General features: G+C 72.6%; 50 protein-coding genes (2 of these 50 cut by a window edge). 12 read left to right on the top strand and 38 right to left on the bottom strand.

Features of this window, described 5'->3' with window-relative positions; all coding sequences use genetic code 11:
• From ACFPYL_RS03980 to ACFPYL_RS03955, 6 genes are all read right to left on the bottom strand, one after another.
• Nucleotides 1-340, bottom strand: the 5' portion of a protein-coding gene (locus ACFPYL_RS03980) for a hypothetical protein (protein WP_379150566.1). Its footprint begins 920 nt before the window's first position; only the first 340 of its 1,260 coding nucleotides appear in the window; it begins with the start codon at nt 338-340; the stop codon falls past the left edge of the window.
• Nucleotides 337-843, bottom strand: coding sequence for a SigE family RNA polymerase sigma factor (locus ACFPYL_RS03975; protein WP_379150564.1), 507 nt, complete (start codon nt 841-843; stop codon nt 337-339). Before ACFPYL_RS03975 ends, ACFPYL_RS03980 begins: the two co-directional genes overlap by 4 nt.
• A gap of 169 nt (nt 844-1,012) precedes the next feature.
• Complete coding sequence (gene proC / locus ACFPYL_RS03970; RefSeq protein ID WP_379150562.1) at nt 1,013-1,816, bottom strand: pyrroline-5-carboxylate reductase; 804 nt, start codon at nt 1,814-1,816, stop codon at nt 1,013-1,015.
• Nucleotides 1,817-1,826: 10 nt separating this feature from the next.
• Nucleotides 1,827-2,762 carry a proline dehydrogenase family protein gene (locus ACFPYL_RS03965; RefSeq protein ID WP_379150560.1) on the bottom strand — a complete coding sequence of 312 codons (936 nt, stop codon included), beginning with the start codon at nt 2,760-2,762 and terminating at the stop codon, nt 1,827-1,829.
• 63 nt (nt 2,763-2,825) lie between these two features.
• A complete protein-coding gene (locus ACFPYL_RS03960) occupies nt 2,826-3,620 on the bottom strand; it encodes a sugar phosphate isomerase/epimerase family protein (RefSeq protein ID WP_379150558.1) in 795 nt (264 codons plus the stop codon).
• Nucleotides 3,617-4,552 carry a Ppx/GppA phosphatase family protein gene (locus ACFPYL_RS03955; protein ID WP_379150556.1) on the bottom strand — a complete coding sequence of 312 codons (936 nt, stop codon included), beginning with the start codon at nt 4,550-4,552 and terminating at the stop codon, nt 3,617-3,619. The genes ACFPYL_RS03960 and ACFPYL_RS03955 overlap by 4 nt, the downstream gene beginning before the upstream one ends.
• A 45-nt stretch (nt 4,553-4,597) precedes the next feature.
• Between ACFPYL_RS03955 and ACFPYL_RS03950 the strand changes: the two genes are divergently transcribed.
• The 3 genes from ACFPYL_RS03950 (at nt 4,598) to ACFPYL_RS03940 (ending at nt 6,767) form a co-directional block, all read left to right on the top strand.
• A complete protein-coding gene (locus tag ACFPYL_RS03950) occupies nt 4,598-5,362 on the top strand; it encodes a hypothetical protein (protein ID WP_379150554.1) in 765 nt (254 codons plus the stop codon).
• Between the two features lie 66 nt (nt 5,363-5,428).
• Nucleotides 5,429-6,067, top strand: coding sequence for a VOC family protein (locus tag ACFPYL_RS03945; RefSeq protein ID WP_379150552.1), 639 nt, complete (start codon nt 5,429-5,431; stop codon nt 6,065-6,067).
• A gap of 112 nt (nt 6,068-6,179) precedes the next feature.
• Nucleotides 6,180-6,767, top strand: a complete 588-nt coding sequence (locus ACFPYL_RS03940; protein WP_379150550.1) for a class I SAM-dependent methyltransferase — start codon at nt 6,180-6,182, stop codon at nt 6,765-6,767.
• Here ACFPYL_RS03940 and ACFPYL_RS03935 read toward each other — a convergent pair.
• On the bottom strand, nt 6,742-7,629 hold the full coding sequence (locus ACFPYL_RS03935; RefSeq protein WP_379150548.1) for a LysR family transcriptional regulator: 888 nt from the start codon (nt 7,627-7,629) through the stop codon (nt 6,742-6,744). The two genes, ACFPYL_RS03940 and ACFPYL_RS03935, sit on opposite strands and share 26 nt — an antisense overlap.
• 92 nt (nt 7,630-7,721) lie before the next feature.
• On the opposite strand from ACFPYL_RS03935, the gene ACFPYL_RS03930 reads away from it, so the two are divergent.
• The gene (locus ACFPYL_RS03930; RefSeq protein WP_379150546.1) at nt 7,722-9,134 is read left to right on the top strand and encodes a 5'/3'-nucleotidase SurE; all 1,413 of its coding nucleotides are present in this window, start codon (nt 7,722-7,724) and stop codon (nt 9,132-9,134) included.
• Here the strand turns inward: ACFPYL_RS03930 and ACFPYL_RS03925 are convergent.
• Entirely contained in the window at nt 9,131-10,198 is a 1,068-nt protein-coding gene (locus ACFPYL_RS03925; protein WP_379150544.1) for a LacI family DNA-binding transcriptional regulator, read from the bottom strand. The genes ACFPYL_RS03930 and ACFPYL_RS03925 overlap by 4 nt on opposite strands.
• A gap of 102 nt (nt 10,199-10,300) precedes the next feature.
• Between ACFPYL_RS03925 and radA the strand changes: the two genes are divergently transcribed.
• Both radA and disA read left to right on the top strand, forming a co-directional pair.
• Entirely contained in the window at nt 10,301-11,713 is a 1,413-nt protein-coding gene (gene radA / locus ACFPYL_RS03920) for a DNA repair protein RadA (protein WP_379150542.1), read from the top strand.
• Between the two features lie 111 nt (nt 11,714-11,824).
• Entirely contained in the window at nt 11,825-12,907 is a 1,083-nt protein-coding gene (gene disA, locus ACFPYL_RS03915; protein WP_200945061.1) for a DNA integrity scanning diadenylate cyclase DisA, read from the top strand.
• 2 nt (nt 12,908-12,909) lie between these two features.
• On the opposite strand, the gene ACFPYL_RS03910 is transcribed toward disA, so the two are convergent.
• A complete protein-coding gene (locus tag ACFPYL_RS03910; protein ID WP_379150540.1) occupies nt 12,910-13,734 on the bottom strand; it encodes a hypothetical protein in 825 nt (274 codons plus the stop codon).
• A gap of 63 nt (nt 13,735-13,797) precedes the next feature.
• Here ACFPYL_RS03910 and ACFPYL_RS03905 point away from each other — a divergent pair, with 63 nt between their 5' ends.
• Nucleotides 13,798-14,664, top strand: a complete 867-nt coding sequence (locus ACFPYL_RS03905; protein WP_379150538.1) for an A/G-specific adenine glycosylase — start codon at nt 13,798-13,800, stop codon at nt 14,662-14,664.
• 76 nt (nt 14,665-14,740) lie between these two features.
• Here the strand turns inward: ACFPYL_RS03905 and ACFPYL_RS03900 are convergent, their stop codons facing one another.
• From ACFPYL_RS03900 to ACFPYL_RS03860, 9 genes are all read right to left on the bottom strand, one after another.
• Nucleotides 14,741-17,320: an ATP-dependent Clp protease ATP-binding subunit gene (locus tag ACFPYL_RS03900; RefSeq protein ID WP_379150536.1), complete on the bottom strand. Its 2,580-nt coding sequence runs from the start codon at nt 17,318-17,320 to the stop codon at nt 14,741-14,743.
• Nucleotides 17,321-17,706: 386 nt separating this feature from the next.
• Complete coding sequence (locus ACFPYL_RS03895; protein WP_379150534.1) at nt 17,707-18,036, bottom strand: histone-like nucleoid-structuring protein Lsr2; 330 nt, start codon at nt 18,034-18,036, stop codon at nt 17,707-17,709.
• A gap of 121 nt (nt 18,037-18,157) precedes the next feature.
• Entirely contained in the window at nt 18,158-18,931 is a 774-nt protein-coding gene (locus ACFPYL_RS03890) for a type III pantothenate kinase (RefSeq protein ID WP_379150532.1), read from the bottom strand.
• Nucleotides 18,931-19,803, bottom strand: a complete 873-nt coding sequence (nadC, locus tag ACFPYL_RS03885) for a carboxylating nicotinate-nucleotide diphosphorylase (RefSeq protein WP_379150530.1) — start codon at nt 19,801-19,803, stop codon at nt 18,931-18,933. The genes ACFPYL_RS03890 and nadC overlap by 1 nt, the downstream gene beginning before the upstream one ends.
• Nucleotides 19,800-21,461, bottom strand: a complete 1,662-nt coding sequence (locus ACFPYL_RS03880; RefSeq protein WP_379150528.1) for an L-aspartate oxidase — start codon at nt 21,459-21,461, stop codon at nt 19,800-19,802. The genes nadC and ACFPYL_RS03880 overlap by 4 nt, the downstream gene beginning before the upstream one ends.
• Nucleotides 21,462-21,470: 9 nt before the next feature.
• On the bottom strand, nt 21,471-21,890 hold the full coding sequence (panD, locus tag ACFPYL_RS03875; RefSeq protein WP_379150526.1) for an aspartate 1-decarboxylase: 420 nt from the start codon (nt 21,888-21,890) through the stop codon (nt 21,471-21,473).
• Nucleotides 21,890-22,750 carry a pantoate--beta-alanine ligase gene (gene panC / locus ACFPYL_RS03870; protein WP_379150524.1) on the bottom strand — a complete coding sequence of 287 codons (861 nt, stop codon included), beginning with the start codon at nt 22,748-22,750 and terminating at the stop codon, nt 21,890-21,892. The genes panD and panC overlap by 1 nt, the downstream gene beginning before the upstream one ends.
• The gene (locus ACFPYL_RS03865) at nt 22,747-23,664 is read right to left on the bottom strand and encodes a Rossmann-like and DUF2520 domain-containing protein (protein ID WP_379150522.1); all 918 of its coding nucleotides are present in this window, start codon (nt 23,662-23,664) and stop codon (nt 22,747-22,749) included. Before ACFPYL_RS03865 ends, panC begins: the two co-directional genes overlap by 4 nt.
• A 227-nt stretch (nt 23,665-23,891) precedes the next feature.
• Complete coding sequence (locus ACFPYL_RS03860) at nt 23,892-25,547, bottom strand: class I SAM-dependent methyltransferase (RefSeq protein ID WP_379150520.1); 1,656 nt, start codon at nt 25,545-25,547, stop codon at nt 23,892-23,894.
• Between the two features lie 202 nt (nt 25,548-25,749).
• Between ACFPYL_RS03860 and ACFPYL_RS03855 the strand changes: the two genes are divergently transcribed.
• A complete protein-coding gene (locus ACFPYL_RS03855; RefSeq protein WP_379150518.1) occupies nt 25,750-26,394 on the top strand; it encodes a sulfotransferase family 2 domain-containing protein in 645 nt (214 codons plus the stop codon).
• Here ACFPYL_RS03855 and ACFPYL_RS03850 read toward each other — a convergent pair.
• On the bottom strand, nt 26,379-27,617 hold the full coding sequence (locus tag ACFPYL_RS03850; protein WP_379150516.1) for a hypothetical protein: 1,239 nt from the start codon (nt 27,615-27,617) through the stop codon (nt 26,379-26,381). The genes ACFPYL_RS03855 and ACFPYL_RS03850 overlap by 16 nt on opposite strands.
• The gene (locus tag ACFPYL_RS03845) at nt 27,614-27,895 is read right to left on the bottom strand and encodes a hypothetical protein (RefSeq protein WP_379150514.1); all 282 of its coding nucleotides are present in this window, start codon (nt 27,893-27,895) and stop codon (nt 27,614-27,616) included. Before ACFPYL_RS03845 ends, ACFPYL_RS03850 begins: the two co-directional genes overlap by 4 nt.
• An 87-nt stretch (nt 27,896-27,982) precedes the next feature.
• Between ACFPYL_RS03845 and ACFPYL_RS03840 the strand changes: the two genes are divergently transcribed.
• Nucleotides 27,983-29,404: an SDR family NAD(P)-dependent oxidoreductase gene (locus ACFPYL_RS03840; protein ID WP_379150512.1), complete on the top strand. Its 1,422-nt coding sequence runs from the start codon at nt 27,983-27,985 to the stop codon at nt 29,402-29,404.
• 7 nt (nt 29,405-29,411) lie between these two features.
• On the opposite strand, the gene ACFPYL_RS03835 is transcribed toward ACFPYL_RS03840, so the two are convergent.
• The 3 genes from ACFPYL_RS03835 to ACFPYL_RS03825 form a co-directional block, all read right to left on the bottom strand.
• Nucleotides 29,412-29,855: a DUF6281 family protein gene (locus ACFPYL_RS03835; protein WP_379150510.1), complete on the bottom strand. Its 444-nt coding sequence runs from the start codon at nt 29,853-29,855 to the stop codon at nt 29,412-29,414.
• Nucleotides 29,856-29,880: 25 nt separating this feature from the next.
• Nucleotides 29,881-33,456, bottom strand: coding sequence for a bifunctional glycosyltransferase/CDP-glycerol:glycerophosphate glycerophosphotransferase (locus tag ACFPYL_RS03830; RefSeq protein ID WP_379150508.1), 3,576 nt, complete (start codon nt 33,454-33,456; stop codon nt 29,881-29,883).
• Nucleotides 33,457-33,556: 100 nt separating this feature from the next.
• Nucleotides 33,557-35,293: a glycosyltransferase family 61 protein gene (locus ACFPYL_RS03825; RefSeq protein WP_379150506.1), complete on the bottom strand. Its 1,737-nt coding sequence runs from the start codon at nt 35,291-35,293 to the stop codon at nt 33,557-33,559.
• 120 nt (nt 35,294-35,413) lie between these two features.
• On the opposite strand from ACFPYL_RS03825, the gene ACFPYL_RS03820 reads away from it, so the two are divergent.
• Complete coding sequence (locus ACFPYL_RS03820) at nt 35,414-38,605, top strand: bifunctional glycosyltransferase/CDP-glycerol:glycerophosphate glycerophosphotransferase (RefSeq protein ID WP_379150504.1); 3,192 nt, start codon at nt 35,414-35,416, stop codon at nt 38,603-38,605.
• Nucleotides 38,606-38,613: 8 nt separating this feature from the next.
• Here the strand turns inward: ACFPYL_RS03820 and wecB are convergent, their stop codons facing one another.
• Nucleotides 38,614-39,693: a non-hydrolyzing UDP-N-acetylglucosamine 2-epimerase gene (gene wecB / locus ACFPYL_RS03815; RefSeq protein WP_379150502.1), complete on the bottom strand. Its 1,080-nt coding sequence runs from the start codon at nt 39,691-39,693 to the stop codon at nt 38,614-38,616.
• An 85-nt stretch (nt 39,694-39,778) separates the two neighbouring features.
• On the opposite strand from wecB, the gene ACFPYL_RS03810 reads away from it, so the two are divergent.
• Entirely contained in the window at nt 39,779-41,032 is a 1,254-nt protein-coding gene (locus ACFPYL_RS03810; RefSeq protein ID WP_379150500.1) for a nucleotide sugar dehydrogenase, read from the top strand.
• Nucleotides 41,033-41,041: 9 nt separating this feature from the next.
• On the opposite strand, the gene ACFPYL_RS03805 is transcribed toward ACFPYL_RS03810, so the two are convergent.
• The 8 genes from ACFPYL_RS03805 to ACFPYL_RS03770 all read right to left on the bottom strand — a co-directional run bounded on the left by ACFPYL_RS03805 (nt 41,042) and on the right by ACFPYL_RS03770 (nt 53,021).
• Nucleotides 41,042-43,639, bottom strand: coding sequence for a CDP-glycerol:glycerophosphate glycerophosphotransferase (locus tag ACFPYL_RS03805; RefSeq protein ID WP_379150498.1), 2,598 nt, complete (start codon nt 43,637-43,639; stop codon nt 41,042-41,044).
• Nucleotides 43,640-43,736: 97 nt separating this feature from the next.
• Nucleotides 43,737-45,890, bottom strand: a complete 2,154-nt coding sequence (locus ACFPYL_RS03800; protein ID WP_379150496.1) for an acyltransferase family protein — start codon at nt 45,888-45,890, stop codon at nt 43,737-43,739.
• A gap of 67 nt (nt 45,891-45,957) precedes the next feature.
• Nucleotides 45,958-46,932: a hypothetical protein gene (locus ACFPYL_RS03795; protein WP_379150494.1), complete on the bottom strand. Its 975-nt coding sequence runs from the start codon at nt 46,930-46,932 to the stop codon at nt 45,958-45,960.
• A gap of 161 nt (nt 46,933-47,093) precedes the next feature.
• A complete protein-coding gene (locus ACFPYL_RS03790; RefSeq protein ID WP_379150492.1) occupies nt 47,094-48,278 on the bottom strand; it encodes a glycoside hydrolase family 16 protein in 1,185 nt (394 codons plus the stop codon).
• Nucleotides 48,279-48,289: 11 nt separating this feature from the next.
• Complete coding sequence (locus tag ACFPYL_RS03785) at nt 48,290-50,389, bottom strand: glycosyltransferase (protein ID WP_379150490.1); 2,100 nt, start codon at nt 50,387-50,389, stop codon at nt 48,290-48,292.
• Nucleotides 50,390-50,540: 151 nt separating this feature from the next.
• On the bottom strand, nt 50,541-51,494 hold the full coding sequence (locus ACFPYL_RS03780; RefSeq protein WP_379150488.1) for an ABC transporter substrate-binding protein: 954 nt from the start codon (nt 51,492-51,494) through the stop codon (nt 50,541-50,543).
• A 49-nt stretch (nt 51,495-51,543) separates the two neighbouring features.
• Complete coding sequence (locus ACFPYL_RS03775; RefSeq protein WP_379150486.1) at nt 51,544-52,308, bottom strand: ABC transporter permease; 765 nt, start codon at nt 52,306-52,308, stop codon at nt 51,544-51,546.
• Complete coding sequence (locus tag ACFPYL_RS03770) at nt 52,305-53,021, bottom strand: ABC transporter permease (RefSeq protein WP_379150484.1); 717 nt, start codon at nt 53,019-53,021, stop codon at nt 52,305-52,307. Before ACFPYL_RS03770 ends, ACFPYL_RS03775 begins: the two co-directional genes overlap by 4 nt.
• Nucleotides 53,022-53,024: 3 nt before the next feature.
• On the opposite strand from ACFPYL_RS03770, the gene ACFPYL_RS03765 reads away from it, so the two are divergent.
• The gene (locus ACFPYL_RS03765) at nt 53,025-54,047 is read left to right on the top strand and encodes an ABC transporter ATP-binding protein (RefSeq protein ID WP_379150482.1); all 1,023 of its coding nucleotides are present in this window, start codon (nt 53,025-53,027) and stop codon (nt 54,045-54,047) included.
• Here ACFPYL_RS03765 and ACFPYL_RS03760 read toward each other — a convergent pair whose 3' ends face one another.
• The 6 genes from ACFPYL_RS03760 to folP form a co-directional block, all read right to left on the bottom strand.
• The gene (locus tag ACFPYL_RS03760; protein ID WP_379150480.1) at nt 54,048-55,130 is read right to left on the bottom strand and encodes a GNAT family N-acetyltransferase; all 1,083 of its coding nucleotides are present in this window, start codon (nt 55,128-55,130) and stop codon (nt 54,048-54,050) included. It lies immediately after the preceding gene.
• A 70-nt stretch (nt 55,131-55,200) separates the two neighbouring features.
• A complete protein-coding gene (locus ACFPYL_RS03755) occupies nt 55,201-55,812 on the bottom strand; it encodes a hypothetical protein (RefSeq protein WP_379150478.1) in 612 nt (203 codons plus the stop codon).
• A 9-nt stretch (nt 55,813-55,821) separates the two neighbouring features.
• Nucleotides 55,822-56,328 (bottom strand): DUF3180 domain-containing protein, encoded by a 507-nt coding sequence (locus ACFPYL_RS03750; RefSeq protein ID WP_379150476.1) that lies wholly within the window; start codon nt 56,326-56,328, stop codon nt 55,822-55,824.
• Nucleotides 56,329-56,376: 48 nt separating this feature from the next.
• Nucleotides 56,377-56,946, bottom strand: a complete 570-nt coding sequence (gene folK / locus ACFPYL_RS03745; protein WP_379150474.1) for a 2-amino-4-hydroxy-6-hydroxymethyldihydropteridine diphosphokinase — start codon at nt 56,944-56,946, stop codon at nt 56,377-56,379.
• A complete protein-coding gene (gene folB / locus ACFPYL_RS03740; RefSeq protein WP_379150472.1) occupies nt 56,939-57,307 on the bottom strand; it encodes a dihydroneopterin aldolase in 369 nt (122 codons plus the stop codon). Before folB ends, folK begins: the two co-directional genes overlap by 8 nt.
• A protein-coding gene (gene folP, locus ACFPYL_RS03735) for a dihydropteroate synthase (protein WP_379150470.1) crosses the window boundary here: on the bottom strand, nt 57,300-57,351 show its end. It continues 797 nt past the right edge of the window; only the last 52 of its 849 coding nucleotides appear in the window; the start codon falls outside the window, past its right edge; the stop codon is at nt 57,300-57,302. Before folP ends, folB begins: the two co-directional genes overlap by 8 nt.

Below are 57,351 nucleotides of genomic sequence, written 5' to 3'. Positions count from 1 at the left end.
GCGACCCGTCGCCCCCACCGACCGCGATCACCTCCTCGCCCGTCCAGGCCAGGACCGGCGACCAGCGCGGCCCCGTCGGGAGGGGTGCGCCGGAGTGCCAGCTGCCGCCGACAGGAGGCGCAGGGGCCGGGCTCGGGTCCCGGTCGCCCCTGAGCCCCGGCACGGCGACCGCGACGGCGACCAGGGCGACGACCGACACCGCGGCCGCTGCCTCGACGATCCTCCGCCGGCGTCGGACACGACGGCCGAGCTGCTCGGCGGCGAACCGGTCGCCCGGTCCCGGGTCGACCTCGGCGAGCCCGTCGGTCAGGCTGCTGCGGAGGCGTTCCTCGATGCTCATCTGCGGTCTCCTTCCGCCGGGTCCAGCTCGCCGAGCCGGGCGCGCAGGGTCGTCAGCGCGGCGGCGGCCTGCGACTTCACGGTCCCGGGGCGGCACCCGAGGGCGTCCGCGATCTGGCGTTCGCTCAGGTCCTCGTAGTAGCGCAGCACCACGACCGCGCGCTGCCGTGGCGGCAGCGCCCGCACCGCCCGCCAGACCTCGTCGCGCTCGAGCAGGTCCGGCCCGGGGTCCGCCGTACGCTCCGGCAGCCGGTCCACGGAGGTCTCGCGGCGGAAGGAGGCGCGGCGGTGGTGGCCGATCGCGGCGTTGATCGCGATCCGGCGCACGTAGGCGGTCGGGTCGGCCGCCCGGTGGACGCGTGCCCAGGAGGCGTACGCCTTGGCGAAGGCCACCTGCACGGCGTCCTCGGCGAGCTGGCGGTCACCGGTCACGGCGTACGTCGTGCGCAGCAGCGTCGGGCGCGCCGCGACGTAGAAGCTCGCGAAGTCCGGCACCGTGCTCACACCCTGAGGATGCCGGTAGGCGCCCGTTCGGTTCGGCCGAGTCGGGACTTCTGGTCACCCCATTCGGGAGTTCTGACCAGTTGAGCCCGACGCCTGACTGACCAGGGGTCCCGACTCGGCTGGTCAGAAGTCCGGACTCGAGTGACCAGAAGTCACGATTCGACCGGGGTCAGGAGCCTTCGGCCAGGGCGCGCGAGCGGTCGCGGGCCGCCTCCATGGCAGCGAGGAACGCGGCACGGACCTTGTGGATCTCGAGCTCGCGCAGCGCGGCCGCGGTGGTGCCGGCGGGCGAGGTGACCTGCTCGCGGAGCACCGTCGGGTGGGTGCCGGTCTCGCGGAGCATCTTGGCGGAGCCCACGACCGTCTGGACGACGAGGTCGGTGGCGGTCGAGCGCGGCAGCCCGAGGTGCACCCCGGCCTCGATCATCGACTCGACCACGAAGAAGATGTACGCCGGCCCGCTGCCGGAGATCGCCGTGACGGCGTCCTGCTGGCGCTCCGGGATGCGCAGCACCTTGCCGACCGAGGCCATCAGCGCCTCGGCCTCGGCGAGGTGCTCGTCGGAGCAGTGGCTGCCGGGCGAGATGGCCGCCATGCCCTCGTCGACCAGGGCCGGGGTGTTGGGCATGACCCGGACGACGGCGACGCCCTCGGGCACCCGCGACTCGATGAACGCCGTGGTGATGCCGGCCGCCAGGGAGACCAGCAGCTGACCGGGCCGCAGCACGGGCGCGATCTCGTCGAGCACGTCGCCCATGTCCTGCGGCTTCACGACGAGCGCGACGGTCTCGGACTTCTCGGCCGCCTCGCGGTTGCCGACCACGGCGACGCCGTACCGCTCCTCGAGCTCGCGGGCGCGCTCCGGGCGCTTCTCGCCGACCAGCAGGTTGTCGACGCGCCGGCCGGCGCGGACCAGGCCGGAGAGCAGGGTCTCGCCCATGACTCCGGCGCCGAGGATGGCGGTCTGGGGCACGGGCTCGTCCTTACTTCTTGGAGATCAGCGAGCGGACGAAGAATGACAGGTTCTGCGGACGCTCGGCGAGCCTTCTCATCAGGTAGCCGTACCACTCGGTGCCGTAGGGGACGTAGACGCGCATCCGCTCGCCCTTGCCCGCCAGCCGGCGCTGCTCCTCCGGGCGGATGCCGTAGAGCATCTGGAACTCGTAGGTCCCCGGCGCGCGGCCGAAGCGGCTCGCGAGGGAGCCGGCGATCTCGACCATGCGCGGGTCGTGGGTCGCGATCATCGGGTAGCCCTCGCCGGCGAGCAGCACCTTGAGGCAGCGCACGTAGGACTTGTCGATCTCGAGCCGGTCCTGGAAGGCGACGTCCTCGGGCTCGAGGTAGGCGCCCTTGCAGAGCCGGACGCGCGAGCCCTCGTGGGCCAGCGCCTTGCAGTCGGCCTCGGTGCGGTGCAGCATCGCCTGCAGCACGGCGCCGGTCTCGGGGAAGTCCTTGCGCAGCTCGCGCAGGATGCCGAGCGTCGAGTCGGTGGTGGTGTGGTCCTCCATGTCGAGGGTGACCGTGGTGCCGGCGTTGCGGGCGGCGCGGCAGATGGTGCGCGCGTTCTCCAGGGCGACCTTGTGGCCGACCTCGGGCAGGAACTGCCCGATCGCGCTCAGCTTCACCGACACCTCGGCGCCGCGGGTCAGGCCGCGCGCCGAGAGCTGCTGGAGCAGGTCGAGGTACGCCGTCACCGTCGCGTCGGCCTGCTCCGCGTCCAGCGTGTCCTCACCGAGGAAGTCGAGCGTCACCAGGAGCCCGTCCTCGGAGAGCCCGGCCGTGGCGTCGGCGGCGGCCGCGGTGGTCTCACCGGGCACGTAGCTGCGGACGATCCCGGCCGAGACGGGCATGGTGCTGACGAGCTTCTTGACCTGCTGGCTGCGGGCGAGCAGCAGCAGGGGCTGACGGAGGAGCGACATGCCACTCAGGCTACGACGGGGACGCTCGGATGCCGATTTCAGGCGGTACGGCGGCCGGCGCACTCACGGCGTACCGACCGCCAGGTGCTCGCGGGCGAACTCCAGCGACTCGCGCAGGTCGCGCTCGCGCTCGGCGCGGTCGACGCACTTGCGGGTGTTGATCTCGAGCACCACCTCGCCCGAGAAGCCGGTCGTCGCGAGGTGGCGGAGGAAGACGTCGGCCCCCATCGAGCCGCGCCCCGGCACCAGGTGCTCGTCCTTGGCCGAGCCGGTGCCGTCGGTGAGGTGGATGTGCCGCAGCCGGTCGCCGAGCCGGGTGGCCATCGCGACCACGTCGTCGTGCGCGATGGCGGCGTGCGACAGGTCGATCGTGGTGTTGGCGTAGGACTCCGTGGACGGGTCCCAGCCGGGCAGGTACATCTCGGCCTTCCGACCGGAGGCCCGCCACGGGTACATGTTCTCGACGGCGAAGGCCAGACCGGTCGAGGCCTCCAGTGCGGCGATCCCGTCGACGAACTCACGGGCGTAGGACTTCTGCCAGCGGAACGGCGGGTGCACGACGACCACCTCGGCGCCGACGGCGTGCGCCATCTCGGCCGAGCGCTCGAGCTTGCCCCACGGCTCGGTGCCCCAGACCCGCTGGGTGAAGAGCAGGCACGGCGCATGCACGGCGGAGACCGGGATGTCGTGGTGGTCGGAGAGCTGCTTGATCGCCGAGGTCTGCTGGCTCAGGGCGTCGATCCCGACCATCACCTCGATCGTGTCGTAGCCCAGCGACGCCGCGTAGGAGAAGGCGTGGGCCGACGACTCCGGGTAGACGGAGACCGTCGAGAGCCCGATCCTCGGCAGGCTGCTCATGCCAGGCCGCCGATCTGGTCGAGGCGTTCGAGGATCACACCCTCGCGCAGCGCCCACGGGCAGATCTCGAGGGCGGGCAGCTCGAAGATGTCCATCACGGCCTCCGCGACGAGGGCGCCCGGGACGATCTGGTGCGCCCGGCTGGCCGAGACGCCCGGCAGGTGGGCCAGCTCGTCGCGGTTCATCGCCACCAGCTTGGGGATCCACTCGGACAGCTCGCTCACCGGCAGCGAGCGCGGCACCAGCGGCCCCTCGGCGGACGGGGCCGCGCCGCAGATCCGGGCCAGCGAGCGGAAGGTCTTGGACGTCGCCGCCGCGTGGTCGGGCGCACCGTGGCGCAGCATCCGGCCGGCGTCGCGGGCGATGTCGGCGCGGATCTGCTTGCGCAGCGCGCGGACGGCGTCCTCGTCGGGTCGGTCCACGTCGAAGTGCTGGCGCGCCAGCCGGGCCGCACCCAGCGGCAGCGACCAGGCGACCTCGGGCTCCTCGTCGGCACCACCGGCCATCTCGAGCGAGCCGCCGCCGATGTCGAAGACCCACAGGTGCCCGGCCGACCAGCCGAGCCAGCGGCGTACGGCGAGGAACGTCAGCCGCGCCTCGTCGTCGCCGGAGAGCACCTCGATCGGCAGGCCGGTGCGCTCGTCGATCTCGGCGAGGACGGCATCGCTGTTGACGGCGTCGCGGACCGCGGACGTCGCGAACGCCAGCATGTCCTCGCAGCCCTTCTCCTCCGCGACCTGCTGGGCCTGGGAGGTGAAGGCGGCCAGGGCGTCGATCCCCTTCTGGGACACGGCTCCGGTCTCGTCGAGGTGCTCCGCGAGCCGCAGCGGCTCCTTGTAGGAGAAGGCCGGCAGCGGCGCCGCACCCCGGTGGGCGTCGACCACCAGCAGGTGTCCGGTGTTGGACCCGATGTCGAGGACGCCCAGACGCATGGCTCCCACGCTACTAGGGAGGTCCCGCCCCGTAGGGTTGCGTCCGTGCCCGAAGTCGACCTGGTCTTTCCCCGCGCGTACGTCGAGTTCGTGAACCCCGGCGACGCGTCGGAGGTGATGCGCTGCGACCTGACCTGGCTCACGTCGAGCTACAAGTGCATCTTCGGCGAGGGCTGCTGCGGCATCTATGCCGACGCCCCCGACGTCGGCTGCTGCACCCTCGGCGCGCACTTCGCCGACAAGGCCGACGAGAAGCGGGTCGCGGCGTACGTCGACATGCTCGACGAGAAGCTCTGGCAGCAGAAGCCGCAGGGCCGCGCGGTCAAGAAGAAGGACTGGGTCGAGGTCGACGAGGACGGCGAGCGCAAGACGCTCACCACGGTCGTCGACGGGCAGCAGGCGTGCGTCTTCCACAACCGCAAGGACTTCGAGCTCGGAGCGGGCTGCGCCCTGCACGCACTGGCGTTCGTGCTCGAGAAGAACCCCGTCGAGACCAAGCCCGACGTCTGCTGGCAGCTGCCGATCCGGCGCACCTTCCGCACCGTCGACCGCCAGGACGGCACGTCGTACACCGAGGTCTCGATCGGCGAGTACGACCGACGCGGCTGGGGTCCCGGCGGCCACGACCTCGACTGGTACTGCTCCGGCAACACCGAGGCGCACGTCGCCCCCGAGCCCGTGTACCTCACCCACGAGGCCGAGCTGACCGCGCTGATGGGCAGGCCGGCGTACGACGAGCTGGTGCGGCACTGCGACGCGCACGTCCGCTCGCGATCGGCTCTGGCACTGCATCCCGCCGATCCGCGGTAACTCTCGACGTCAAGAAACCCCGACCCCGGTGTCCACCGTCGTCGGACGGGCGCTCAGAATCTCTGCATGCGCTTGGACCATCTCTCTTTCGCCGCAGGACCTGATGGCCTCGCCAGCACCGCCCAGCGACTCGGGGGACTGCTCGGCAAGGACTTCGTCGACGGCGGTGTGCACCCCCGCTTCGGCACCCGCAACATGATCCTGCCGCTCGCCGGTGACACCTACCTCGAGATCGTCGAGGTGCTCGACCACCCGGCGTCCGACAAGGCGCCGTTCGGCCAGGCCGTCCGCGCCCGCTCCGCCCTCGGCGGCGGCTGGCTCGGCTGGGTCGTCGCGGTCAAGGACATCACCACGGTCGAGGCCCGGCTGGGCCGCGAGGCCGTCACCGGCAGCCGGCACCGTCCCGACGGCGCCGAGCTGCGCTGGGAGCAGATCGGCGTCAGCGGCCTGATGGCCGACCCGCAGCTGCCCTTCTTCATCCAGTGGGAGAGCCCCGCCGAGATGCACCCGAGCACGGGCGCCGACGGCGACTTCTCCCTTGCCTGCTTGGAGATCGCGGGCGACCCGCTGCGCGTCAGCGAGTGGCTCGGCGAGCCCGTCGAGGCGCCGCTGGAGGACGTGAAGGTCGAGTGGGTCGCCCCCAACGGCACCCCCGGCATCCTGGCCGCGCAGTTCCAGACGCCCAACGGACTCGTCCGGATCTGACGCCCTGAGCGTCTCCCCCGGGGCTCGCCCGAGCCCCAACATCTGGAACCACACCGCGACGTACGAGACCGAGAACCGCGCCGTCGACCCCGACGGTGCGATCGAGGCGGCGATGCGGTCGGTCGCGTCGTGGGACGGGCGCGCGGTGCTCGACATCGGCTGCGGCACCGGATTCCACCTGCCGTGGCTCGCCGCGACGGCCGCCTCGGTGGTCGGCGTGGAGCCGCACGGCGACCTGGTGTCGCTGGCGCGACGTCGCACGCGGCGGCTCGCGAACGTCAGCGTCCTCGCCGGCACGGCCCAGGCGCTCCCGGTGCCGGACGCGTCCGTCGACGTGGTGCACGCGCGCTGGGCCTACTTCTTCGGCCCGGGGTGCGAGCCCGGCCTCGCCGAGCTCGACCGCGTCGTACGTCGTGGCGGCACGGCGTTCGTCATCGACAACGACCCGACCCGGTCGACCTTCGGCTCGTGGTTCCGGCGCGGCTACCCGGACGTCGACCCCGTCGCCGTCGAGCGGTTCTGGTCGACGCGCGGCTGGACCCGGGTGCCGGTCGAGATGCGGTGGTCGTTCGCGTCGCGCGCCGACCTGGAGTCGGTGGTGCGCATCGAGCTCAACGCCGCGGTCGCCGAGGCCGTGCTGGCCGAGCACGAGGGCACCGAGGTCGACTACGCCGTCAACCTGTGGTGGCGGGGGTTCTGAGCTCGGCGAGCTCGCGCAACGCGTCGACCAGGTGCACCTTGCCGGGCGCGTGGTCGTCACTGCGGTGCACCGCCGTCAGGTGCTGGTGCAGGGGCGGCTCGAAGCTGCGGACGACGACGTCCGGCCCGAGGATGCGCAGGTTCTCGACGCTGTGCCAGATGCACGACGCGAGTCCGCGCCGGACGCTCTCGAGCCACACGTTGCGCTCGTCGCTCTCCACCGAGACGCTCGGGGTGACGTCGACGGCCTCGAAGAACCAGTCGAGCGCGGCGCGGCGGTCGGACCCCGCCGTCGGCAGCACGAGGGGCACGTCGGCCAGCTGAGCGACCGTGATCGGGTCGGGCAGGTCCAGCCCGCTCGGGGAGACCAGCACGACCTCGGCTGCGCCCAGCGAGACGACCTCGAGGTCGGTCGGGACGTCCTGGTCGCAGAGTCCGAGGTCGGCGCGCCTCTCCCGCACCATCGCGTGCACCTCGTTGCTGCCGCTGCAGCCGACCAGCCTCGCCGGCGGCGCGACCCCCTGGTCACGGAGCGACTCGAGGAGGGGCAGTGCGAGGGAGGCCTGGAGGGTCGGTGAGGCCGCGATGACGAGCGGTACGTCGCGGCTGCCCGGGTCGGACAGCCGGCGCAAGGCGTCGATGCTGCGCAGGACCCGCCGGGCGCGCGCGACGAAGGCATCGCCCTGGGAGGTCAGCGCGATGCCGCGGCCGGCCCTGCGGAAGATCGTCACGTCGAGCTCGCGCTCGAGCTGACGGATCGCGCGGCTCAGCGCCGGCTGCGCGACGAAGAGCTCCGTCGCCGCCGCGGTCATGCTGCCGCGGTCGGCCGTCTCGACGACGTAGCGCAGCTGCTGGATGTTCACGCCGCTCCTCCGATCCAGACCGAACGGGCATTGGACCGCTCCTGGGCTGCGCCCGAATGTAACGGGGGTCACCCCAGACCCGAGGAGGACCCATGCAACCCACCCGCAGAGCGCTGCGCGCGACGTTCGTCGCCGCCGCCGTCTCGCTCGCCACCGTCACGACCCTGGTCGTCGCGACCACGTCCCAGGGCTCGGAGGCCCCGACGCGCCGGACCGCGCCGACGCCGGCCTCGATCGCCGGGCTGAAGGTGCTGCTCACCAACGACGACAGCGCCCGCGCCGCGGACACGACGTACGGCACCGACGGCAAGGGGATCTACGAGCTGCGCAAGGCCCTCTGCGCGGCCGGCGCCGACGTGCTCGTGGTCGCGCCGTGGCGCCAGCAGAGCGGCGCGGGCGGCCGGATGACGGTCCCCGGCTTCTCGCCCGTGCCGCTGACGGTGCAGGCGGTCGCCCCGCCGTCGGCGTACGCCGAGGACTGCGCCGGCGCGTCGGCGCAGGGTGCCGTGTTCGGCGTCTGCCAGGCCGCGGCTCCCTGCGACTCCGGCTCCACCTCGGCGTCGCCGTCCGACGCGGTCTACGTCGCGCTGCGCCGCTTCGCCGCGACGTACTGGCCCACCGGTCCGGACGTCGTGCTCTCGGGCGTGAACTTCGGCCAGAACGTCGGCGCCACGCTCAACCACTCCGGCACCGTCGGTGCGGCCGTCACCGCCGCCGAGAACGGCGTGCCCGCCGTCGCGCTCAGCGCCGAGGTGGCGCTGAGCCTCGCCGACCTCCCGAACGTGCCGTTCGCCCAGACCTCGGCGTACGCCGTGCAGCTGCTCCAGCAGCTGGTCGGCGCGGACCGGCTCACGCCGTCGCTGCTGCTGAACGTCAACTACCCGTTCATCGGTGCCGGCGAGCAGCTCGGCAAGCCCGTGAACACGGTCGCGGGCACGTCCGACCTCCTCGGGATGTCCTACTCGGGCGACGTGACGAAGGAGGGCGGCACCTACCAGCTCGGCATCGGCAGCACGGCCGAGGAGACCCGCGCCGACGCCGACACCACGGCCCTGAAGGCCAACAACATCTCGGTCACCCAGCTCGACGGAGACTGGACGCTGCCGGACGCCGACGACCTGGTCGGCGAGCTCGACGGCACCGCGGCCCCGACGGCCACGTCGCTGCGAGCGGCCGCCAAGCCCGCACGTGACCGGACGCGGCCGTACTCCACCGTCGTCAGCGGCCGGGTGCTCGGTGCGGACGAGGAGTGCGCGGGACGGGTGAGGGTGACGGCCGCCGGCAAGGTCCGCGCGACCGGCGTGCGCGGCAAGGTCGCCGTGGCCGGCACCAGGTCGGTCAAGGTCGGCGCCGACTGCCGGTTCACGGGCCGGGTCACGATCGCGCCCACCAGGAAGGCGCTGCGCAGGGCCTCGCTGTCGGGGACCGTCACGGTGCGCGCGGCGTACGCCGGCACCGACGACCTCGCCGCGTCGGCGACGACGGTGAAGGTCCGGGTGGGCTAGCTGGACCCGCGCACCGCCAGCGTCGGCACCAGCATCACGCCGGTGCCGACGACTGGCGGGTGCGCGAGCAGCCCCTCGAGAGCGGTGACGACCTCCACGGCGACCTGCTCGAGCGGCTGGCGCACGGAGGTCAGGCCGGGCGGGACGACCTGGGCGACCTGGGAGTCGTCGAAGCCGACGACCGCGACGTGCTCGCCGGCGCGCAGCCCGCGGTCGCGCAGCGTGTGGAGCACCCCCATCGCCAGGGTGTCGGAGGCGCAGACGAAGGCCGAGGGCTGGGCGCTGTCGAGGAGGTGGGCGCTGGCCTCGCGGCCGGACGCGACGGTGTCCTCGACCCGGGAGGCCAGCCCGGTGGTCGGCAGTCCCCGGGCGTGCATGGCGCGGGTCCAGCCCGACCGCCGGTCCTCGCTGATGCGGGAGTCCTTGCGCCACCCGATCCAGGCGATCCGGTGGTGACCCTTGTCGAGCAGGTGCTGGGTGGCCAGCTCGGTGCCGGCGGCCCCGTCGACGTCGACCCAGGAGTGTCGAGCCTGAGGGTTGTCCCACGGCCGTCCGAACGCGACGAACGGCGCGCGCCGCTCCTCGAGCCAGGTCGCCTGCGGGTTGCCGAGGTAGGTGTCGGTGACGACGAAGGCGTCGACCGCGGTCGAGCGGAGCAGGTCGTCGTACCCCGCCAGCGGGTTGGTGCTGCTGCCCGCACCCGCGAAGAGGAGCACGTGGTAGCCGGCCTCGCGCGAGGTCTCGACGAGGGAGTGCACGAAGCGGTCCATCGTCGCGTTCGCGGTGCCCTCCTGGGCCGGACCGATGCGCATCCCGATCAGGTGCGAGGCGCGGGTGCGCAGGTTGCGCGCCGCGCGGTTGGGTGAGTAGCCGAGGGCGTCGATCGACTCCTGGACCCGGGTCAGGGTGTCGGGACGCAGCAGGTCCGGGTTGTTGATCGCGTTGGACACCGTCTGGCGTGAGACGCCGGCGCGCTCGGCGACGTCGGCGAGGGTCGGCGGGGTCACCGACAGCGGGGGCCGGGCCTGGACCCGACCGACGGCGTGCTCGGAGCTCTGGGGCACCCGCACCTCCTCGACCTGACGCGGTGACCGCTTGATCGTTCCAATGACACCACATTCCGGCGCCGTACGTCGGGTGTCGGTGCCGACACCTACCGTGTGCGCATGCCCAAGACCGCCAGGCCCGCCTACCGCTGCTCCGAGTGCGGATGGGAGACCGGCAAGTGGGTCGGCCGGTGCGGGGAGTGCCAGGCGTGGGGGTCGGTCGCCGAGGCCGCCACGGTCACGACGGGCCGCACCTCCGCCGCTCCCGTGAGCACCCCGGCGGTGCCGATCGGCCAGGTATCGGTGACCGAGTCGGCGTTCCGCACCAGCGGCGTGCCCGAGCTCGACCGGGTGCTCGGCGGCGGCCTGGTGCCCGGCGCCGCGATCCTGCTGGCCGGTGAGCCGGGCGTCGGCAAGAGCACGCTGCTGCTCGAGGTGGCCGCCCAGACCGCGCGCTACCAGCGCCGCACGCTCTACGTGACCGGTGAGGAGTCCGCCTCCCAGGTGCGGCTGCGCGCCGACCGCACCGGCGGGGTGCACGACGAGCTCTTCCTTGCTGCCGAGACCGACCTCGGTGCGGTGCTGACCCACATCGAGCAGGTGCGCCCGACCCTGCTCGTCGTCGACTCGGTGCAGACCATCGGGGCGTCCGGCATCGAGGGCGTGCCCGGCGGCGTCACCCAGGTCAAGGAGGTGGCGGCAGCGCTGATCCGGGTCGCGAAGACCCGCAACATCACGACCGTCCTGGTCGGCCACGTCACCAAGGACGGCTCCATCGCCGGCCCCCGCGTCCTCGAGCACCTCGTCGACGTCGTGCTCAACTTCGAGGGCGACCGCAACTCCCGCTTCCGGATGGTGCGGGCGATGAAGAACCGGTTCGGCCCCATCGACGAGGTCGGCTGCTTCGACCTCGGCGCCGACGGCATCAGCGCGGTCACCGACCCCACCGGCCTCTTCGTCGAGAACCACCACAGCCAGGTCCCGGGCACCTGCGTGGCGGTCACCATGGAGGGTCGCCGCCCGCTGCTCGCCGAGGTGCAGGCCCTGGTCACCCACAGTGCCGCCGAGCGTCCCCGGCGTACGACGTCGGGCCTCGACTCCCCGCGGGTGGCCATGGTGATGGCGGTGCTGCACCAGCACTGCCGGATCCGGCTCCAGACCATGGACGTCTTCGCGTCGACGGTCGGCGGCGCCAAGGTGATGGAGCCTGCCAGCGACCTCGCCGTGGCGGTCGCCCTCGCCTCGGCGAGCGAGGGCGTGGCCGCGCCGCGCGGGATGGTCGCGATGGGCGAGATCGGCCTGGCCGGCGAGCTGCGCCGGGTGCGCGACCTGCCGCAGCGCCTGGCCGAGGCCGCCCGGCTGGGCTTCCAGCTCGCCGTCGTGCCGTCCGAGCCGGGCCAGGGCGGCCCCCGCTCCCCCGAGTCCTGGACCGTCGACGGGATGCGGGTCGTCGACGTCCCCGACGTGCGTGGCGCCCTGCGGCTGGTCAACCTCGCCGGCGAGCGCGGCCCGAGCGGGCCCCGCCCGGTGTGATGGGCTCGCCGTCGTGAGCGTTCTGTGACCTCACGGACGCCCCGCACGCCCTAGACTGACCGCCCCGGGGGATCGACGGATGCTCCGGCTCATGCATGGGAGGACGTCGCGGTGGCCATCGACCGCTCTGACGAGCAGCTGCGCCTGCGTGCCACACTCGCCACGATCGCGCCCGGCACGCCGCTGCGCGACGGCCTCGAGCGGATCCTCCGCGGTCGCACCGGCGCCCTGATCGTCCTGGGCCAGGACAAGGTCGTCGAGTCGATCGCGACCGGCGGCTTCATGCTCGACGTCCCGTTCACGGCCACCGGGCTGCGCGAGCTGGCGAAGATGGACGGCGCGATCATCGTCGACAAGGACGTGACCCGCATCCTGCGCGCCGCCGTGCACCTGATGCCCGACCACACCATCCCGTCCGAGGAGACCGGCACCCGGCACCGCACCGCCGACCGGGTCGCCCGGCAGACCGGCTTCCCGGTCATCTCGGTGTCGCAGTCGATGCAGATCATCGCGGCGTACGTCGGGGAGACCCGCCACGTGCTCGAGGACGTCGGCCAGATCCTGTCCCGCGCCAACCAGGCGCTCGCGACCCTGGAGCGCTACAAGCTCCGCCTCGACGAGGTGTCCAGCACCCTGTCGGCCCTGGAGATCGAGGACCTGGTGACCGTCCGCGACGTCGCCGTGGTCGCGCAGCGGCTCGAGATGGTCACCCGGATCGCCCGCGAGATCGAGGACTACGTGCTCGAGCTGGGCACCGACGGCCGGCTGCTCTCGCTCCAGCTCGAGGAGCTCATCACCGGCGTCGACATCGAGCGCGAGCTGGTGATCCGCGACTACCTGCCGGTCGGCCGGCGCTCCCGCACCCCGGAGTCCGTGCTCGCCCGCCTCGAGTCGCTCTCCTCCATCGAGCTGGTCGACCCGGCCGCCGCCGCACGTGCCCTCGGGCTCGGCACCGGCGAGCACCTCGACGGCGCCGTCGCCCCCCGCGGCTACCGGCTGCTCGCCAAGGTGCCCCGGCTGCCCAGCACCGTCGTGGACCGGCTGGTCGACCACTTCGGCACGCTGCAGAAGCTGCTCTCCGCCGGCATCGACGACCTCCAGGCCGTCGACGGCGTCGGCGAGCTGCGGGCCCGCAGCGTCCGCGAGGGACTCTCCCGGCTGGCGGAGTCGACGATCCTGGAGCGGTACGTCTAGCTCTAGTCCACGGCACCCGTCGGCGAGCCGGACGGCTTGCCGCTCGGCTTGCCGCTCGGCTTGCCGCTGGGCTTTCCACTGGGCTTGTTCGACGGCGTCTGCGTCGGCGACTGCTTCGGCGTCGACGTCACGGTGATCGTCGCGGCCGTCGGCGTCGTCAGCTCGAACTGGAGGTCCGACGGCTCCCCGCCCAGGGCGGCCGCGGTGACGTGGTACCAGCCCGGCGAGGCCCAGTCGGTGCGCGCCGAGCAGTCCTCGTCGGAGCGCTTGGCCTGCTTCCAGACGATGCCGACGTTGGTGGTCACGTCCTGGCGCACCACGACGTCGCGGCGCGGGATGGCGCGGTGGCAGGCGCGGCTGTTCCAGATCGCGTCCTTGCCGGAGGTGATCGAGACGGCCAACGACTCCGGCGAGACCCGCCAGGTGCAGGCGGGGCTGCTGATCGTCCGCAGCTGGAGCACGACCAGCACGTCGCGACCGGCGACCGCGTGCTGCACCTTCGGCGTGACGGCGATGTCGGAGCCCACGCAGGTGCCCTCGGGCTCCGCGAGCACGGGAGCCTCGCTCGTCGTCGGCGCCTTGCCCGGCTTCACCCTCTTCGTCGGGGTCGGCGACGTGGAGAGCGTGATGGTCACGTCGTCGGTCGGCGTCTCGGACGGCGAGTCGGCCGTGAGGCGGGCGGCGCCGTCACCGTCCGACGAGGCGTCGCTGCCGTTGCCGAGCAGCCGGGCGATCGCGAAGACCAGCAGCAGGGCGGTGCCGAGGACCATGATCCGGCGTACCCAGTAGACCCGGGCCGGCAACGGTCCGCGGGTCGTGGCAGGCATGGGGTCACGCTAGTCAGTCCCCCACGGCCGACGGTGGTGCCACACCGGCACAATGGACGGGAGATGAGCCTTCTCCACGAACCGGTCCTGCGGTGGTACGACGACCACGCGCGCGAGCTGCCCTGGCGCGGCCCCGACGCCTCGGCGTGGTCGGTCATGGTCTCCGAGCTCATGCTCCAGCAGACGCCCGTCGCGCGGGTGCTGCCGGTGCACGAGGCGTGGCTCGAGCGCTGGCCGACCCCCGCCGACCTCGCGGCCGAGAGCACGGGCGAGGCGGTCCGGGCCTGGGGCCGGCTCGGCTACCCGCGCCGGGCCCTGCGCCTGCATGCCGCGGCGACCGTGATCGCCGAGCGGCACGGCAACGAGGTTCCGGCGTCGTACGACGAGCTGATCGCGCTGCCCGGCGTCGGCGACTACACGGCTGCCGCGATCGCGACGTTCGCCTACGGCCGGCGCCACGTCGTGCTCGACACCAACGTCCGCCGGGTCCTGGCGCGCGCGCTCCAGGGCGTCGAGTTCCCGGCGCCGTCCGTGACCCGGGCCGAGCGCGACGCCGCCGCCGAGGTGCTGCCCGAGGACCCCGCGACCGCCGCGACCTGGTCGGTCGCCGTCATGGAGCTCGGCGCACTGGTGTGCACCGCGAGCAACCCGCGGTGCGGCGACTGCCCGGTGGCCGACCTGTGCGCCTGGCGCGCGGCCGGGCACCCGGCGTACGACGGCCCGCCACGCAAGGTGCAGACCTGGGTCGGCACCGACCGCCAGTGCCGGGGCCGGCTGCTCTCGGTGCTCCGCGACAGCGACGGCCCGGTGCACCGATCGCGCCTGGACGCGACCTGGCCCGACGAGCCGCAGCGGCTGCGCTGCCTGGCTTCGCTCATCGAGGACCGGCTGGTCGTCGATGCCGGCCCGGACACCTACGCGCTGCCCTAAATGCCGACCCGGCGCTGGTTTCACCGTGAAGGGTGAAACCAGCGCCGGGTCGACTGCAAACTGGCGCCGGGTCGGCTCAGACCTCGCGCGGCAGGTCGGTGCCGCTCTCGGAGTCGTCCGGACCCTCGATCGGCGCCGCGTCGGAGGCCGCCACCTCGGCGGTCTCGAACGGCGGCAGGTCGGGCAGGGCGCCGACCTTCTGACCGGAGAACGTGAAGGTCGCCGACGGGCCCTCGCCCTCCACGTCCACCAGCACGATCTGGCCGGGGCCGACCTCGCCGAAGAGCATCTTCTCGGCGAGCACGTCCTCGATCTCGCGCTGGATGGTGCGGCGCAGCGGCCGGGCACCCAGGACCGGGTCGAAGCCCCGCTCGGCGAGCAGGTTCTTCGCGGCCGGGGTCAGCTCGATCCGCATGTCGCGGTCGCGCATCCGCAGCTCCACCGAGGCCACCATGTTGTCGACCATGTGGACGATCTGCTCCTGCGTCAGCGGCGGGAACACGATGATCTCGTCGACTCGGTTGAGGAACTCCGGCTTGAAGTGCTGCTTGAGCTCCTCCGAGACCTTGTTCTTCATCCGCTCGTAGTCGCCCGGGCCACCGGCACCACCGGCGAAGCCGAGGTTGACGCCCTTCGAGATGTCCCGGGTGCCGAGGTTGGTCGTCATGATGATGACGGTGTTCTTGAAGTCGACCACGCGGCCCTGCGAGTCGGTCAGGCGACCTTCCTCGAGGATCTGCAGCAGGCTGTTGAAGATGTCCGGGTGCGCCTTCTCGACCTCGTCGAACAGCACGACGGAGAACGGCTTGCGGCGCACCTTCTCGGTGAGCTGGCCACCCTCTTCGTAGCCGACGTAGCCCGGAGGCGAGCCGAAGAGCCGCGAGACGGTGTGCTTCTCGCCGAACTCCGACATGTCGAGCTGGATCAGGGAGTCCTCGTCGCCGAACAGGAACTCGGCGAGCGTCTTGGACAGCCAGGTCTTACCGACACCGGACGGGCCGGCGAAGATGAACGAACCGCCGGGGCGCTTCGGGTCCTTCATGCCGGCGCGGGTACGCCGGATCGCGCGGGAGATCGCCTTGACGGCCTCGTCCTGCCCGATGACGCGCTTGTGGAGCTCGTCCTCCATGTTGAGCAGCCGGGTCGACTCCTCCTCGGAGAGCTTGACGATCGGGATGCCGGTGGCGACGGCGAGGACCTCGGCGATGAGCTCCTCGTCGACCTCCGCGACCTCGTCCATGTCGCCCGCGCGCCACTGCTTCTCGCGCTCGGACTTCTTCAGGATGAGCTGCTTCTCCTCGTCGCGCAGACGGGCGGCGGCCTCGAAGTCCTGGCCGTCGATCGCGGCCTCCTTGCGCTGGCGGACCTCGCCGATCTTGTCGTCGTACTCACGCAGGTCGGCGGGCGCCGTCATCCGGCGGATCCGCAGCCGCGAGCCGGCCTCGTCGATCAGGTCGATGGCCTTGTCCGGCAGGAACCGGTCGGAGATGTAGCGGTCGGCCAGGGTCGCGGCCGAGACCAGCGCCTCGTCGGTGATGGTCACCCGGTGGTGCGCCTCGTAGCGGTCGCGCAGGCCCTTGAGCATCTCGATCGTGTGCGCGATCGACGGCTCGGCGACCTGGATCGGCTGGAAGCGGCGCTCGAGCGCGGCGTCCTTCTCGAGGTACTTGCGGTACTCGTCGAGGGTGGTCGCGCCGATGGTCTGCAGCTCACCGCGGGCCAGCATCGGCTTGAGGATGCTGGCGGCGTCGATGGCGCCCTCGGCCGCGCCGGCGCCGACGAGGGTGTGGATCTCGTCGATGAACAGCACGATGTCGCCGCGGGTGCGGATCTCCTTGAGCACCTTCTTCAGGCGCTCCTCGAAGTCACCGCGGTAGCGCGAGCCGGCCACCAGGGCGCCCAGGTCGAGCGTGTAGATCTGCTTGTCCTTGAGCGTCTCCGGGACGTTGCCCTTGACGATGTCCTGGGCCAGGCCCTCGACGATCGTCGTCTTGCCGACGCCGGGCTCACCGATCAGGACCGGGTTGTTCTTCGTCCGGCGCGAGAGGATCTGCATGACCCGCTCGATCTCCTGCTCGCGGCCGATGACCGGGTCCAGCTTGCCCTCGCGGGCGTCCTGGGTCAGGTTGCGGCCGAACTGGTCGAGCACGAGCGAGGACGACGGGGCGTCGCTGGTCGAGCCGCCGGGCGCGGCGCCCGCACCGGACGCCTCCTTGCCCTGGAAGCCCGAGAGCAGCTGGATGACCTGCTGGCGGACCCGGTTGAGGTCGGCGCCGAGCTTCTGGAGGACCTGGGCGGCGACGCCCTCACCCTCACGGATCAGGCCCAGCAGGATGTGCTCGGTGCCGATGTAGGAGTGCCCGAGCTGGAGCGCCTCGCGCAGCGAGAGCTCGAGGACCTTCTTGGCCCGCGGGGTGAAGGGGATGTGGCCGCTGGGCGCCTGCTGGCCCTGGCCGATGATCTCCTCGACCTGCGCGCGGACGGCCTCCAGCGAGATGTCGAGGCTCTCGAGCGCCTTGGCAGCGACGCCCTCGCCCTCGTGGATGAGACCGAGCAGGATGTGCTCGGTGCCGATGTAGTTGTGGGAGAGCATGCGGGCCTCTTCTTGGGCCAGCACGACAACTCGCCGGGCTCGGTCTGTGAACCGCTCGAACATGCGCATCGCTCCTGAAGCTTCGTGGGGCCCTCCCCCGCCGGAGCGGAGGGGAGGTACGAGAGAACCAACCCCGCTGACAGCCTACGCGTTCCCACCGCAGCGCCAATGCAGTCCGCTGAGAGCGAACATGAGCGGAGCAGCGCAGCGTGAGGAACGAACGCGGCGCGTGAGCTCCGCCAGATTGAGCAAGACCCGCGGCTGAGGCACGAAGCCGCGACGGCCGCGTCGAAATCCGGTGAGCTGCGAAGGGCGTCGACCACTGGGGTCACCGCCCTGGGTCAAGTCACTGGTGTCTCGATACACCCGTCGCGACCTCGTTCCTCGGTCGCGGGGCTACTCGACCCACATTGACCGTCGAATCCGCCCTCGTGCCTCGGGCGTCTCCGTCAATGTGCGGCGTCGTACGCCGAGCGCACCTCGGCCGAGACCCGACCGCGGTCGGGGACGTCGAAGCCGTTGCTGCGCGCCCAGTCGCGGATCTCCTTGGCGCTGGGACCGCCGGCGCTGGCGGCGGCCTTGCGACCACCGCGACGCGGCGCTGCCCCGACCTTGCGGCCGTGACCGATGTACGCCGCGAGCGCGTCGCGCAGCTTGCCGGCGTTCTTGTCGTTGAGGTCGATCTCGTACGACGTGCCGTCGAGGCCGAAGGAGACGGTCTGCGTGGCCTCGCTGCCGTCGAGATCGTCCTCGAGGACAATGTGGATCTTCTGTGCCATGAAATACCCCTCCGCTTATCCCCCGAACGAATTATCCCGAACATATTTGCACCGCAAATCAAGGAATGTCTATTCGGTGCGCATAAGCACGCTCAAAAGCGCGGGAATTGCCGGGATAAACTCAGGAGTTGCGCGAATACACGATCTCGAGCCCGCGCAACGTCAGCCACGGGTCGTGGTCGGTGAAGCAGCGGCACTCGTCGAGCACGAGCGGGGCCAGGTAGCCCGTCGCGACGACGGTGACGTCGTCGGCCGCGGCCCCGAGCTCGGCGATCATCCGGTCGACGATGCCCTCGACCTGGCTGGCGACGCCGAAGACCATCCCGGACTGGAGCGCCTCGACGGTGTTCTTGGCGATCACCGACCGCGGTCGGGCCAGCTCGACCTTGCGCAGCTGGGCACCGCGCCGGCCGAGCGCCTCGAGCGAGATCTCGATGCCGGGCGTGATCGCACCGCCGACGTACTGGCCCTGGCCGCTGACGACGTCGAAGGTCGTCGCGGTGCCGCCGAAGTCGACGACGATCGCCGGGCCGCCGTACTCGTGCACGGCGGCGAGGGCGTTGATGATCCGGTCGGTGCCCACCTCGCGCGGGTTGTCCATCAGGATCGGGACGCCGGTGCGCACGCCCGGCTCGACGACGACGCGGGTGACGTCCGGGAAGTGCCGCACGAGCATGTCGCGCCACTCGTGCAGCACCGCCGGCACCGTGGCACAGACGGCGATGCCGTCGACCTCGTCGAGCGCCGGACCGAGCAGCCCGCGCAGCAGCACCGCCCACTCGTCGGAGGTGCGCCGCTCGTCGGTCGCGACCCGCCAGTCGGCGCTCACCTGCCCGTCGCTGACCAGCCCCAGCACGGTGTGGCTGTTGCCGATGTCGGCGGCGAGCAGGGCCATCAGCCCTCGCTGAGGTCGAGGCCGAGGTCGAAGACCTTGACGGAGTGGGTGAGGGCTCCGACCGAGATGAAGTCGACGCCGGTCTCGGCGACCTCGCGGGCGCGCTCGATGGTCAGCCCGCCCGACGCCTCCAGCGTCGCGCGACCGGCGGTGATGTGCACCGCCTCGGCCATGGTCGGTGAGTCCATGTTGTCGAGCAGGATCTCCGTGCAGCCGACCGCGAGCAGCTCGCGGAGCTGGTCGAGGTCGGTGACCTCGACCTCGACGCGCAGGTCGGGGTACGCCGCGCGCACGGCCTCGTACGCCGGCACCACCCCGCCGGCCGCGACCACGTGGTTGTCCTTGACCATCGCCCGGTCGCTGAGGCTGAAGCGGTGGTTGACGCCGCCGCCGCAGCGCACGGCGTACTTCTGGAGCGCGCGGTAGGTCGGCAGCGTCTTGCGGGTGTCGAGCACCCGGGCGCGGGTGCCCTCGAGGGCGTCCACCCAGTGCGACGTCGCGGTCGCGACGCCCGAGAGGTGGCTCGCGTAGTTGAGTGCCGTGCGCTCGGCGGTGAGCAGGCCGCGGGTCGGCCCGGCGACGCGCATCACGACGTCGCCGGCGGCGACGCGGGTGCCGTCGGGGAGCCGGTCGGAGACCGTGACGGTGTCGCCCATGACCTCGTGGAAGACCAGGGCCGCGACGCCGAGGCCGGCGACCACGCCGGGCTCGCGGGCGGCGAAGACGCCGGTCCCGACGGCGTCCGCGGAGATCGTCGCCTCCGAGGTCACGTCGCCGGCGGGCAGGTCCTCGGCCAGCGCCGCGCGCACCTGGGCCAGGACGGCGTCGGGGTCGAGGTCGGCGGCGCGGAGCTCGTCGTCGTACGGCGTCACGGGGCACCGTCCGAGGCGGGCTCCGGCACGAAGGCGATCGTGCTCGTGCCGTCGCTCATCACGACGTCGAAGTGGCCGGCGAAGCCCACGTCGTCGCGCTCGGGGAAGTCCTCGCGCCAGTGCGAGCCGCGGGTCTCCTCGCGCAGGGTCGCGGCGTCGGCCAGGGCGAGGCTGATCGTGACCAGGTTGGTGGTCTCCCAGGACTCCTGGTCGATCGCCTCGGCGCCGGCGGTGGCCAGCTTGTCGAGCAGCCCGCCCGCGTCGGCCAGCCCGTCGGCGTTGCGCAGCACGCCGACGTGGGAGGTCATCACCTCCTGGAGCTCGCGGCGTACGACGCCCGGCACCAGGCCGGGGGTGCGCGGGTCGGTGACCGGCCACAGCAGGGGTCGCAGCTCGGCGGGCAGCACCGTGGCGATCCGGCGGGAGAAGACCAGCCCCTCGAGCAGCGAGTTGGAGGCGAGCCGGTTGGCGCCGTGGACGCCCGAGCAGGCGACCTCACCGGTGGCGTAGAGGCCGGGCACGTTGCTGCGACCCCAGAGGTCGGTGCGCACCCCGCCGGAGGCGTAGTGGCACGCCGGTGCGACCGGGATCAGGTCGGTGACCGGGTCGACGCCGTGGCTGCGGCAGGTGGCCAGGATCGTGGGGAAGCGCCGCTCCCAGAACTCGGCGCCGAGGTGGCGCGCGTCCAGCCACATGTGCGGGTGGTCGGTGTCGAGCATCCGCCGCATGATCGCCTTGGCGACCACGTCGCGCGGCGCGAGGTCGGCCAGCTCGTGGACGCCCTGCATGAATCGCTCGCCGTCCCAGTCGACGAGGAAGGCGCCCTCGCCGCGCACCGCCTCCGAGATCAGCGGCTGCTGGCCGCGGGACTCGGAGCCGAGGTACATCACGGTCGGGTGGAACTGCACGAACTCGAGGTCGCGCAGCACCGCACCGGCGCGCAGCGCCACCGCCATCCCGTCGCCGGTCGACACGGCCGGGTTGGTGGTCTGCTCGAAGACCTGCCCGAGGCCGCCGCTGGCGAGCACGACGGCCCGGCAGAGCACCGCACCGACGCCGTCACGCTGGCCCTCGCCCATCACGTGCAGGGTCAGCCCGGCGACGCCGCCGTCCTCGGCGAGCAGCAGGTCGACCGCGAGCGCGTGCTCGACGACCTCGATCTCGGGGGCCTGCTCGATCGCGGCGATCAGCGCGCGCTGGATCTCGGCGCCGGTGGCGTCACCGCCCGCGTGCGCGATCCGGTCGCGGTGGTGGCCGCCCTCGCGGGTCAGCGACAGCTCGCCGTTCGGGTCGTGGTCGAAGTTGGTGCCGAGCGCGATCAGCTCGCGCACCGCATCGGGGCCCTCGGTCACCAGCACCTCGACCGCGGCCCGGTCGCACGCACCGGCGCCCGCGACCAGGGTGTCGACCTCGTGCTCGTGCGGGGTGTCACCGGGGCCGAGCGCCGCGGCGATGCCGCCCTGCGCCCACTGCGTGGAGCCGGCCGCGAGCACGTCCTTGGTGACGACGAGGACCTTGTCCACCTCGTTGCGCAGCCGCAGCGCTGCCGTCAGGCCGGCGATGCCGGAGCCCACGACGACGACGTCGGCCGTGGTGGTCCACCCGGGTTCGGGGGCGAGCAGGCGCCCGGGGACGCGACGTGCGGGAGCGGAGGGCATTGGCGAAATCTAGCGCTGGGCGAGCTGGTCGCCCCGGAGCAGCCCCGACCCGTCGGGCGCCTCGGCCGGGTCGAAGCCCGTCGCGAGGATCTTGTTGTCGGCGTCGACGAAGACGACGTGGGGCTGGAACTCCTTCGCCTCGGCGGTCTCCATCTGGCCGTAGGCGATCAGGATGACCAGGTCGCCGGGGTGCACCAGCCGGGCCGCCGCTCCGTTGATGCCGATCACGCCGGAGCCGCGCTCGCCCGCGATCGTGTAGGTCTCGAGCCGGGCGCCGTTCGTGATGTCGACGATGTGCACGAGCTCGCCGGACAGCAGGTCGGCGGCGTCGAGCAGGTCCTCGTCGACGGTCACCGAGCCCACGTAGTGCAGGTCGGCCTGCGTCACCGTCGCGCGGTGGATCTTGGACTTCATCATCGTGCGCAGCATCAGAATCGGAGCTCCATGTTGTCGATGAGCCGGGTGGTGCCGACCCGGGCGGCCACCAGGATCCTGGCCTCGGTGCCGGCCGGTACGACGCTCGGCAGGGCGCCGAGGTCGGGGTCGGTGATGACGAGGTAGTCGAGGTCCACGAGGTGCTCGCGCAGCTCGGTGCGGGCCTCGTCGAGCGCGACCGCGACGCCGTACGGCGCGTTCTCCTGCGCGGCCCGCAGTGCCCGGCTCAGCGCGGTGGCTGCCTCCCGCTGCTCGGCGTCGAGGTAGCGGTTGCGGCTCGACAGCGCCAGGCCGTCGGGCTCGCGGACGGTCGGGGCACCCACGACCTCGACCGGCATGTTGAGGTCGAGCACCATCCGGCGGATCAGCGCGAGCTGCTGGTAGTCCTTCTGCCCGAAGACCGCGACGTCGGGGCGGACCAGCCCGAAGAGCTTCGCGACGACCGTGAGGACGCCGCGGAAGTGACCCGGACGGGTCTTGCCCTCGAGGACCTTGCCGAGCGGACCGGGCTTCAGCTGCACCTGCGGCTCGCCGCCCGGGTAGACCTCCTCGACGCTCGGGGCGAAGACGATGTCGACGCCCTCGCGCTCGCAGAGCTTGAGGTCGTCGTCGAAGGTCCGCGGGTAGCGGTCCAGGTCCTCACCGGCCCCGAACTGGAGCGGGTTGACGAAGACCGACACGACGAGCGGGCCATCACCGATGCGCGCGCGGGCCGTCTCCATCAGGCTGGCGTGCCCGTCGTGGAGGGCTCCCATGGTCGGCACCAGGCCGACCGGGCTGCCCGCGCTCCTGGCCTCGGCCAGCAGCGCCGCGAGCTCGTCGCGGGTCGCGGCGACGACGGGTGCGGCGCTCATCGACGGTGGACGTGCGAGGGCGCCTCGCGCTCGGCCGCGTCGAGCGCCCGCAGGATCGCGGCGGCCCGGATCGGCAGCACCCGCCCGTCGGTCACCGCGCGGTCGAGGGTGTTGCGCGCCAGCACGACGTACGACGCCAACGTCTGGGGCGCGTTGGCGCTGATGTCGGCGAGGTGGGCCCGGACCGTGTTGACGTCGCCGCGCACGATCGGGCCGGTGAGTGCCGCGTCGCCGTGCTCGAGGGCGTTGTCGAGCGCCGCGGTGAGCAGCGGCCGGAGGGTGCCGGCGGGGTCGTCGGCACCGGCGGCGGCGAGCATCTCCATCGCCTGCGTGACCAGGGTGACCAGGTGGTTGGCGCCGTGGGCGAGACCGGCGTGGTAGAGCGTCCGCATCTCCTCGGGCACCCACATCGGGCGGCCGCCGAGGTCGCTGACGAGGGACTCGGCGACGGGGCGCTCGGCCGGCTCGGCGGTCAGGCCGAAGACGCAGCCGGCCAGGCGGTCGAGGTCGCGCTCGGTGCCGGTGAAGGTCATCGCGGGGTGCATCGCGACCACGTGGGCGCCGAGCGCCGCGGCCGGGGCCAGCACCTCGAGTCCGTGCCGGCCGGACGTGTGCACGACGTACTGGCCGGGGCGGATGGCGCCGGCGTCGCTGAGCGTGGTGACGACGTTGCCGAGCATGTCGTCGGGGACCGTGAGCAGCAGCAGGTCGCAGGCCCGGGCGACCGCCGTCGGCTTCAGGGTCGGGACGCCCGGCAGCAGGTCGGCGATGCGTCCGCGGGACGCGTCGGACTCGCCGGCGGCGGCCACGATGTCGTGACCGGCGGCGCGCAGGGCGGCGGCCAGGACGGCGCCGACGCGACCCGCGCCGACGACACCCACCCGCAACCCGGTCTCCCGGGAGTGGAGCGTCATTGTCGTACCTTTCGTTCCAGTCCCTCCGACCACTCGCTCCCGAGGGGGCGAGCCGGGTGGGGTACCGGACTAGCGATGCTGACTCCTCGAGCCTACGCCGAGCGCCACCTCCTCGAAACGGGACGCTCGCGTGGGGTGGGTCACAACGACCGCCGCCGGCCGCGCGGCGCTCCGGATCTGCGGTTGGTGACCAATCCGTGCGGCGGAAGCCGCGGCGCCTGCCCGGCTCAGCAGCGCGCGACCACCCGCATCAGCACCGGGTCCTCCTCGCCGTACGGCGAGAGCCCCGCCCGCTCCTCCTCGTGCTCGACGACCCACCCCCGGCGGCGCAGGTCGGCGACGAACTCGGCGCCGTTCTGGAAGCGCCGGTAGTGCTTGGTGTGCACCTTCGCGTTGTGGGCGTCCTGATCGGTGCGGAACTCGGCCGCGAACATGTCGCCCGGCCGGGCGTGCTCGTTGATCGCGTCGAGCAGCGCGGCCTGCACGGGCTCGTGGATGGCGTGCAGGAAGAAGCGCAGGTAGAAGAGCGTCGGGGCGCCTGACGGGTCCCGGACCTCACCGAGCGCCGCGCCCAGGTCGTCGATGCTGGAGACGTCGCAGGTGCGGAAGTCGACCCGCTCCAGCCCGAGGTCCCGGGCCCGCCGGCGCGCGTGCTCGATCCCGACCGGCGACTGGTCGAGACCCAGGACGGTCCGGCCGGTCGTGCCGAAGGCGCACGAGTCGCGGCCGTCGCCGCAGCCGATGTCGACGACGGTGTCGGGCGTCCCTCCACGGGTGGACATGAACTCGAAGAAGGTCGAGCCGGTCGTGTACTCGGTGCGCGCGTAGAAGTCCGCCCAGTAGACCTTGGTGCGCTGCTCGACGCTGAGACGGCCGTCGACGGCCGCGCTCGTCCGGTCGAGGTCCCAGTTGAACCCGGGCTTGGGGAGCCGCCAGTCCTCGCCGTACAGGTGCGCGATCAGCAGCTCGGGGTCGCGCGGCGCCAGGGCCTGGCCACCGGGCAGGTCGATCTCACCCGTGCCCGCCCAGCGGGACTCGGGGAAGTCGGTGGAGCCGGCGACGCCGAAGGGGAAGCGGAGCAGCCCCTGCTCGTCGAAGTACGTGTGGAAGAGGTCGATGCGGTGGACGTCGTTGTCGGGGTCGACGATGTGCAGGCACGCCGGGAAGGCCTCGATCCGCAGGCCGTCCTCGACCAGCACCAGGGCGATCCGGGTGAACTCCTCGGCCGCCTCGGGACCGGTCCGCGAGCGGGAGACGTACGCCGCGTCGAAGTCGACGTCGTGGCCGATGTAGCCGCCGTCGCGCACGGCGCCGAGCAGGGTCCCGTAGATGACGAAGGCGTCGTACCCGAGCTCGGCGTGCAGCACCCGGCGCACCCGCTCGTAGAGCGACAGCACCGCCTGCTGCCACTCGGTGTCGAGCCGCTTGGACAGCTGGAGACGACCCCACTGGCCGAGGACGTGGCCGCTCTCGAGCTTGGCGCGGAGGTCGGCCGGCGTGTGGGCGCCCTTCTGCCGGGGGCGCAGGAACATGCCGTGCTGGTTGATCGGCAGCGGCTGCCCGTCGACGACCACCCGGATCCGGGTGGCGGGCCCGCAGTAGTCCCAGATGTCACGGAGGCGGAAGGAGAAGGTCCGGACCTCCGCGCGGCTGTTGCGCCGGTCCCCCTTCGGACCGGGCAGCATCGGGTCCCGCCGGCCGGGGCCGGCGGCCTGCCTGCGACGGGGAGCGTCACCGCCGGTGGACCCGCTCATCGCGCCGCCCGGGGTGGCGTACGTCGAGCACACCTCCACGGGCCCGACCATCAGCCGGACGCGCGTGGGCGCGGCGTCGGCGGGCACCGACACCCAGCCGGTCAGCAGGGTCTGCGAGAAGTGCTCCACGATCCCGACGGGTGGCACGGCCGGCGGTGCGGACGGGGCCCTGCCGATGCGCCGGACCCGACGTCCGACCCTGCGAACCAACGACACGTGCGAACCTCTCCTCCGCCGGCGGGAGCGGGGAGTCCGACGACGAGGCGCCACTCTAATGGCTCCCCGGAGGACCGATAGGCTGCCCGCGACGTGGCCCCGAGGCGGCCCCGCTGTGGAGGGAGCACCCGACGTGCCGGTGATGATCAAGGACGGACGTTCCGTCCTCTTCATCCACATCCCGAAGACGGGCGGCACCACGATCGAGCGGATGTTCGCGAAGGCCGGCTGGGAGGTGCACTTCCGAGAGGGCAAGCGGGCGCGGCCGCACGTCTTCCCCCTGCTGCGCTGCTCACCGCAGCACTACCACGCGGACCTGCTCGTCGAACTCTTCGACGTGAGCCGCTTCGACGTGGTCGCCGGCATCGTCCGCGAACCGCTCGCCCGCTTCCGCTCGGAGTTCTCGATGCGCCACCGGCAGCTCGACTCCACCGACGAGGACCAGGTCGCGACCTGGACCGAGCGGGTCCTGACCCGGTACGCCGAGAACCCCTACGCGCTCGACAACCACCTGCGGCCGCAGACGGAGTTCCTGCTCCCCGGCGCGGAGGTCTACCGGCTCGAGGACAGCCTCGAGGCGATGGTCGCCGACCTCAACGCCCGCTTCGACCTCGGTCTCCCGACCAAGGTCCCCCACAAGCTGGCGAGCCACGAGAGGGGCATCCCGAGCTCGAAGGTCCCGCTCACCCCGGAGGTGCGGTCGCGGGTCCAGGAGTTCTACGCCGCCGACTTCGCCGACCTCGGCTACCCGACGGACTGACGCCGTAGTCGCCGGCGTACGCGCCCGGCGGCGGCCCGCAGCAGGGCGACCCGGCCGAGGTCCTCGACCGGGCGGGGGTCCGCGGAGGACGGCGTACGGCGAGCCCGGTGTGCGCGGACCCCGGTCTCGAGCGGTCCGGCCCGCCGGGCCGACGGCGCCGGGCGGCCCGGCGTCTCGGCGATCACCTTGGCCAGCCCGGCTGCGAACCGGGCGACCACCTCGTCCGGCACCTCGACGACGGCCGGGTTGTCGCCCACGGACCGCGGCTCGGCCGAGGCCAGCAGCGAGAGGTCCCCGTCGACGCGGACGCCGGTGCGCGCGATGGCGCCGATCATCTCCGCGCCGATCTCGTTGGCACGCTCGACGGCCCAGGCGGGCGTCCGGATCGGCGGCTCGTCCGGGTCGGGCTTCCGCGTCATCAGGTGCCGGACGGCGCCGAAGCGCACGTAGCGCGTGTAGTCGGCCTGCGACCAGTCCCGCTCGGTCCAGCCGGCGTTGAACGCGCGCAGCATGGTGACCTCGGGCAGCGTGAGCGAGCGGTTGGCGGAGGCCTCGCGCGGCTGGAGGAGCCCCACCGGCAGGCCGGTCAGCTCCTCGAAGGACGTGAGGATGTCACGCGGTCGCGCGTCGTCGACCACCACGACGACGAGCCGGTCAGGCCCCAGCGCCGAGGCCCAGGTCTCCACGAGCCGGTCGTGACGGTGCCGGCGCCAGAACGACGGCGTCACGTCCTGCTGGTCGGGACGGTTGAGGACCTGGTCGAGCCAGCCCTCGTAGTCCGGGTTGCCGACGTACTTCACCATCGGCTGGTTCTGCATGTACTGCTGCCACTGCGAGGCCAGGATCCGGGTCACCGGCCGCAGCGTGATCACCACCCGCGTCTGCTCGGCGCCGAGCGCGTCGACGATCTCGGTGACCCGCGCGGCCGGGGCGTCGGAGAAGAACTCGCTGCTGACGACCGTCATCCGCGCCGTCGAGCCGCGCACCTCGGCCGCCAGCTCGGCCCACCGCTCGTCGCCGGAGCCCTGCTGCCCGGTGGCGAGCTGGTTGCCGGCGGCCGCCATCGCGGCGCTCATCGGGTGGGCGAGCCCGCCCGCCCAGTGCACGCCGTGCTCGGGCAGCAGCTCGCGGGTGTCCCAGAACGCCCGCTGCACGCTGGTCGTGCCGGTCTTGTGCGGCCCGATGTGCAGCAGCCGGGTGCCGTCCGGCAGCGCCTCGCTCATGCGCCCGCCCGCGGCGTACGACGGGGGCGCAGCGCCGCTGCGACGAGCCCGCGTGCCGACAGGTCGCCGACGGTGACCACGGGAGCGTCCGGCTCCTCGACGACGGCGTGCGCCGCCTCGACCACCGCGACCGCCACGGCGGCCGCCGCCTCGGGGTCCGCTCCCCCGGCGGCCGCGACGGCGCGCTCCTCGAGGCGACCGGTCAGGCCGGTGTCGTCGACGTCGAGTCGCGCGAACTCCGCGCGGATGACCTCGCGGAGGTCGTCGGTGGACCGCATGCCCGCACCCTAACGTCGCTCCGCCGAGTCGGCCCGACCGCACCTGCTGTGGGAAACTACCCCGGTTGCCATCCAGGAGGAGAACACGTGTCGGGTCCGCAGAAGAACGTAGCCGTCCTGCTCGCAGGGGGCGTCGGCGTACGGGTCGGGCTCGACGTGCCCAAGCAGCTCATCAAGATCGCCGGGCACTCGATCATGGAGCACACGCTGGCCATCCTGGACCGGCACCCCGACGTGGACGAGATCATCGTGATGATGGCTCCTGGCCACCTCGACGCGGTGCACGCGATGGTGCGCGACGGCGGCTACGGCAAGGTCCGCGCGATCCTCGAGGGCGCCGGCACCCGCAACGACACGACGCTCGCGGCACTCGCCGCCCTCGGCGACGAGGACTGCAAGGTCCTCCTGCACGACGCGGTCCGCCCGCTGGTCAGCGCCCGGATCATCAGCGACTGCTTCGCCGCGCTCGACACCCACGACGCCGTGGACGTGGCGATCCCGTCGGCCGACACGATCATCGAGGTCGGCCCCGACAACACGATCCGCGACATCCCGCCGCGCTCGAACCTGCGCCGAGGCCAGACCCCGCAGGCGTTCAGGCTCTCGACGATCCGCGAGGCGTACCGGTACGCCGGCGAGGACCCGAACTTCGAGGCCACCGACGACTGCACCGTCGTGCTGCGCTACCTCCCGGACGTCCCGATCTGGGTCGTGCCCGGCGACGAGCGCAACATGAAGGTCACCGAGCCGATCGACATCTACCTCGCCGACAAGCTCTTCCAGCTCACCGGCAACGACGCCCCTGCGATGCGCAGCGACGATGCCATGCGCGCCGCCCTCGAGGGTCGGACGATGGTCGTCTTCGGTGGCAGCTACGGCATCGGCCACGACATCGCGGAGCTCGCGGCGTCGTACGGCGCGAACGTGGCGTCGTACAGCCGCTCCACGACGCAGACCCACGTGCAGCGTCGCGAGGACATCGCGGCCGCGGCCCGCGACGCCGTCGAGCGCTTCGGCTCGGTCGACTTCGTCGTCAACACCGCTGGCGTGCTGCCGCGCGGCACGCTGGTCGAGGCGTCCGACGAGACGATCTACTCGGCGACCGACATCAACTACATCGCGCCGATCCTGATCGCGCAGGAGTTCCACCCCCTGCTCCGGGAGAGCTCGGGCAGCCTGCTGCTCTTCACGTCGAGCTCCTACACGCGCGGGCGCAGCGGCTACAGCCTCTACTCGTCCGCCAAGGCCGCGACCGTCAACCTGACCCAGGCGCTCGCCGACGAGTGGGCGGCCGACAAGATCCGGGTCAACTGCATCAACCCCGAGCGGACCGGCACCCCGATGCGCACGAAGGCCTTCGGCGAGGAGCCCGCAGGCTCGCTGCTCGAGTCCACGGCCGTCGCGAAGGCCTCGCTCGAGGCCCTGGTCTCCGGTGGCACCGGACACGTGATCGACCTGCGCCGCCTCGACCCGCTCGAGTCGCTGCGGCTGACCGACACCGAGCTCTGACAGCGCCCTAGCCGTTGCGCGGCACCTTGCGCAGCTGCCAGACGCCGTTGACGAGGCGGTAGTAGTCGTCCGGGTCGACGCCCAGGCGGGCGAAGACGACCCATCCGTCCTGTCCCTGCTCACGCCCGACGAGCAGGGTGTCGGGCGAAGCCCCGCGCATCTCCCACACGCGGGTCGGCTCGGCCGGGCCCGAGCAGCCGCCCCCGCCGTCGTCGCAGTCCGGGTACGTCGCCTCCCCGAGCAGCTCCCCCCGGGCGACGGGGAGCCGGTCGGACCACGCCTGGTAGAAGTGGCCGTCGTACTCGACGCCGGCGGCGCACGACATCGCCACCTGGCCGGCGCTCGCGCAGTCGGCGGTGGACAGGCACCCGCTGGCCAGGGCGGCGATCGCGACCACGGCCCCGGCGGCTGCTCCTCGCACCTTCACGCCCTGGTAGACGGCGCCGGGCACCGCTCGGTTCCCTGCGAGCGACGGCTCAGCCGAAGAAGGCCTTGACCACCTTCTGCGCCGACCGACCGTCCTGGAGGTAGTTGTAGCGGTCGTGGAACGCCTTCATCGCGTCGGCGTACTCGCGCTGGACGCCGTCGAGGTTGCGCAGCAGCGCGATCACCTGGTCGGGCGTGTCCACCAGCGGACCGGGAGCCGAGTCCTCGAAGGGGTAGAGGAAGCCGCGGACGCCGCCGGTGTAGGTGTCCAGGTCGGGCACCAGGAAGACCATCGGCCGGCCGGTCAGCGCGAAGTCGAAGCGCAGCGACGAGTAGTCGAGCACCGCGGCGTCGGAGGCCAGGATCAGGTCGTTGATCTCCGGGTAGTAGGTCACGTCGATCAGCTGGGCGTCGCCCTCGGGCGTGGCCGTCCGGCCGTGGAACCGGTGGCCGCGCATCAGCAGGACGTAGTCCTTGCCGAGCTTGCGGCTCGCGGCCTCGACGTCCAGGTGCAGGACGGCCTCGGCCCGGCGCCAGTTGGTCGCCAGGTCGTCGCGCCAGGTGGGCGCGTAGAGCACCGCGCGCTGACCCGGCGCGATCCCGAGCCGGGCCCGGGTCTCCTCGCGGATCCGCTCCGCGTCGGGTGACACCAGGACGTCGTCGCGCGGGTAGCCCTCGTGGTGGATGACGCCGTCGTAGCGGTACTCGCGGCGGTAGTGCTCGTCCATCTCCGGAGCGGGCGTCAGGATCATCGACCAGTCGCCGGACGTCCGCTGGAGCTCGAGGCCGATCCGGCGCGGGGTGTAGCCCTTGCCCTCCCACATCCGGATGCCCATCGACTTGGCCGGGTAGCCGTGGAAGGTCTGCAGCATCTGCTGGCCCGGCCGCAGCGCGAACCAGCGGTCGGGGTCGATGTTGAGGCAGAGGTAACGGGCGGTCGCCATCACGCGGTACCACTCACGGGAGTGCATGAGCACCGGCGTGCCGCCCTCGGGCACGACGGAGGCACCGTCGACCACGCCCCAGTAGATCGTGAGGTCGGGGTGGGTACGCCGCAGCTCGTCGTGGATCGCGAGCTGGCTGTCGGTCGCGGTCGCGCCGGCGTAGGCCTGCAGGTAGACGGCCGACTCGTCCAGGGGCAGGTCGCAGTCGCGGTACCACTCCTGGAGCCGGGCCTGCGCCAGCTGGCCCCGGTCCTCGTCGGTGAGCGGGGGCAGCAGAACCACCCCGGCCTCGCGGCCGTTGCGCGCGACGCGCATCCGGAAGCCGTCCTCGACGTGGAAGTCGAGGAGCCGGTCGAGGAGCGCCTCACCGACGAGCGCGCGACCCTCGTGCGGGGTCGCCTGGGGCCCGAACTCGACCCAGAAGCGGTAGCTGCCGACGGGGAGCCTGGTCTCGCCGAGGCCCCATTCGTCCCACCGGGTCGGGAAGCTGAGCCGGAGCAGGCCGTCGCCGTCGACCTCGCGGCCGTCGACGGTGACCCGACGCCGCCCGAGGCGCACGTCGTACCGGGCGGGCGTGGGGCCGAGCCACCGAGCGGTGACGTCGAGGGCACCCGGGGTGAGCGCGACGTCCTCGACCACGAGGGTGCCCAGGGCGTCGACGACGTCGACGTCGCCGGTCTCGGAGCGGCTGAGGGCGACCTGGCCGGAGCCGGCGGCGAGCCACTGAGGCGCGGCACTCGGCCACGCGACCCGGACCTCGGCACCGGAGGCCGTGACGCCGACCAGGCGCAGCCGCCGGGGCGGGTCGGCCGGACGCGGGCGGGCGAGCTCGAGCGAGAAGGTGGTCGCCCCGTCGGCGCCCGGCACGCAGCGTGCCCGGGCCACGGCACCGACCTGGTCGACCGCCCGGACCTCCGTCAGCCGCTCGCCGGCCGGGTCCAGGGTGCCGCGCACGGTGGAGCCGGCCACGGTCGCCTCGACCAGCTGCGGCCAGGTGCCGGGCGTCGCGAAGAGGTGGAAGCGGCTGGCGTTGCGACCGCGGATCCCGACCCGGGCACCGGTCACGACACGGTCGCCGAGGTGGCCGGTCTCGATCATCCCCGAGGACGCGCGGTCGTCGATCTCGGCGACGGCGCCCTGACGGGTCAGTCCGTGGGCGCGCACCTCCAGCTCGAGGGACCAGGCGGTCTCGCTGCCGCGCTCGACCGCGCGCGCGGCCAGGGCCCCGGTGTCGATCGTGGCGGTGAACGCGCCCTCGGCGTAGTCCTGGTAGCGCGAGCCCTCGAAGAGGTTGGCGCGCGGGTCGGCGTACCGCTCGACGTCGAGCTCCAGCCGCTCGCCGCTGCCGTGCTCGACCAGCCACGCACTGACCTGGGTGTCCGGGCCGAGGTCGACGTGCTCGATGCGGGCGAAGCCGCGCAGCTCGAGCCGCTCCGGGCCGGCCCAGCCGATCCGGTAGAGGGCCGCCCACAGCTGGGTCTCGGCCTCGCGCATCTCGTAGGCATCGAGCGGCACCCCGGCCGCCGCGTCCTCGAAGTAGGGCAGCCGCGCGAGGACGACCCCGTCGCGCACCTCGGTCGGCCGGTTCGAGCGCTCGAAGAGCCGCGCCCCGACGTAGTCCTCGAGCTCCTGGCGCTTGTCCTCGCGGACCAGCCAGAGCTTCACGCGCGAGTCCGCCCGCAGCGCCGCCCACGCACTGTCGCCGCCGGAGGCCACGAGCTCGTCCACCACCTCGCGGAGCCGGGTCCACTGCTCCGCCGTGGCGCGCTCGACGTCACCGAGGAAGGGCTGGATCGCGGCGTCGAGGGTGCCCCAGAGCCACCAGTCCAGCACGTCGGGCAGGTCCAGCGCGGCCACGGAGCGCTGGGTGGCGGCGTGCTCGTCGAGCCAGTCGCCGAGCTCGGAGAGGACGTCGCGGACCGCGCCGACGCTGACGCCCTCGCGCCGGCCGCTCGGGATGTAGGCGGCGTCACGCAGCAGGTCGAACGACGGCGCCGCGACGTACGACGCGAGCGCGAGCTCGAGGCCCTGCTCGTCGTCGGCGTCGAACCGGAGCCCGGAGCCGACCCAGAAGGAGCGGCGGAACATCCGGTTGCCGACGCCCAGGTCGGTGATCGCCACCGGCGACGCCGCGAGCGTGGTGCCCCGGACCTCGGTCAGGTGGGCGGCCTCGAACGGCGACTCCACCGAGGCGTTGAGGGAGAGCGGCGGCTCGATGCGACCGACCGCCATCGCCGAGCCGGTCTCCTCGAGCACGGTGACGAGCCGCTCGATCGCGTTGGTGGCGAGGTCGTCGCCGCCACGAGCGAACATGACGTAGCCGTTGCGGGCGCGGGTGGCGCCGGCGTTCCAGGCCCCGGCGAGGTCGGCCGCCGGAGGGGCGATCCGGATCCGCCAGTCCTCGGCCGCCTGCTCCCGGGCGCCCTCGAGGGCGCCCGCGGCCGCGCCGTACGGCACGACGAGCACGTCGATGTTGCGGTGCCGCTGGCCCCGGATCGACTTGAGGCACGGGGCGACCCGTCGGGTCTCACTGTCGCTGACGGCGACCACGACGGTGACGCGCGGCCCCTCCCAGCGACCCCGGAAGGTGCGCGTCGCCCGGCCGAGAGGTCCGCGCACGCTGGCCGGAGTGGCCTTGCCTGCCCGCACGAGGACACGTTCGATGCGTTGGCGTGCACGCACGCGGCGTCCTCCTCTTCTCCTGGCGGAACGCCCGATCGTATCCCGCTCACCCAGGCCGTCCGGACCACGGGCGCTGGGCTGGACAGCCGGGGCGGACGGGTCAGTCGTCGAGCGCGGCCAGCACCTGGGCCAGGTAGCGGCCCTCGTCGGCGACGTCGAAGGTGAACGACGACTGGAACTCGCCCGGCTTGTCGGCCTTCGAGCTGATCGAGGTGATCGAGTGTCCGAGGACCGAGGCGATGAGGTACTCGTTGCGCGCCGAGTAGGCGTCGGAGCTGAGCATGATCATCTGGACCGGGTCCGGGGCGAAGCAGACGTTGAAGAGACCGCTGCCCGCGAAGCCGGCCAGCACGCTGGCCGAGCGGAACATCGCGATCTGGTCGCCGAGCGGGTAGTCCTCGGGGAAGAGCACCTCGAACCCGGCGGCCCGGAAGATCTCCTCGACCTCGTCGGTGTTGTTGCAGGCCCGCTTCGCGATCCGCCGCGAGCAGAAGATCCGGTCCGGCCGGAGGTCACCGGTCGCGTCCGCCGCGAGCGCGTCGCCCATCAGTCGCCAGGTGTCCGCGATGGCGGGGTGCACGAACTCCGGGTTCGACAGCATCGGGCTCGGCGAGAGCAGACGCTCGACCCGCACGGGCTCGCGGATCATCACGATGTCGTCGGCCTCGATCCCCGCCGCGGCGTAGATCGTGAGCTCGTAGGACATCAGCTCGGGGCGGCGGTTGGCCGCGACCAGCACCTTCAGGTCGGGCGCCAGCTCCTTGGCGCGCGGCCACGCCCACAGCCGGGAGACCGTCTCGGTCAGCAGGTGCCCGAAGTGGCCGCGGACCTCGTTGTCGAGGTGGAAGTAGGTGCCCTCGAGCAGCGGGAGGTCGTCGGTCGGGAACGGCAGCCGGGCGTAGCCGGGCGCCACCTCGACGGTGTGGCTGTTGCGCAGCCGCTTGCGGGCGTTGTGGCGGTAGGTGTCGGGCCACAGCACGCGGTCGTCGGCGACGACCTGGCCGGGCGCGACGACGACCCCGCGGTAGTCGCGCAGGTACGCCGGCGGCGCGTCGTACTCGGTCGGCTGGAAGGCGCCCCGGGTCGGGGTGTTCTCCTGCAGCTCGCAGCGCGAGGTGAAGCGCAGCCCGTCGACGGTCTCGACGACCGAGTGCCCGAGCTCGGGACGCTTGCGCATCACGGTGATGCCCTCGTCCTCGCGCAGCTTCGCGTGCGCCGGGCCGAGGCCGTTGGTGAGCACCAGGTAGTCGCCCCGCACCTCGGTGGCCGTCAGCGCGTCGGCGACGGCCTGCTCGTCGTAGCGACGCAGCGGCACCCGCTTGCGGTCCGGGCGGATCCGCTTGCCCACCCGGTCGACCGCGCCGGCGAGCAGCGGCGCGAGCGCGCTGGACCCCTCCGGGGCCTCCTCGCCCGCCCGCGGGGCGTCGGCCGCCGCCGCGGCGATCGCGAGGTGACCGCCCACGGTGAGCTGGTTGAAGAGCTCCTGGAAGCGGGCCAACCGGCCCTTGCGGGTGCCGACCAGGTCGAGCGCGAGGTCGAACGGCCCGTCGAGCGTCACCCCGAGGTGTCGCCGCGAGGGACCGGCCTCGGCGGGGACGACCTTCACGGAGGCGCCGGGGACCCGCGAGCGCAGCGCACGGACCAGCGGCTTCGAACCGGGTCCGGCCACCATCACGATCCGCGGTGCGGTGCGATCGCCCAGCAGGTCGACCGCCAGGGCCAGGAGCTCCTCGTCCACGACGACGGGGGCGGGCGCGACGGCCTCCGGGTGCCCGCGCAGCCGGCGTCGTACCCGTCCTGCGAAGGCTCGGACCCCACCACCCGCTCGTGCAGCCACGCCGTTCCTCGCTCCCCGTTCGTGCCCCGGGCTACCGCCCGGGATCGGCGCCCCACCTTAGGGCACGGCTCCGGGGCACTAGGGTGGTCCACCACTCCGCCGGACCCTCAGAACAGGCCGATGAACGACCCAGCTGCCCGCCGCCGCCTGACCGGCGTCCTCCGTGGCCGGACCCGGTCGCGGGACGCCGCCGCCGAGCCGGCCGCACCGGAGTCGGCCGCTCCCCCGGTGCTGAGCGTCGTCATCCCGGTCTACAACGTCGCGCCGTACCTCGCCGAGTGCCTCGACAGCGTCCTGGGCCAGTCACTGAGCGACCTCGAGGTGATCGCGGTCGACGACGGGTCCACGGACGACTGCCCCGCGATCCTGGAGCGGTACGCCGCCGCCGACCCGCGCCTGCGCGTCCTGACCCAGGAGAACGCCGGGCAGGGCGCGGCGCGCAACCACGGCGTGGACGCGGCCCGGGGGACGTTCCTGACGTTCGTCGACTCCGACGACACCGTGCCCCGGCGGGCGTTCAAGGCGATGGTGCGCACCCTGCGCGCCTCGGGCTCCGACTTCGTGGTCGGCGCCGCCGTGCGGACCCGGCACAACCGCACCCGGGGCGTGGCCTGGGGGCGGACCGTGCACGAGTACGACCGCCTGGCGACGACGATCGACGAGTTCCCCGCCGCGATGCAGGACATCATCGCCTGCAACCGGGTCTTCCGGACCGCCTTCTGGCGCGACCGGGTCGGCGGCTTCGGCTCCCGCACCGCCTACGAGGACCACGTCCCGATGCTGGCGGCCTACGTGCGCGCCGAGCGGTTCGACGTGCTCGCCCGGGTGACCTACCAGTGGCGGATGCGCGAGGACCAGACGAGCACCGGCCAGCAGAAGGCGGTGCTGCAGAACCTCCTCGACCGGATCACGGTGAAGGAGGAGGCGCACGACCTGCTCCGGGCCGAGGCCAGCGAGGCGACGTACGACGCGTGGGTCGGCCGCTGCCTCGACATCGACTTCCCGCCGTTCCTGCCGCACGCGCTGGTCGGCACGGACGACTACCGCGACGCCCTGGCCACGACGTACCGCCTCTTCCTGGACCGGGCCACCGAGCGGGCGCTGCGCACCGTGCGCCACGACCGCGCCGTGCGCGCCTGGCTGTGCGCCGAACGGCGCTGGGACGACCTGGACCTCGCCGACGAGCACTTCCGCACGCACCGGCAGCCCGAGGTCCGGGCGGTCGGCGACCGGCTCGTCGCGGTGCCGGACCTGCCGGCGGAGATCAGCGCCGCCGTCCCGCCCGGGCTCTGGGCGCTGGCCGACTCCGAGACGGCGCTGCGGACCGGGCTGCGGGCCGTCGAGGTCGACGGCACGACGGTGCGGGTCTCGGTGTGGGCGCTGGTCCCGGGCCTCGGCACCCCGGACGGTCCGCCGGAGGTCGAGGCGTGGCTCGTCGACCCGGGCTCCGGGTCGGTGGTCGACCTCCGGGTCGCGGCGCGCGTCGAGCCCGAGGTCGACCAGTGGGCCGAGGACGACCACGCGACCTACCCCCACTCGGCCTTCGACGCCACGGTCGACCTGGCCGACCTCCTCCGCGAGGCGAGCACGACCTGGACGCTGCGGCTGCGGCTCCGCCAGGGCGACGTCGTGCGCGAGGGCGGGGTGTACGACGCCGTCGACGGCTCACCGGCCCAGCTCCTGTCCACCCGGGTCGCCGACCTCGACGGCGCCGCCGTCGAGGTCGCGCCCGGCTGGGACCCGGCCGGCGGCTTCCGGCTGCGGGTCGCCCCCGGCGACGGCGGACCTGCGGACGCCGCACCGGAGCCGGGCCTGCGGGTCCAGCTCGTCGAGCACGCGCCCGGCGAGCTGGTCGTCGAGGCGCTCGCCACCGGGTCGGGCGACACCGAGCTCGCGGCCGCGCGCTGGCGCGGCCAGCACCTCGACCTGGCAGCGACGACGGTCGAGGGCAGCGACCCGGTCCGGCTGCGGTTCCCGACCACGACGACGCCGCCCAGCGGCCGCTACACGCTGGTGGCGCCGACCCCCGACGGCGGAGAGCTGGAGGCCACCGCCGCCCGCGACCTCGCCCGTACCCTCCCCCGCTCGCGCGTCGACCCGGAGCTCCGGCTGACGACCCGGCTCCGGTCGGACGGCGCCCTGGTCGCCGTCGTCGGCGCCCCGCTCGACGACGAGGAGCGCCGGCCGGACGTCCAGCAGCGCTGGCGCCGGGCGCACCAGGCGCGCAGCACGCCGCCGGACGCCGTGCCCCACGTGCTCCTCCAGCCCGCAGGCGGGCGCGCCGACGAGACATCGCGTGCCCTCGACGCCGCGCTGGCGGCGACCCACGCGGAGGTCGGGCGCACCTGGGCGGTCCGCGACCACAGCATCGTCGTACCCGACGGCACCGGGTCGGTGCTGCTGGACAGCCGCCGGTGGCACGACCTGCTGGCCGCGTCGCCGCTGCTCTGGTCGACCGACGACCTGCCCACCTTCTTCGTCAAGCACCCGCAGCAGCGGACGCTGCGCACCTTCAGCGGCTTCCCGACCGTCCCGATCGGGACCGACGCCTGGCGGGCCCGCGGGCAGAACGCCCGCGCGGTCGCGCTCGAGGTCGAGCGCCGGCGCCAGCAGTGGGACCACCTGGTCGCGCCGACCGAGGAGGTGGCGGCGCTCTACCGCGAGGCGTTCGAGCTCGACGACCGGGTGCTCGTCACCGGCAGCCCCCACACCGACGACCTGGTCACCCGGGACCGCGACCACGTCCGCGCGACGGTGCTCGCCCGCCTGGGGATCCCCGCCGAACGCACCGTCGTCCTCCACGCCCCCGAGCGCCGGGACCGCGCGACCCGGGCGCTGCTGCGGTCCGCGCCGTCGGCCGATCTCGACGTACGGCGCCTGGCCGCCGCGCTCGGGCCCGGCCACGTGCTGCTCACCCTCGGCGTACGCCGTCCGGGGCCGCCGGAGGCAGGCGCTGCCCCGGTCGTCGACGTGACGCTCGGCCCGCCGGTCAACGACCTCCTGCTCGCCGCCGACGCCGCCGTGCTCGACTACTCCTCGCTGCGCTTCGACTGGGCGCTGACCGGGCGGCCGGCGGTCCTCCACGTGCCCGACCACGACGCCCGCCTCGAGGCGCTGCCGTCCCCGGTCGACCTCGACGCCACCGCGGCCGGTCCGCAGGTCGGCGACCTCGACGACGTGGTCGACGCCCTCCGCGACCTCGGGGGTCTCCAGGAGCGGTACGCCGCAGCGGTCGACGACCTCAACCGCACCCACAACGCGCTGCACGACGGCCGGGCCGGCGCGCGGGTGGTCAAGGCCCTGCTCGGCTGAGGCTGAGGTCAGGCCAGGACGTCGACGACGATGTCCGCGATCCGCTCACCGGCGGCGCCGTCCCACAGCGGCGGCACCAGGCCGTGGGTGGGTCCGCCGCCCCCGAGGATCGCGTCGACGTTCCCCGCGAGGTCGTCGGTCGTGACCAGCCGGTTGGTGCCGTGCGTGATCGTCACCGGGCGCTCGGTGTTCGGCCGCAGGGTCAGGCACGGGACGCCGAGGACGGTCGTCTCCTCCTGGATGCCGCCCGAGTCGGTGACGACCAGGGCCGAGCCCTCGACCAGGCCCAGGAACTCCAGGTAGCCGAGCGGCTCGGTCGCGTGCACCCGTGGGTGGTCGAAGAGGCCGGACGCCTCGAGCTGGGCCCGCCCGCGCGGGTGCACCGGCAGCACCAGGTCGATCCGGTCGCCGACCTCGCGCAGGGCGGTCACCATCCGGCCCAGCGTCGCCGGATCGTCGACGTTGCCGGGCCGGTGCATCGTCGCGACGGCGTACGCCGTGGGCAGCGTCAGCTCCGAGACGACCCGGGAGCCGTCGAACCGGTCCCGCAGCCGCACCAGGGTGTCGATCATCGGGTTGCCGGTGAAGTGCATCCGGTCGGGCGCGACGCCCTCGCGGGCCAGGTGCACGAGCGCGTCGGCGCTGGTCGCGAAGAGGACGTCGCTGAGCCGGTCCGTGACGACCCGGTTGATCTCCTCCGGCATCGTCCAGTCGAAGCTGCGCAGGCCGGCCTCGACGTGGGCGGTCCGGATCCCGAGCTTCGAGGCGACCAGGGCCGCGGCGAGGGTGGAGTTCACGTCGCCGTACACGACGACCAGGTCGGGCCGCTCGTCCAGGAACACCGTCTCGAGCGCCGTCATCATCGCCGCCGTCTGCACGGCGTGCGACCCGGAACCGATGCCCAGGTTGAGGTCGGGCTCGGGCAGGCCGAGGTCGCGGAAGAAGACCTCCGACATGTTCGCGTCGTAGTGCTGGCCCGTGTGCACCAGGAGCTGTCGCACCGACCGCTTCTCGAGAGCCGCGATCACCGGTGCGGCCTTCGGGAAGTTCGGTCGGGCACCGGTGACGTGCAGGACCAGCGCGGACATGCGTTCCTCTCGGGGCACGGGCTCCTCGGGCGCGCGGGACGTGAGAGTCTTACCCGTGGTCGAGCCTCGAGGAGTGGACAGAGCAGTGGGCAGTGTAGTCGTCGTCGGACTCGGCTATGTCGGGGTGCCGCTCGCCCAGCTCGCCGTCGAGCGGGGCCTCCAGGTCGTCGGCCTGGACACCTCCGAGCGCATCGTGGCAGGCCTCAACAACGGGTCCTCGCACATCGACGACCTCTCGGACGACGACGTCGCCGCCATGCTGACCGGCGGGTTCCGCGCCAGCTCGGACCCGGCCGTCGTCGCCGCGGCCGACACGATCGTGATCTGCGTGCCGACCCCGCTTGACCCGGCCGGCGGCCCCGACCTGTCGATGGTGCGGTCCGCGGCCACCTCGATCGCGCCGCACCTGACCAGCGGCTCGCTCGTCGTCCTGGAGTCCACGACGTACCCCGGCACCACCGACGAGGTGCTGCGCCCGATCCTCGAGGAGCTGTCCGGGCTGAGCGTCGGCACCGACCTCGCCCTGGCCTTCTCGCCGGAGCGCGTCGACCCCGGCAACCCGCAGTTCGGCATCGCCAACACCCCCAAGGTCGTCGGCGGCACCACCGCCGAGTGCGCCCGCCGGGCCGAGGCGTTCTACGCCCAGCTCACCGAGCAGGTCGTGGTCGCCCGCGGCACCCGCGAGGCCGAGATGTCGAAGCTGCTCGAGAACACCTACCGCCAGGTCAACATCGCGCTCGTCAACGAGATGGTCCGCTTCTCGCACGAGCTGTCGATCGACTTCTGGGACGTCATCCGGCTCGCGCGCACCAAGCCGTTCGGCTTCCAGGCGTTCTACCCCGGCCCGGGCGTCGGCGGGCACTGCATCCCGATCGACCCGAACTACCTCTCACACCGCGTCGAGGAGCAGCTCGGCTACCCGTTCCGGTTCGTCGAGCTGGCCCAGGAGATCAACTCCGGGATGCCGCGCTACGTCGCGCAGCGGATCCAGTCGCTGCTCAACGACCGCGCGCTGCCGGTCAACGGCTCGACCATCCTGCTGCTCGGCGTGACCTACAAGCCCGACATCGCCGACCAGCGCGAGTCGCCGGCGATCCCGCTCGCCCAGGTCCTGATCTCACTCGGTGCGCACGTGAGCTACGCGGACCCCCATGTCCCGGACTGGGTCGTCGAAGGCGCCACTCGCGTCGACGACCCGGGGGCTGCCGCTGCCGAGGCGGACGTCACGGTGCTGGTGCAGCAGCACAGTGCGTTCGACATCGAGGACATCGCTGCCCGAGCCCGCTGCCTGTTCGACCTCCGCGGCGTCAGCACCCACCCGGGCGTCGAGCGACTGTAGGCAACGCGGTCAGGGCGCGACCTCTGCGACCCGGTCGAGCGGCCGGGCCGCGGCCGCCTGCCCGACCTTCCGGTCGAGGGCGAGGATGGCCTCGGTGACCCGCTCGCAGCACCGCCCGTCGCGCACCGGGAAGGTCGCCTCGATCCGCTCGTCGTACGGCGCGGCCGGCGTCGGCCCGTGGTCCAGCGCCGCGAGGACGGCGGACACGACCTCGTCGTGGGTCGTCGTGACGGGACCGAACCCGTCGCGCTCGTAGTCGAAGTAGCCGGTGCGACCGACGTGGTCGCCGGAGATGACCCGCTCGCGGTCGAACTGGTAGTAGACGACCGGGCGGTCGATGTAGGCGGAGTTGAACGCCATGGAGGAGTAGTCCGTGACGAGCACGGCTCCGCGGGCGAAGAGCTCACGCACGTCGGTCCCGACGAACGAGACCTGGCGCACGTGGTCCGGCAGGTCGAGGCCCTCGAGCACCTCGCTGAGGTTCGGGTGCGGCAGGAAGCCGATCGTCAGCCCGAGACGACGGCACGACTCGGCCACCCGGGGGTCACGGAGCACCGCCATCCAGCGCTGGAAGAACTCGGACTCGAAGAACTCGGCGCCCGGCACCGGGCGACGCTGGGTGCCGTCGATCAACGGCATCGCCAGCCAGTTGCGCCAGGTCGGCGCCACGAGCAGGAGGTCGCGGCGCTCGGGTCCGACCTCGGCGCCCGCCCGGTGCAGGAGGTCGAACCTCGGCAGCCCGGTGAGGACGGTCTCCGCCTGCGTCGCCCGGTAGGGCGTGTGGTCGGAGACGATCGACTCGAGCTCGGGGATCGTGCTGGTCACCATCAGGTCCATCTGCTTGCGGTTCAGCCAGGTCGAGAGGTCGTCCTTGATCACCCCGTGCTGGAGGAAGGTGAAGCGCCAGGGCCGGTCGGCGAAGCCGAGCTCCTCGGGATCGAGGATGGCGTCGTCGGCGTGCGACGAGACCAGGTGCACGCAGTTGAGCATGAGCAGCTTCCACTGCTCGGACCCGAAGGCGACGAGGCGACGGCCGAGGCCGTCCTTGCGGAGCCGGTGCCAGTCGGGGGTGTCCTTCTCCACGACGAACCACGCGTTGATGTCGGGACGCTCCCGGCGCAGGTAGCGGAAGAGGTGCTCGCCGCTGTCGTCGGCGTCGTGGATGCGGTCCATGAGCACCCACGCGTCCTCGAAACGACGACGCGTCTGGCGGGAGTGCGCCCTGTCCACCAGCTGGCTCTGCTCGGGCGTCAGGCGGGCCTGCCGTTCGACGCCGCGCCTGCGCTCGTCCGCCTGCTGGATCCTGCCGGGGAAGAGCGTGCGGGTGACCGGCTCCGGCTCGCTCGGGTGCAGCACGACGTCCCGGTCGTCGAGCCGGAGCCGGATCGAGGCCCGCGCCGAGACCCAGAGGATGCGCTCGTGCAGCAGCACGCGGTCGTGGGAGACGACGTCGCGGATCTTGGCGGCGTACGGCGTCACCGTCGTGCCCTTGACCTGGACCCGCTCGTGCGGCGCGGCACCGGTGAAGTAGTACGAGAGCCGGACCAGCTCGCGACGTGCGTCGTAGCCGGTGACGACGGCCTGCTCCTCGTGCCACGCGTCGCCGCGGTAGCCGTGCAGCAGGAGGTAGCGCCACTCGCGCTTCAACGGACGCACCCGGAAGCCCTCGATCACGCTCGGGTCGAGGTGGCCCAGGATCTCGGCCAGGAGCGTGTGGAACTCGTCGGCGACCGGGCCGCGCGCCGCGGTCGCCGGTCCGAGCCGCTCGTCGCTGCTGAAGTACCACGACAGGTCGTAGAGGATGAAGGACTGGAGCCAGGCCGGTGCGCCGCCACGCTCGTCCGCCCGCTGGAGCAGGTCGAGGTAGCCGTGCCGCAGCACGCTCGTGTAGCGGCCGGCGTCGGTGAGGCTGCGCTGGAGCGTCGAGGTCCCGTCAGCCCGTCGGCGGTAGTGGTAGCGCGCCCGCCCGATGAAGCCGACGACGGGGTCCGCGACCCCGAGCAGGTAGCGGGCCGTGAAGTGTCCGTCCTCGAAGTTGGGCCGGACCCGGTCGTCGAAGCGCAGACCCTCGTCGAGCAGGCGCTCGCGCCGGAAGAAGCAGGAGGGCGCGCTGCCGGCGAAGAAGTCGCCGCTCTCCTCCAGCCGCCGCGCCACGTCGCCGTCGCGGAACATCGAGCGCAGCGGGTGGCGCCGGGTCTCGCCGGTCTCGTCGTGGGCCACGACCAGCTGGGCGGCCATCATGTCGATGTCGGGGTGCGCCTCGGCGAAGTCGCCGATCCTCGCGAGGTAGTCTGCGGCGAGCCAGTCATCGGGATCGGCGAAGGTCACCCAGGTCCCCGAGGCGTGCTCGAGCCCGAGGCTGCGGGCGCTGGCCTGCCCGCCGTTGGACTTGGTCAGCACCTGCACCTGGAGCTTGGACTCCGACTGCCAGCGCAGCAGTCGAGCCAGGCCGGCGTCGGTGGACCCGTCATCGACGACGACGACCTCGAACCGGTCCGGAGCGACGGTCTGTGCCTCGATCGAGGCGATGAAGTCGTCGAGGTACGGCGCGACGTCGTAGGCCGCGGACACGATCGAGAACGACGGACCGGAGGGACGCGGCGACATGGGGCGGTGACTCCTCAACCGGCACGACTTCCGAGATTCCGGCTCACTTCGACGTCGATGGACCTCGGCAGTCTAACGATCGGCGGTCGTCGCACCGTCAGGGCCGGCGGTCCATCGCGGCGACGAGGTGCGGCTCGAGGAAGGGGCTGAGCGTGCGGTTGTACGTCGCGGTCAGGTGCGAGCCGTCGAAGTAGACGACGACCCCGCCGACGACGGCCTGGCACACCGCTGGACCGCAGATGTGATCGTTCAGGTCGACCAGCCGCACCGCGGGCGAGTCGAGGGCGGCCACCGCCGCGACGGTCGGGTCCACGGGCACCCAGTCGACGCGCGGCCCGGAGCAGGCGGCGAAGTCGTCGCCGTTGCTGGCGAGGCAGTCGGGCACCGACGCCACGTCCCCGTCACCCGGAGCCGGGGTGTCGCGCAGGACCACGACCGGCAGGCGCTGGTCCGCCCAGGTGCGCAGCACCTGCTCGTAGCCCTGCTCGTACGGCGCGGCGCTGTGGGCGAGGTCGTCGACCCCCTCGGCCGTCAGCGAGACCCGGTTCGCGAGCACCACGAGGTCGGGCCGGGCGGCGCTCACCTGCGCGGTGACCCGGTGGACCCAGTCCAGGCAGGCCGTCGCCTGCTCCGAGGTCTCGAACTGCTGCCGCACGTCCGACATGGCACATTGCGACGAGAGGTAGGTGACGACGCGCCAGTGCTGCTGGCGCCCGATCCGATGCAGCGCGGGCACCCACTGTCCGGCGTGCGAGTTCCCGACCAGCACGACCGTCCGCTCCGCCGTACGGTCGCCGAAGACGCAGCGGACGGTGCGATAGGCGGGCACCGAGGCGAAGCAGTCCCGGTGACCCGCGGAGCCCTGGTAGGCGGCGGAGCGGTCCAGGGCCGCGAGCACCGGGGCGGGGACGGGATCTCCCTGGCTGGGCGGGCACTGCCGGGAGGCGACGAGGGCCCCGGCACCGAAGCACGGATCGTCGGAGTGCTGCGCGCGAGCCAGCGCCCGGCGCGCGGCGTCCTCCCGGGCGTGGAGGTTGACGACGAGCAGGGCCGAGGCGGCGAGCACGACCGCCATCGCGGCGGCGCCGAGGACGTAGGTCCTGGCGAGTCGACGCGACCACGCCGGCGTCCGGAAGGCGTCCTCGACGTACCTCTTCGTGAGCGCTGCGAGGACGAGGGTGGCCACGACGATCGCAGTCTTGTCGAGCGCGCCGAGGTGGTCGCCGCTCACGGCGGGCACCAGGACGATCAGCGGCCAGTGCCAGAGGTAGACCGAGTACGAGATGTCCCCGAGCCACTGGAGGGGAGGCAGCGCCAGGATCCGACCGGGCGACCAGATCTGCGTGCCCGCGGCGGCGCCCAGGACCAGTGCCGTGCCACCGACCGGCACCAGTGCCTGCCATCCCGGGAACGGGGTCGCGCCGCTGTAGGCGACGCCGCTCGTCACGATCGCCGCGACCCCGAGCCAGGCGGCGCCGGCAGCGACCGGTGGAGGGAGGCGGCGCCCGGGAGGCTCACGGAGCACGACGAACCCGGCGACGAGTCCACCCAGCCCCAGCTCCCAGATCCGGGTGGTGGTGACGAAGTAGGCGCGCGCCGGGTCGGTGTCGGTGAGGTGCACCGACCACGCGAGCGAGAGTGCGACCACCAGGCCGAGGCCGGCCAGGACGAGCAGCCGCAGGCGCGGCAGCGAGCCCGCCACCCGGGTGATCACGGCGAGCTGACCGAGCAGCAGCACGAGCACCGGCCAGCCCAGGTAGAACTGCTCCTCGACCGACAGCGACCAGAAGTGCTGCACCGGCGAGGGCGCGGCCGCGGCCGCCAGGTAGTCGACCGAGTCGCTCGCGAGCAGCCAGTTGACCCAGTACGTCGCGGCGGCTGCGCTCTGCCGAGCGGTGACGTCCCACTGCGTCACCGGAGCGACCAGCCTGGTGGCGACCAGGGTCAGCAGGAGCACCAGCAGCGAGGCCGGCAGCAGCCGGCGGATCCGCCGACCCCAGAACTCCAGCAGGTGCCGTGGTCGGCTCGGACGCCGGAGCAGCAGGTGGGAGGTGATCAGGAAGCCCGAGACGACGAAGAAGACATCCACGCCGACGAAACCACCGGTGAGGGTCGTCGGGGCCAGGTGGTAGACGACGACGAGGGCGACCGCGATCGCGCGCAGGCCCTGGATGTCCGTCCGCTTGCTCGTCCCGGTGGGGTCTGCCGGCTCGTCGCGCGTCGCCACCTCGGGGTCCGCGACCGTCGCCATGACCCTGGCACCTCCTCGACGCGGATCCACACCGGCTCCCGAGGATAGGGGGCCAGCCGAGGTCGTCCTACCGGGAGGCGCTGTCGACGTCCCCGTCGCCGGTGTACGGCGCGTTGGGGCGCCCGCGGCCGGCGTTGGGGGCAGCGGTGGAGACCACGGCGAGGCGCGCCTCGACATCCCGCAGGGTCTCGCGCATCCGCAGACCGCGCGTGTCGATGACCTGGACCCGCTTCGTGAGCCGTCGCAGGCTGCGGTCGAGCTCCCGGCTGAGCCGGCGATGCCGCGCGGCCTGCTCCTCGAGACGGACGGCCAGGCGGCGCAGCACCAACACGCCCCACAGCAGGAGTGCGAGGATCGCCGCCGCAGCCACCAGAGTCAGGCCGGCGACCGGGTCGCTGACGACCTGCGCCAGACCGACGCCGGCGAGCACGCCCACACCGAGGAGCGCGAGTGCGGCGAGCGCGAGCCGTTGCCGGCGACGAAGGCGACGCTGCGCCACGACCGGGGCGGCGCTCGGCGCCGCGGCGGCGCCGGTGCGGCGCGGGGGCCTCGGCACGGCGGCGCGCTGCCCACCGGCCGGCGGGCGCTCGGTCCGCGCGAGCTCCAGCTCAGAGCGGAGGAGCTGGGCGCGGGCGCCGAACGCATCGGGGTCGACCGAGGAGCTCACCGGGAGCGCGATCGTCGGCCCGCCCGGCAGGTCGCTCGGATCCACCGGGTCGGCTGAGGCCGCCGCCCACCACGTCACGGGGAGATCGCCCAGACGTCCCCCACCGATGATCTTCAGCCCCGCGTGCTCGACCCCGCCCAGGGAGGCGCTCTCCCGCGGGACGCCGAGGGCCAGCAGCACACCGGAGTGCACCATCACATGGTCGACGACCGCCTCCTGCACCTCGGCGGGGACCGGGCCGTCGACGACCACGACGATGTCGCCGGCGGCTGAGGCTGCGTCGAGATCGGCGCGGACCTGGTCCAGCCGGGCCAGCAGCACGTCCTCGAAGGAGTCGCCCAGCGCCTCCAGCGTCCGCAGCGGGTCCGTGGTCACGAGCAGCGCACGTCCGGGCCGGACCCGGGGCGCAGCGACCGATGACGAGGGCGACGACACAAGCGGTCCTTCCTGAGATGACGGTGCGAGCCTAGTCAACAACGAACGCCCGGTGGCACTCGCCATGCGGCGAGCACCACCGGGCGCGGCGTAGGGGGCGGTCAGGAAGGTCGCTGCCAGACCCGCACCCAGTCGTACTTGGTGACGTTCGGCAGCTGCTTCACGTTCAGAGCCGGGATCTCCCAGGTCGAGGTGAGCGCGCTGAGCACGACCTTCTCGCCGATCTTCGAGACGTTCTTCGACGTCTTGAAGGTGACCTTGCCGTCGACGCGGAAGATGTAGCCGCTGGGGCTCCACTCGACCGAGTAGACGTGCCAGCCCTGCGACCACTCCTTCTTGCGGGGCAGCAGGTGCCGAGACTTGAACTCACCGCCGACCGACGTGACCTTGCCGGTCGGACTCACCCGGTGCACGAAGCTGGCGAGCCCACCGTTGGGCCTCTTGTCGCCGAAGTACTCGGCGACGTCGATCTCGGCGCCGGTGTAGTAGTTCGGCGTGTCGGTCGGGGTGCTCTGCGGGACGTCCAGCCAGAAGGCGCTGTGCTGACCCCGCGCCGGGGAGAACTTCACCCGCGCGGCCGCGAAGCCGTAGGCGAGCAGGTGCTCCGGGTTGTCGGCCTGCACGATCGCGTTGCCGAACTGGCCGTGCGGGCACTTCTTCGTCTTCTTGCCCTTCGCGCCGGGCAGTCGCGTCACCTTGAGCACGGCGACACCACCCTCCCGGGTCGCGTTCTGGGGCAGCATGTCCGAGCAGCTGAGCTTCGCGTCGTTCCGGTTGGTCGGCCATGTCGTCCACACCGCGGGGTCGAGAGCACCCCTGCCGGAGAACTCGTCACGCCACGTCGGTGCTCCCCAGTTCGCCGAGGTCACCCCCTTGGTCACGACCTGGCGGTCCTTCTTGGTCGCCGGGGCGAGCGCACGGTAGGCGAGCGAGGGGTTGGAGACCGTGAAGCTCACCTGACCTCGGGCGTCCTGGACCGTCTTGGACACGGTCTTCCACCTGGCGCCGATCTTGCCCTGGATGAGCACGACGCGGCCGGGGCGCGCCGGCTTGAACGTCACCAGACCAGGCGTGACCCCGGCCTTGCCGGTGCGCGTCTGCCCGACGGGAGCCGCGGCCACGGAGATGGCGCCGGTGCCCGCGCGCCGCTTCGCCGCCTCGTGCCCGCCGAGGCCGGGTACGCCGCAGGCCTGCACGACGGTCGTGCCGATCAGCGCCGCGACGACGCCGGCGACACCGGTCCTGAGCGCGATCCTTCGAGCTCCGATCACAGATGACTCCCTCATAGGTGGTTTCTTCACTGGTGGTCCTTGATGATGGCGACGAGCTGCTCCTGGGCAGCTTCCGCGTCGCCGATCCGGGACTGGTAGCGGCTCTTCTTCTCGGACAGCACGCTGCCTGGCTCGACGATCGCCCAGACGTCGGACCCGCTGCCCGCGTAGTCCGACCACTTCGACGGCAGGTACGGGTTGCGTGAGTGCATCCCCACCGTGTTGGCGTCGTTGATGATCAGGGCATCCATCCGGGCAGCTAGGTTCAGTGCTTCCAGGTAGGGGACGTACGAGTTCGCGATGATGACGCCGTTCAGTCCGGCGTTCTGCGCCGCGAGGGTGAGCTCCTCGGGCTCCGCGGTGAAGACGTGGAGCCGCAGCAGGCGCTGCCGCTCGACCGACAGGGCGGAGATGGCCTCGACGACCTCAGCGAGACCTCGGGTCTTGTAGAAGGCACCGAAGTACGCGAGGTTGACCACGCCCGGGTCGAGCTCGTAGTCGGACGGCGCGAGCTGGTAGAAGTGCGGCTCCAGCGTCGGGTGCTCGCTGATGACCGACACGTCGCGCACCCTCTCCTCGAGGGTCGGGCGCCCGAGGTAGTCGAGCATCATCTCGCGCTGGTGCTCGTTGGTGAACACGATCTCGTCGGCCAGGCCGTAGGCGAGCACCTCGACCAGCTCGGAGATCGGGACGTCGGGAGCGAGCTCGACCCCGGTCGCCGCCAGCGCAGCCAGCAGCTCGTCGAGGAGCGGTCCCGGTCGGCAGCGCGCGCCCCGGAAGCCTCCGCGGCTGTCGCGCTGCTGCGGATCGGAGAACTCCGCGATCCAGGTCGTCTCCGGGCGGCGGATCTTGTACAGCGCGGCCAGGAAGTGCGAGGCCGGCCACATCGATCGGCTGTAGACCGAGCGGTAGCTCCCCTTGGTCGCCTCCCAGGTCGTGATCTGCTGGAAGCCGGCCGTGACGAACCGTTCGATCGGCCGCCACTCGAAGACCCCGGCCTTGCCGGTGAGCTCGGCGTGGTCGGAGATGAACTCCTGCGCGATCAGTCGACCGCTGGGGTCGCGCCCGGACCACGACTTCAGCGACTGGGAGATCACGTCGACGACGACCCCCCGGCTCCGGATCCGGCGGGCCGCCACCGACCCGCTGGTGTCGACCCACGGCGGGAAGGCGTAGCAGATCGCGAGGTCGTGGGCGAGCCCGGCGTTGAGGACGTCGTAGCGCACGACGGTCTCGAGGCCGAGCTCGCGGATCTGCTCGATCGCCCGGAGCCGCACCTCCTCGCCCGTCTCGCGGAGGTAGCCGTTGATGAGCACCGTCTGGCTCACCATCAAGGCGTCCCGCACGCGCACGGCGGCCGGGTGCGTCACCTCGCGGCTCGCCAGGCGCTGGATCACCTCGAGCCGCTGGCTGACGCTGAAGTCGTAGCTGGACGCCTGCCGCGAGATGGAGCCGACCCGGATCGAGCGGTGGTACGCCGCGCCGGTGCTGCTCTCCACGACGCTGAAGAGGAACGGGGCACGGTTGAAGAGGTCGAACCAGTAGACGACGTCCTCGCCGCTGCGCAACGACGAGTCGAACTCTGCGGTCCGCGCCAGCGCCGTCGGCACCAGCTTGGCGGCCACGAACCCCAGGGCGACCGGGAGGGACTCGCCGGGCACGGTCTGGCCCGTCTGGACCGAGATGCGCCGGTTGAGGTAGTTGTCGAACTCGATGACGCTCGGGGTGGAGTCGGTGACGACGTCGGCGACCATCGCCAACGGCACGATGCCGTCCGCCACCCGTGCGGCGAGCGACTCGAGCAGGGTCGCGGACACGGAGTCGTCGTCGTCGACGAACGTCAGGTAGGTGCCGGCCGCCGAGGACACCCCCGCGTTGCGTGCCCGGCCGGCTCCGGCCTCCGGGACGGTGATGCTCCGCAGCCGCAGGGAGGGGTGCTCACGGCGGATCCGGGCGAGGACCTCGGGGGTCCCGTCCGCCGGACCGTTCATCACGACCACGACCTCGAAGGACGCGGGATCCATGGTCTGGTGGGCCAGCGAACGCAGGGTGTCGCCGATCCGGTCGGCACCGCAGTAGGTCGGAACGACGACGGTCACCAAGGGCGCACAGATCCCGTGACTCATCCATTCCCCCTGAGTGAAAGGCCGCCCGTCGTCAACGAGCGTCCCCGCATCCTAACCGCGCCCCTGTGCTCGACCGAATCACTGCGGCGCGTTCGAGCGCGTCGAGAGGCCGACCCGGCAGCGCCGGGCCGGCCTCTCGATCACGGGTTCGTCAGAGCAGACCGGCGCTCTCGAGGTAGCTGTGCGCGACCTCCTCGGGCGTCTTCCGGTCCACGGCCACCTCGCCGTTGAGCTCGGTGAGGTCCTCGGTCGTGAGCGCGGCCATCAGCCCGTTGAGCACGTCGGCGACGTCCGGGTGCTGCTCCAGGAACGCGCTGCTGACGGCCGGCACGAGGTTCTGCGCCGGCTGGATCTGCATGTCGTCCTCGAGCACGACCAGGCCCTGGGACTCCAGCGTGCCGTCGGTCGTGCTGGTCTCGCCGAGCTGGGCCTCGCCCTTGATCACCGACTGGTAGGTCTGGTCGCTCGCGTAGCCGAGCGGCAGCACCTTGGTGATGTCGATGCCGTACTTGTCCGACAGCCCGCCCTCGCAGTCGAGGCGGCCCTCGCAGTCGGGAGCGGCGGCCAGGACCACGGACTTGCCCTTTAGGTCCGACAGCTTGGTGACGCCCTCGGACTCGGAGTAGTCCTTCGTGACGAAGAACGCGTTGGTGTCGGTGGCGGCCGACTGGTCGAGCAGCGTGATCTTGGCGCCGTCGAGCAGGTCGGCGCCCTGGGTGGCCAACTCGGCGCCGTCGCCGGCCGTGAACGGCTGCGCCTTCGCACCGTTCTCGCGCGAGTTGAGGAAGTTGACGATGCCGCCGACGTACTCGGGGACGACGTCGATGCTGTCCGGGAAGGTCGCCATGTAGGCGTCGCGGGTGTCGACGAGCTTGACGTCGGTGTCGTAGCCGGCGTTCGTCAGCAGCTCGTCGTACATCGCGGCGACCAGGGCGGCCTCCGGGAAGGACTGCCCCGAGATGCTGACCGGCCCGTTGTCGGCCGCGGCCGACGAGTCGTCGGCGCCGGGGCTGTCGGAACCTTCGGACAGGTCGGAGCCGGCACAGCCGGCCAGGAGGAGGGAGCCGACAGCGAGAGCCGCGGCCAGGGAACGTCGTACGTGCATGTGCTTCACCTTCTGTGTCCCGCGGTTCGGCCGCGCGTGTCCGGTCGAGCTAGTGGCCGACGGTGTCGGTCTCCTCGGCAACCATAGGGCGGGTCACCGACATTCCCCGATGACGTTTTGGTGACGGTTCCCGGGGCACCGGGTCGAGCCGCCGCTGGGCGAACGCCGCCAGCGCCTCGAGCACGAGGGCGACCACCGCGACCACGATCGCGCCGGCGATGCCCTTGCCGTAGTTGGTGCGGTAGAAGCCGTCGGTGATCACCCGGCCGAGCCCGGGGCCTGCGACCAGGGCCGCGATGGTCGCGGTCGCCCAGACCTGCACCAGCGCGAGGCGTACGCCGGACATCACCAGCGCCGCGGCCAGCGGGAGCTCGACGCGCCAGAACTTCTGGCCGCCGGTCATCCCCATCCCGTCGGCCGCCTGGCGCACCGCCGGGGAGACCTCCCGGATCGCGACGTTGGCCGACGTGATGATCGGGGGCAGCGCGAAGAGCGTCAGCGCGATGATCGTCGCCAGGCCGGCGCGGCCGTAGGGGCCGAACTCGCGGGTGCCCGGCCAGTCCGCGACCACCAGCAGCGCCAGCAGCGCGAAGGTGGGCACGGCTCGGCCGATGTTGGAGATGTTGATCGCCAGCAGCCCGCCGCGGCCGATGTGCCCGAGCCACAGCGCGATCGGCAGCCCGACCAGCATCGCGACCAGGAGCGCGGTGATCGTGAGGAGCAGCTGCTGCTCCATCAGGTGCAGCATCCCGTCCTCGCCGGTCCAGCTCGAGGCGGTCGTCAGGTAGTCCCAGGCGTCGGTGACGACGGTCATGTCCGCGCGCTCCGTCCGTGGGTCCACGGGGTCAGCAGCCACTGCGACCCGACGATCAGCAGGTCGAGCACGACGGCCAGCGCGACGCAGATGATCGACGCCGTCATCAGCTCCGCGCGGAAGTTGGTCTGCACCCCGTCGCTGATCAGGTTGCCGAGCCCGCCGTACGACACGATCGTGCCGACCGTCGTGAGCGCGACCGTCGACACCGTCGCCACCCGCAGGCCCGCCATCATCACCGGCAGCGCCAGCGGCAGCTCGACGCGGAACAGCCGCCGGGTGGCGCCGTACCCGAGGCCGGTCGCGGACTCGCGCACCTCGTCGGGGACGGAGCGCAGGCCCTCCAGGATGCTGCGGACCAGGATCGTGAGGGCGTAGAGCGACAACCCGATCACGACGGTGGTCCGCGAGAGGTCGGTGAACGGCACCAGCAGCGGGAGCAGGGCCAGCGACGGGATCGTGTAGACCGCCGTCGCGAGGCCCAGGATGAGGGCCTCGATGCGGGGGATCCGGCGGGCCAGCAACGCCAGCGGGAAGGCGATCAGGACGCTGACCACGATCGCGATGACGGTGATCTGCAGGTGCTCGACGGTCGCGTCGACGAGCTCGGTCCTGCGATCCTGGACGTACTGCCAGCAGAACCACTCGTTGGTCAGCCGGCTGTAGCAGCTCGGCGCGTCGGCCGCCGTCACCGCCGCCGCGAGTAGGGTCACCGCATGGACGCTACCTCCTCGACGGGCGCCCAACGCGCCACCGTGCCCATGATCCGGCTGTCGGGTGTCGGCAAGACGTACGACGACGGGACGGTCGCCGTCCAGGAGCTCGACCTCGAGATCGAGCGCGGCGAGCTGGTCTGCCTGGTCGGGCCGTCGGGCTGCGGCAAGTCGACGACGCTCAAGATGATCAACCGGCTGATCGAGCCGACGACCGGCACGATCGAGATCGACGGCGACGACGTCACGCACCAGGACCCTGTCAAGCTCCGGCGCAGCATCGGCTACGTGATCCAGCAGGTGGGCCTCTTCCCGCACCAGAAGATCCTGGCCAACGTGATGACCGTGCCGCTGCTGTACGGCGAGTCCAAGTCGGTCGCCCGCGAGCGGGCGCGCGAGCTGCTCGACCTGGTCGGGCTCGACCCGGCGACGTACGCGGACCGCTACCCGCACCAGCTCTCCGGCGGTCAGCAGCAGCGGGTCGGCGTGGCCCGGGCGCTCGCCGCGAACCCGCCGGTGCTGCTCATGGACGAGCCGTTCGGCGCGGTCGACCCGGTGGTCCGCACCCGCCTCCAGGACGAGTTCCTCCGGCTCCAGGACGAGGTGGGAGTGACGGTCGTCTTCGTCACCCACGACATCGACGAGGCGGTCCGTCTCGGCGACCGGGTCGCCGTCTTCGCGAGCGGTGGGCGGCTCGCGCAGTTCGACACACCGGCCCGGGTGCTCGGGCGGCCCTCCGACGAGTTCGTGGCGGAGTTCGTCGGCTCGACCTCCGGCCTGCGGCGGCTGACGGTGACGCCCCTCGACCCGGCGCACATCGAGCCCCTGGACGGCGTACGCACCGGCGACCTCGCCGCCACCGTCGGCACCGACATCTCGCTCGGCGAGGCCCTCGCCGTGCTGCTGCGCGAGGACCGCGGCGTCGTCGGCGTGCGCGACGGCACCCAGTTCGTCGGCGTGCTCACCCCCAACGGCGTGCACCGCGCCCTCCGCGCCGCCCTGGCGGAGATGGCCACGGAAGGATAGTCAGCCGATCGGGACGTCGCGGTGCCAGGACTCGGTGACGTACTTCGTCGCCCAGCCCATGGAGGTGTAGAGGCCGGCAGCGCCGGTGGGTGAGTCGGCGTCGACCTCGAGGCCGACGCGGTCGCGCCCGCGTGCGGCGGCGTCCGCGATGATCGTGCGCAGCAGGCCCTTGGCGACCCCGCGGCCGCGCGCGGCCTCGAGCACGCCGAGGTAGGAGACGTAGGACCCGTCGGGGCCGTTCGCCGACTCCGAGACCGTGCCGATCAGCGCGCCGACGGGTTGGGGCGCGTCGCCGTCGACGAGCTCGGCGAGCCACCAGTGGTCCCACCGGTGGCCCGGGTCCTCGCGGAGGCGGAAGAGGAACTCCTCGAAGGTCTCCTCGCTGGAGTTGAAGTGGTCGACGAACGCACCCTCCAGCACCTCGTGGACCCCGCGCAGGTCGTCCTCGTCGGGCAGGCCCTGACCGGTCCGCCCGACCAGGCGTACGACGACGCCGTCGGACTCCCAGCGGTCCGGGGACTCGACCAGGCCGGCCTCGTCGGGGGTGACCGGGCGGCTCATCTGCCACCAGGTGCGTACCCGCTCGAAGCCGGCGCTTGAGAGCCACCGCGCCTGGCGCTCGTCGCCCTGGAACGCGCCAGTGTCGATCTGCTGGGTCTCCAGGCCCCGGGCGGCCCCGACGGCCCGCGCCTGCGCCTCGGCCCACTCGACCAGGAGGTCGGAGCAGCGGTCGGCCACGTCGTCGGGCAGGTCGCGCTGCACGACGTGCACGAAGAGCATCCGGCCGACCGAGCGGTCGTGGACGCTGCCCCACGCGTGGATGTCGCCGTCCTCGTCGCGGACGACGAGGTTCTCCCGCATCCGCAGCCCGCGCTCGGACACCTCGACCAGCACGTCGTCGACGCCGGCTCCGGCCCAGCCCCGCCCGTGCCGCTCGTGGGCGCGGAGCAGGTGCGTCAGCCGCGCGACGTCGAAGCGGTCGGCGGGATCGGGCGTCCCGACCGTCCAGCCCCGGGGCAGGCCGGAGACGGCACCCAGGGCCGCGTCGGGGTCACTCTCGAAGCGGTTCTCGTCGGGGATCACAGTCGTCCATCCTCCCCCAACGACGGCAGGACGAACCGGCCGGGGACGCCCGGCGGAGGTGACGTACGGCTCAGGCGTGCCGGCGCGCGGTGGCCTCGGCGGAGCGCCAGGCCTGCGTGACGGTCTCGAGCTCCGCGCGTACGACGTCCAGCTCCTGCTCGAGCTCGACGACCCGGACCACGGCCTCGGCGGCGCGCTCCTCGGCATCGGCGAGCCGTGCGCCCAGACGCTCCTCCAGGTCGCGGCCCTGACGCTCGGCAGCCTCGGCCCGGCGGGCCTCGGCGTTGAGCTTGCGGGTCGCGTCGGCGGCCCGCTGCTGGGCCGAGGTGAGGGCGACCTCGAGCTCGCCGACGGCGGCCTCGCGGTGCGCCAGCTTCTGCTGCATGGACGCGGCGAAGGCGGCGTTCTCCGCCGTGCGCTCGTCGGTGAGGCGGCGGTAGGCCTGCGCCTGCTCCGCCCGGTCCCGGGCGACGTCGCGCCGCGCGGTGACCAGCTCGGTGTGGGTGATCTTGGTGGCGGCGGCTCCGAGGAGCACACCGGCCGCTGCGGCGAGCGTGACGAGGAGCCACGAGCCGCTCACGATCGCGCCCAGCACCGCGACGGCGGCGAGCGCGAGCAGGACGACGGCGACGCTCAGGCGCGTGCTGCGCTGGCGACGCCGGGTGGAGCGAGGGGAAGCCATGAGGGCAGGTTAGGCGTCCTCGGGGTCGGATCGGACGCGACACGCGCGCTCGAGGAGCAGCGCCGTGATGACGATCGCCACGCCCGCGACCCCCGCGACGACCGATCGCCACATCCGCTGGTCGCCCAGCTCGGTGCCCACGCCCACCCAGCTGAGGGCGTAGCCGAAGTAGCCGCCGGCGACCAGCGCACCCACGAGGGCGCACGCACGGGCCAGCACCAGCCGGTTGACGGCCTGCTGCGGCTCGAGCCGGTGGTGCTGCACGTGCACCGTGCGCCAGGTGACGTACGCCGTGGCGCCGAGGATCGCGGCGACGAGGACGAGCGCGAGCGGCTGCGCCCAGGTGACGATCGGCGCGGTGTCGCGCACCCGCTCGGCGAGCGGGTGCAGCAGCCAGCCGCCGACCAGGCCGATGACGGCCCACGTCGTGATCGCGCCGGCCGAGGTCGGTCGGAGGCGGCCCGGCTGGACCGTCTCCTTCTCGTCGTCCTCGGGGCCGGCAGGGCCGTCGATCACCGCTGCGTCACTTCCTGGCCCTCGGTCCGGGCGGTCACGACAGGTGCGTCACTGGATCTCGAGCACCAGGTCCTCGCGGACCTTGATGCCGCTCTGGTCCGCCGCGTCGAGCAGGTCGGCGACGGCGCCGCGGTCGGGCAGCGACGCGTCGGGCTCGAGGTCGAGCCACGGCCGGAGCACGAACGCGCGCTCGTGGGCGCGCGGGTGCGGGAGCCGGAGCGACTCCTCGTCGCTGCGGCGGTCGCCGACGACGATGAGGTCGACGTCGAGCGTGCGGGGCGCGTTGCGCACCTCGCTGCGCTCCCGCTCGAAGGCGTCCTCGATCGCGAGCGCGCGGTCCATCAGCCGCGACGCGGCGAGCGTCGTGTCGATGAGCACGACGGCATTGAGGTAGTTCTTGGCCTCGGGCGGGCAGTCGACCGGCTCGGTCTCGTAGACCGGGGAGACCCCGGTGATCCACACGTCCGGCGTGTCCGCGAGCGCGTTGACCGCGCCCTGCAGGCTGGCCATCCGCTCCCCGAGGTTCGACCCGAGCGCGAGGACGGCGCGACGGATGGGTCGCATCTCGCCGGTCAGCGTGTCGGTGTCGATGATGTGGGGGTTCGGGGTCTCAGTCACGGGGGCCCTTCCGGGTGATCGTCAGCGCGACGTCCGAGAACGTCGCGTCGATGGGTGCGTCCGGCTTGTGAACCGTCACCCGAGCCCATTCAACACGGTCGCCCAAGAGGCAGACGTCCGCGATCCGCTGGGCAAGGGTCTCGATCAGGTCGACCGGATCCGTCTCCACGGCGGCTTTCACCGAGGCCACGAGACTTCCGTAGTCGACCGTGTCTCGCAAGTCGTCGCTCGCCGCAGCGGGCGCCGTGTCGATGCCGAGCACCAGGTCGACGACGAAGACCTGACCCTCGCGCTTCTCGAACTCGAACACCCCGTGGTGCCCGTAGCACTCGATGCCGAGCACGGCGAGCTCGTCAGTCATGGCGACCCTCCTCCCCCTCTCGATCCAACAGGTCCAGTCGCTCG

The organism is Nocardioides hankookensis, from assembly GCF_042658885.1.
Taxonomy (GTDB): domain Bacteria; phylum Actinomycetota; class Actinomycetes; order Propionibacteriales; family Nocardioidaceae; genus Nocardioides; species Nocardioides hankookensis.
Note: the sequence above shows the minus strand (reverse complement) of the source record. Positions and strands in the feature narration are given on the sequence as shown.

Coding starts and splice junctions, on each gene's coding strand:
- ACFPYL_RS03965 (WP_379150560.1), bottom strand. CDS start 2,762: ATGTCGCTCCTCCGTCAGCCCCTGCTGCTGCTCGCCCGCAGCCAGCAG.
- ACFPYL_RS03960 (WP_379150558.1), bottom strand. CDS start 3,620: ATGAGCAGCCTGCCGAGGATCGGGCTCTCGACGGTCTCCGTCTACCCG.
- ACFPYL_RS03955 (WP_379150556.1), bottom strand. CDS start 4,552: ATGCGTCTGGGCGTCCTCGACATCGGGTCCAACACCGGACACCTGCTG.
- ACFPYL_RS03945 (WP_379150552.1), top strand. CDS start 5,429: ATGCGCTTGGACCATCTCTCTTTCGCCGCAGGACCTGATGGCCTCGCC.
- ACFPYL_RS03940 (WP_379150550.1), top strand. CDS start 6,180: ATGCGGTCGGTCGCGTCGTGGGACGGGCGCGCGGTGCTCGACATCGGC.
- ACFPYL_RS03930 (WP_379150546.1), top strand. CDS start 7,722: ATGCAACCCACCCGCAGAGCGCTGCGCGCGACGTTCGTCGCCGCCGCC.
- radA (WP_379150542.1), top strand. CDS start 10,301: ATGCCCAAGACCGCCAGGCCCGCCTACCGCTGCTCCGAGTGCGGATGG.
- ACFPYL_RS03910 (WP_379150540.1), bottom strand. CDS start 13,734: ATGCCTGCCACGACCCGCGGACCGTTGCCGGCCCGGGTCTACTGGGTA.
- ACFPYL_RS03905 (WP_379150538.1), top strand. CDS start 13,798: ATGAGCCTTCTCCACGAACCGGTCCTGCGGTGGTACGACGACCACGCG.
- ACFPYL_RS03900 (WP_379150536.1), bottom strand. CDS start 17,320: ATGTTCGAGCGGTTCACAGACCGAGCCCGGCGAGTTGTCGTGCTGGCC.
- ACFPYL_RS03895 (WP_379150534.1), bottom strand. CDS start 18,036: ATGGCACAGAAGATCCACATTGTCCTCGAGGACGATCTCGACGGCAGC.
- ACFPYL_RS03890 (WP_379150532.1), bottom strand. CDS start 18,931: ATGGCCCTGCTCGCCGCCGACATCGGCAACAGCCACACCGTGCTGGGG.
- ACFPYL_RS03880 (WP_379150528.1), bottom strand. CDS start 21,461: ATGCCCTCCGCTCCCGCACGTCGCGTCCCCGGGCGCCTGCTCGCCCCC.
- panD (WP_379150526.1), bottom strand. CDS start 21,890: ATGCTGCGCACGATGATGAAGTCCAAGATCCACCGCGCGACGGTGACG.
- panC (WP_379150524.1), bottom strand. CDS start 22,750: ATGAGCGCCGCACCCGTCGTCGCCGCGACCCGCGACGAGCTCGCGGCG.
- ACFPYL_RS03865 (WP_379150522.1), bottom strand. CDS start 23,664: ATGACGCTCCACTCCCGGGAGACCGGGTTGCGGGTGGGTGTCGTCGGC.
- ACFPYL_RS03850 (WP_379150516.1), bottom strand. CDS start 27,617: ATGAGCGAGGCGCTGCCGGACGGCACCCGGCTGCTGCACATCGGGCCG.
- ACFPYL_RS03845 (WP_379150514.1), bottom strand. CDS start 27,895: ATGCGGTCCACCGACGACCTCCGCGAGGTCATCCGCGCGGAGTTCGCG.
- ACFPYL_RS03820 (WP_379150504.1), top strand. CDS start 35,414: ATGAACGACCCAGCTGCCCGCCGCCGCCTGACCGGCGTCCTCCGTGGC.
- wecB (WP_379150502.1), bottom strand. CDS start 39,693: ATGTCCGCGCTGGTCCTGCACGTCACCGGTGCCCGACCGAACTTCCCG.
- ACFPYL_RS03805 (WP_379150498.1), bottom strand. CDS start 43,639: ATGTCGCCGCGTCCCTCCGGTCCGTCGTTCTCGATCGTGTCCGCGGCC.
- ACFPYL_RS03800 (WP_379150496.1), bottom strand. CDS start 45,890: ATGGCGACGGTCGCGGACCCCGAGGTGGCGACGCGCGACGAGCCGGCA.
- ACFPYL_RS03790 (WP_379150492.1), bottom strand. CDS start 48,278: ATGAGGGAGTCATCTGTGATCGGAGCTCGAAGGATCGCGCTCAGGACC.
- ACFPYL_RS03785 (WP_379150490.1), bottom strand. CDS start 50,389: ATGAGTCACGGGATCTGTGCGCCCTTGGTGACCGTCGTCGTTCCGACC.
- ACFPYL_RS03780 (WP_379150488.1), bottom strand. CDS start 51,494: ATGCACGTACGACGTTCCCTGGCCGCGGCTCTCGCTGTCGGCTCCCTC.
- ACFPYL_RS03775 (WP_379150486.1), bottom strand. CDS start 52,308: ATGACCGTCGTCACCGACGCCTGGGACTACCTGACGACCGCCTCGAGC.
- ACFPYL_RS03765 (WP_379150482.1), top strand. CDS start 53,025: ATGGACGCTACCTCCTCGACGGGCGCCCAACGCGCCACCGTGCCCATG.
- ACFPYL_RS03755 (WP_379150478.1), bottom strand. CDS start 55,812: ATGGCTTCCCCTCGCTCCACCCGGCGTCGCCAGCGCAGCACGCGCCTG.
- folB (WP_379150472.1), bottom strand. CDS start 57,307: ATGACTGACGAGCTCGCCGTGCTCGGCATCGAGTGCTACGGGCACCAC.